General features: G+C 41.5%; 50 protein-coding genes (1 of these 50 running past the window's edge). 20 read left to right on the plus strand and 30 right to left on the minus strand.

Translation table 11 applies throughout. The features are described from left to right. Positions 1-777: 777 nt before the first annotated feature. From I8751_RS08010 to ctpB, 3 genes are all read right to left on the minus strand, one after another. The gene (locus tag I8751_RS08010) at positions 778-963 is read right to left on the minus strand and encodes a hypothetical protein (protein WP_214438646.1); all 186 of its coding nucleotides are present in this window, start codon (positions 961-963) and stop codon (positions 778-780) included. Positions 964-1,327: 364 nt separating this feature from the next. Further along, positions 1,328-2,296: a glycosyltransferase gene (locus tag I8751_RS08015; RefSeq protein ID WP_214438647.1), complete on the minus strand. Its 969-nt coding sequence runs from the start codon at positions 2,294-2,296 to the stop codon at positions 1,328-1,330. Between the two features lie 173 nt (positions 2,297-2,469). Next, the gene (ctpB, locus tag I8751_RS08020; protein WP_214438648.1) at positions 2,470-3,807 is read right to left on the minus strand and encodes a carboxyl-terminal processing protease CtpB; all 1,338 of its coding nucleotides are present in this window, start codon (positions 3,805-3,807) and stop codon (positions 2,470-2,472) included. Positions 3,808-4,140: 333 nt separating this feature from the next. Here ctpB and I8751_RS08025 point away from each other — a divergent pair, with 333 nt between their 5' ends. The 3 genes from I8751_RS08025 (at position 4,141) to I8751_RS08035 (ending at position 9,052) form a co-directional block, all read left to right on the plus strand. Continuing rightward, positions 4,141-4,839 carry a YdcF family protein gene (locus tag I8751_RS08025; protein ID WP_214438649.1) on the plus strand — a complete coding sequence of 233 codons (699 nt, stop codon included), beginning with the start codon at positions 4,141-4,143 and terminating at the stop codon, positions 4,837-4,839. Positions 4,840-4,937: 98 nt separating this feature from the next. After that, a complete protein-coding gene (locus I8751_RS08030) occupies positions 4,938-5,264 on the plus strand; it encodes a hypothetical protein (protein WP_214438650.1) in 327 nt (108 codons plus the stop codon). Between the two features lie 140 nt (positions 5,265-5,404). Continuing rightward, entirely contained in the window at positions 5,405-9,052 is a 3,648-nt protein-coding gene (locus tag I8751_RS08035; protein WP_214438651.1) for a tetratricopeptide repeat protein, read from the plus strand. Between the two features lie 18 nt (positions 9,053-9,070). Here I8751_RS08035 and I8751_RS08040 read toward each other — a convergent pair whose 3' ends face one another. The 10 genes from I8751_RS08040 to purC form a co-directional block, all read right to left on the minus strand. Continuing rightward, positions 9,071-9,235, minus strand: coding sequence for a hypothetical protein (locus I8751_RS08040; protein ID WP_214438652.1), 165 nt, complete (start codon positions 9,233-9,235; stop codon positions 9,071-9,073). Then, positions 9,236-9,445, minus strand: coding sequence for a hypothetical protein (locus I8751_RS08045; protein WP_214438653.1), 210 nt, complete (start codon positions 9,443-9,445; stop codon positions 9,236-9,238). Positions 9,446-9,558: 113 nt separating this feature from the next. After that, positions 9,559-10,236, minus strand: a complete 678-nt coding sequence (locus I8751_RS08050; protein WP_214438654.1) for a Uma2 family endonuclease — start codon at positions 10,234-10,236, stop codon at positions 9,559-9,561. Between the two features lie 230 nt (positions 10,237-10,466). Then, positions 10,467-11,735 (minus strand): DNA cytosine methyltransferase, encoded by a 1,269-nt coding sequence (locus tag I8751_RS08055; protein ID WP_214438655.1) that lies wholly within the window; start codon positions 11,733-11,735, stop codon positions 10,467-10,469. 51 nt (positions 11,736-11,786) lie between these two features. Beyond that, the gene (gene lpxB, locus I8751_RS08060) at positions 11,787-12,956 is read right to left on the minus strand and encodes a lipid-A-disaccharide synthase (protein ID WP_214438656.1); all 1,170 of its coding nucleotides are present in this window, start codon (positions 12,954-12,956) and stop codon (positions 11,787-11,789) included. A 94-nt stretch (positions 12,957-13,050) separates the two neighbouring features. Then, positions 13,051-13,866, minus strand: a complete 816-nt coding sequence (lpxA, locus tag I8751_RS08065; protein ID WP_214438657.1) for an acyl-ACP--UDP-N-acetylglucosamine O-acyltransferase — start codon at positions 13,864-13,866, stop codon at positions 13,051-13,053. 337 nt (positions 13,867-14,203) lie between these two features. Further along, complete coding sequence (fabZ, locus tag I8751_RS08070; protein WP_214438658.1) at positions 14,204-14,716, minus strand: 3-hydroxyacyl-ACP dehydratase FabZ; 513 nt, start codon at positions 14,714-14,716, stop codon at positions 14,204-14,206. Between the two features lie 98 nt (positions 14,717-14,814). Next, positions 14,815-15,690: a UDP-3-O-acyl-N-acetylglucosamine deacetylase gene (gene lpxC, locus I8751_RS08075; RefSeq protein WP_214438659.1), complete on the minus strand. Its 876-nt coding sequence runs from the start codon at positions 15,688-15,690 to the stop codon at positions 14,815-14,817. Positions 15,691-15,974: 284 nt separating this feature from the next. Then, the gene (locus I8751_RS08080; protein WP_214438660.1) at positions 15,975-18,500 is read right to left on the minus strand and encodes a BamA/TamA family outer membrane protein; all 2,526 of its coding nucleotides are present in this window, start codon (positions 18,498-18,500) and stop codon (positions 15,975-15,977) included. 117 nt (positions 18,501-18,617) lie between these two features. Continuing rightward, the gene (gene purC / locus I8751_RS08085) at positions 18,618-19,355 is read right to left on the minus strand and encodes a phosphoribosylaminoimidazolesuccinocarboxamide synthase (protein WP_214438661.1); all 738 of its coding nucleotides are present in this window, start codon (positions 19,353-19,355) and stop codon (positions 18,618-18,620) included. 620 nt (positions 19,356-19,975) lie between these two features. Between purC and I8751_RS08090 the strand changes: the two genes are divergently transcribed. Further along, positions 19,976-20,236, plus strand: coding sequence for a DUF7219 family protein (locus I8751_RS08090; protein ID WP_225894029.1), 261 nt, complete (start codon positions 19,976-19,978; stop codon positions 20,234-20,236). 115 nt (positions 20,237-20,351) lie between these two features. Here I8751_RS08090 and I8751_RS08095 read toward each other — a convergent pair whose 3' ends face one another. The 4 genes from I8751_RS08095 to I8751_RS08110 all read right to left on the minus strand — a co-directional run bounded on the left by I8751_RS08095 (position 20,352) and on the right by I8751_RS08110 (position 26,221). After that, a complete protein-coding gene (locus I8751_RS08095; RefSeq protein ID WP_214438712.1) occupies positions 20,352-22,970 on the minus strand; it encodes a GAF domain-containing protein in 2,619 nt (872 codons plus the stop codon). 160 nt (positions 22,971-23,130) lie between these two features. Continuing rightward, positions 23,131-24,270, minus strand: a complete 1,140-nt coding sequence (locus tag I8751_RS08100; RefSeq protein WP_214438663.1) for a glycosyltransferase family 4 protein — start codon at positions 24,268-24,270, stop codon at positions 23,131-23,133. 174 nt (positions 24,271-24,444) lie between these two features. Beyond that, entirely contained in the window at positions 24,445-25,608 is a 1,164-nt protein-coding gene (locus I8751_RS08105) for an NAD-dependent epimerase/dehydratase family protein (protein ID WP_214438664.1), read from the minus strand. A 103-nt stretch (positions 25,609-25,711) separates the two neighbouring features. Continuing rightward, positions 25,712-26,221 (minus strand): hypothetical protein, encoded by a 510-nt coding sequence (locus I8751_RS08110; protein ID WP_225894030.1) that lies wholly within the window; start codon positions 26,219-26,221, stop codon positions 25,712-25,714. Positions 26,222-26,461: 240 nt separating this feature from the next. On the opposite strand from I8751_RS08110, the gene I8751_RS08115 reads away from it, so the two are divergent. The 3 genes from I8751_RS08115 (at position 26,462) to I8751_RS08125 (ending at position 28,910) form a co-directional block, all read left to right on the plus strand. After that, positions 26,462-26,809, plus strand: coding sequence for a hypothetical protein (locus I8751_RS08115; protein WP_214438665.1), 348 nt, complete (start codon positions 26,462-26,464; stop codon positions 26,807-26,809). Between the two features lie 95 nt (positions 26,810-26,904). Next, positions 26,905-28,416, plus strand: a complete 1,512-nt coding sequence (gene ycf46 / locus I8751_RS08120) for a stress-responsive protein Ycf46 (RefSeq protein ID WP_214438666.1) — start codon at positions 26,905-26,907, stop codon at positions 28,414-28,416. A 143-nt stretch (positions 28,417-28,559) separates the two neighbouring features. Further along, positions 28,560-28,910: a DUF1257 domain-containing protein gene (locus I8751_RS08125; RefSeq protein WP_015136553.1), complete on the plus strand. Its 351-nt coding sequence runs from the start codon at positions 28,560-28,562 to the stop codon at positions 28,908-28,910. 229 nt (positions 28,911-29,139) lie between these two features. Here the strand turns inward: I8751_RS08125 and I8751_RS08130 are convergent, their stop codons facing one another. Further along, positions 29,140-29,745: a Uma2 family endonuclease gene (locus tag I8751_RS08130; protein WP_214438667.1), complete on the minus strand. Its 606-nt coding sequence runs from the start codon at positions 29,743-29,745 to the stop codon at positions 29,140-29,142. 134 nt (positions 29,746-29,879) lie between these two features. Beyond that, positions 29,880-30,287: a Fur family transcriptional regulator gene (locus tag I8751_RS08135; RefSeq protein ID WP_214438668.1), complete on the minus strand. Its 408-nt coding sequence runs from the start codon at positions 30,285-30,287 to the stop codon at positions 29,880-29,882. A 144-nt stretch (positions 30,288-30,431) separates the two neighbouring features. Here I8751_RS08135 and purS point away from each other — a divergent pair, with 144 nt between their 5' ends. The 3 genes from purS (at position 30,432) to I8751_RS08150 (ending at position 33,564) form a co-directional block, all read left to right on the plus strand. Continuing rightward, positions 30,432-30,710, plus strand: coding sequence for a phosphoribosylformylglycinamidine synthase subunit PurS (gene purS, locus I8751_RS08140; protein ID WP_214438669.1), 279 nt, complete (start codon positions 30,432-30,434; stop codon positions 30,708-30,710). Positions 30,711-30,813: 103 nt separating this feature from the next. After that, entirely contained in the window at positions 30,814-31,491 is a 678-nt protein-coding gene (gene purQ, locus I8751_RS08145) for a phosphoribosylformylglycinamidine synthase subunit PurQ (RefSeq protein ID WP_214438670.1), read from the plus strand. A gap of 135 nt (positions 31,492-31,626) precedes the next feature. Next, on the plus strand, positions 31,627-33,564 hold the full coding sequence (locus I8751_RS08150; RefSeq protein ID WP_214438671.1) for a type I restriction enzyme HsdR N-terminal domain-containing protein: 1,938 nt from the start codon (positions 31,627-31,629) through the stop codon (positions 33,562-33,564). Between the two features lie 79 nt (positions 33,565-33,643). Here the strand turns inward: I8751_RS08150 and I8751_RS08155 are convergent, their stop codons facing one another. From I8751_RS08155 to I8751_RS08165, 3 genes are all read right to left on the minus strand, one after another. Further along, a complete protein-coding gene (locus I8751_RS08155) occupies positions 33,644-34,231 on the minus strand; it encodes a Uma2 family endonuclease (RefSeq protein ID WP_214438672.1) in 588 nt (195 codons plus the stop codon). Between the two features lie 97 nt (positions 34,232-34,328). Continuing rightward, positions 34,329-34,985, minus strand: coding sequence for an ImmA/IrrE family metallo-endopeptidase (locus I8751_RS08160; protein ID WP_214438673.1), 657 nt, complete (start codon positions 34,983-34,985; stop codon positions 34,329-34,331). Next, positions 34,982-35,338 carry a helix-turn-helix domain-containing protein gene (locus tag I8751_RS08165; RefSeq protein ID WP_214438674.1) on the minus strand — a complete coding sequence of 119 codons (357 nt, stop codon included), beginning with the start codon at positions 35,336-35,338 and terminating at the stop codon, positions 34,982-34,984. Before I8751_RS08165 ends, I8751_RS08160 begins: the two co-directional genes overlap by 4 nt. A gap of 108 nt (positions 35,339-35,446) precedes the next feature. Here I8751_RS08165 and I8751_RS08170 point away from each other — a divergent pair, with 108 nt between their 5' ends. After that, the gene (locus I8751_RS08170; protein WP_214438675.1) at positions 35,447-36,262 is read left to right on the plus strand and encodes a PD-(D/E)XK nuclease family protein; all 816 of its coding nucleotides are present in this window, start codon (positions 35,447-35,449) and stop codon (positions 36,260-36,262) included. After that, positions 36,259-38,472: a Piwi domain-containing protein gene (locus tag I8751_RS08175; RefSeq protein WP_214438676.1), complete on the plus strand. Its 2,214-nt coding sequence runs from the start codon at positions 36,259-36,261 to the stop codon at positions 38,470-38,472. Before I8751_RS08170 ends, I8751_RS08175 begins: the two co-directional genes overlap by 4 nt. Positions 38,473-38,480: 8 nt before the next feature. Here the strand turns inward: I8751_RS08175 and trpE are convergent, their stop codons facing one another. From trpE to I8751_RS08190, 3 genes are all read right to left on the minus strand, one after another. Continuing rightward, positions 38,481-39,995, minus strand: a complete 1,515-nt coding sequence (gene trpE / locus I8751_RS08180; RefSeq protein ID WP_214438677.1) for an anthranilate synthase component I — start codon at positions 39,993-39,995, stop codon at positions 38,481-38,483. Positions 39,996-40,208: 213 nt separating this feature from the next. After that, positions 40,209-40,628, minus strand: coding sequence for a photosystem I reaction center subunit II PsaD (locus I8751_RS08185; RefSeq protein WP_214438678.1), 420 nt, complete (start codon positions 40,626-40,628; stop codon positions 40,209-40,211). Between the two features lie 185 nt (positions 40,629-40,813). Then, positions 40,814-42,883 (minus strand): DICT sensory domain-containing protein, encoded by a 2,070-nt coding sequence (locus I8751_RS08190; protein ID WP_214438679.1) that lies wholly within the window; start codon positions 42,881-42,883, stop codon positions 40,814-40,816. An 880-nt stretch (positions 42,884-43,763) separates the two neighbouring features. Here I8751_RS08190 and I8751_RS08195 point away from each other — a divergent pair. Continuing rightward, positions 43,764-46,043, plus strand: a complete 2,280-nt coding sequence (locus I8751_RS08195; protein WP_214438680.1) for an amylo-alpha-1,6-glucosidase — start codon at positions 43,764-43,766, stop codon at positions 46,041-46,043. Between the two features lie 130 nt (positions 46,044-46,173). On the opposite strand, the gene I8751_RS08200 is transcribed toward I8751_RS08195, so the two are convergent. Together I8751_RS08200 and I8751_RS08205 are read right to left on the minus strand one after the other, a co-directional pair. Next, entirely contained in the window at positions 46,174-46,503 is a 330-nt protein-coding gene (locus I8751_RS08200; RefSeq protein WP_214438681.1) for a DUF2973 domain-containing protein, read from the minus strand. A gap of 206 nt (positions 46,504-46,709) precedes the next feature. Next, positions 46,710-47,048: a DUF2605 domain-containing protein gene (locus tag I8751_RS08205; RefSeq protein WP_214438682.1), complete on the minus strand. Its 339-nt coding sequence runs from the start codon at positions 47,046-47,048 to the stop codon at positions 46,710-46,712. Between the two features lie 486 nt (positions 47,049-47,534). Here I8751_RS08205 and thrS point away from each other — a divergent pair, with 486 nt between their 5' ends. The 4 genes from thrS (at position 47,535) to I8751_RS08220 (ending at position 52,319) form a co-directional block, all read left to right on the plus strand. Continuing rightward, a complete protein-coding gene (gene thrS / locus I8751_RS08210; protein ID WP_214438683.1) occupies positions 47,535-49,379 on the plus strand; it encodes a threonine--tRNA ligase in 1,845 nt (614 codons plus the stop codon). A gap of 204 nt (positions 49,380-49,583) precedes the next feature. Further along, positions 49,584-51,272 carry an NAD(P)H-quinone oxidoreductase subunit 4 gene (locus I8751_RS08215; RefSeq protein ID WP_214438684.1) on the plus strand — a complete coding sequence of 563 codons (1,689 nt, stop codon included), beginning with the start codon at positions 49,584-49,586 and terminating at the stop codon, positions 51,270-51,272. Positions 51,273-51,510: 238 nt separating this feature from the next. Then, positions 51,511-51,795 carry a hypothetical protein gene (locus I8751_RS29500; RefSeq protein WP_225894031.1) on the plus strand — a complete coding sequence of 95 codons (285 nt, stop codon included), beginning with the start codon at positions 51,511-51,513 and terminating at the stop codon, positions 51,793-51,795. A 71-nt stretch (positions 51,796-51,866) separates the two neighbouring features. After that, positions 51,867-52,319: a uracil-DNA glycosylase family protein gene (locus I8751_RS08220; protein WP_404800423.1), complete on the plus strand. Its 453-nt coding sequence runs from the start codon at positions 51,867-51,869 to the stop codon at positions 52,317-52,319. A gap of 79 nt (positions 52,320-52,398) precedes the next feature. Here the strand turns inward: I8751_RS08220 and I8751_RS08225 are convergent, their stop codons facing one another. Both I8751_RS08225 and I8751_RS08230 read right to left on the minus strand, forming a co-directional pair. After that, positions 52,399-52,734, minus strand: a complete 336-nt coding sequence (locus I8751_RS08225; RefSeq protein ID WP_214438685.1) for a XisI protein — start codon at positions 52,732-52,734, stop codon at positions 52,399-52,401. Then, entirely contained in the window at positions 52,722-53,138 is a 417-nt protein-coding gene (locus tag I8751_RS08230; protein WP_214438686.1) for a XisH family protein, read from the minus strand. Before I8751_RS08230 ends, I8751_RS08225 begins: the two co-directional genes overlap by 13 nt. A gap of 165 nt (positions 53,139-53,303) precedes the next feature. Between I8751_RS08230 and thrB the strand changes: the two genes are divergently transcribed. The 3 genes from thrB to I8751_RS08245 all read left to right on the plus strand — a co-directional run bounded on the left by thrB (position 53,304) and on the right by I8751_RS08245 (position 56,816). Continuing rightward, positions 53,304-54,227: a homoserine kinase gene (gene thrB, locus I8751_RS08235; RefSeq protein WP_214438687.1), complete on the plus strand. Its 924-nt coding sequence runs from the start codon at positions 53,304-53,306 to the stop codon at positions 54,225-54,227. Between the two features lie 9 nt (positions 54,228-54,236). After that, the gene (locus I8751_RS08240; protein WP_214438688.1) at positions 54,237-54,746 is read left to right on the plus strand and encodes a hypothetical protein; all 510 of its coding nucleotides are present in this window, start codon (positions 54,237-54,239) and stop codon (positions 54,744-54,746) included. Positions 54,747-55,202: 456 nt separating this feature from the next. Continuing rightward, a complete protein-coding gene (locus I8751_RS08245) occupies positions 55,203-56,816 on the plus strand; it encodes an NAD(P)H-quinone oxidoreductase subunit 4 (RefSeq protein WP_214438689.1) in 1,614 nt (537 codons plus the stop codon). A gap of 307 nt (positions 56,817-57,123) precedes the next feature. Here the strand turns inward: I8751_RS08245 and I8751_RS08250 are convergent, their stop codons facing one another. Beyond that, positions 57,124-57,671, minus strand: partial view of a glycosyltransferase family 4 protein gene (locus I8751_RS08250; protein ID WP_214438690.1) — the 3' portion only. It continues 547 nt past the right edge of the window; 548 of the gene's 1,095 nt are visible here — the last part of the coding sequence; its start codon lies off the right edge, out of view — the gene reads right to left on this strand; the stop codon is at positions 57,124-57,126.

The raw sequence follows: 57,671 nt of genomic DNA on the forward strand, positions 1-57,671 counted from the left end.
AGCCTCCCCAGCCCCCCCAGCTTTGCCACTTCACAAAATCGCGTTGCTCCCACTTTAGCTCTGCGACTTACGCTCAGGGCTAAAATCCATAGGAGCGCAAAGAAGATTGGCGATCGCTCTTGGTTCTTTGACTTCATGGTGGAACTGCGTTCTGAATTTGACACTCTCAAGTCGCTCCAAAACAAGATGCAAGAGTATATGGAGAACGTATGCGCTTAAACTAGCTGGTTGATCTTAAAAGAAAGCAGGTAGAGATTTACCGACAAGACAAAGATAAGGAAGTACTAATTTCCCCAAGCCAATTATCAAAACAGGAAATATTACCAGGTTTTATATTAGATTTAAGCGGGATTCTCTGAGAAATTATTATGTAAGTATATTAGTAAAATTATTCTATAAATTCGTATACTTTTACATCATATATTCATAGAATATCTTTTTAAAAAATTAGTCAAAATAATTCTTTACAGCAAATTTCTTATGGATGAGTTACATTACGCTCGCCTGTCTCTAGCCCCTTTCTTTTTAATAGGTATACTATACCCAACCGATAAACGCTGTATATTTATATTCAGGGAGGGATAGAAGAAGAAGGGTTATCCCTATGATTTTTCTGCTGCCTATTCTTTGAAATTAAATTTTCAAAAGAATATAGATGACTACATAAACGTTCTCAAAACTTAATTGCTTATGAGTTAACTTTATGTAAGTCTTCCCCTCCCCTTTGAATTGCAAAGTAAAAACTACTGGATTACCCAGTCAGTAAGCTTCGCAAAGTTAGCCACGGTAACGGTAACAGTCGTAGCAGTACTCACATTTGTATCTGTCTTTGTATCTATCTCTATCTCTGTCTCTATCTCTGTCTCTGTCTCTGTCTCCGCCGTATTGACCACCAGCTAGAAGCTGCTGCTCTTGTGTAGATAACTCCACAAATAAACCCGATGCAATGATTTGTTCGGACATGATTTTTTGCCTCACTTACTTTATATAGGTGTTTTCCACCTATGCTTCTACTTATAAATATCCTTTTTAGATATTGAACTAACCTATGGTTAGATATTAAAGAGCATAAATTCAGACCTTGAGTTAAAACTAAAGTCATACAACTATTAGTTGAAAATTTTTGGTATCTACAATACAAAATTGCACTTTGATTATTGGCAATTAATTTACAGTTTATTGATACTAAGAGTATGGCTCAGTAAAGAGGTGAAAAATGAAAAAAAAGCAATTTTGTCTAGAATAACTCTGAGACAAAAGTAAATATTTAGCTATTTATCTACGAAAGTAAATAAATGGGTGAGATCATTGCAGTCCTCTCATATTTTTATAGTCGGTCAATTATCTTGGCATTTTCTGGTAGTTGAGCCTCCTGCTGCCCAGAATAACGCGCTCTGGCAGTAAACAACCCAATAGGAGTATTCAAGATATCTACAAGGGTGGCTTTACCTGCGATCGCCTTCATGCTATCTTTGGGCACTTCCTTCAATAACCAACGTATCAAGCGATAACCGCATTCTTTCAGTGTAATTTCCCGCATTAATTCTACGCCGTGTAACTCATGCAGATAGCGGTTTGAACGTCCATAACGCCGCCATTGGCTTTTTAGTTCTTTGAATGTGGTGCGGTGACGGTGCTGCACGATCGCTTCTGGGGCAAATTCACAACGCCCAAGATTTTCTTGCAAAATCCGCCAGCAGATATCTGCATCGCCGCCAGTAGTGAGATAGGGGCGAAATAAACCCACTTTTTCTAAAGCAATGCGGCGAATGGCTAAATTAGCAGTCTGACCGTAGGGACAAAAGGAATGGCCAAGAGTATGCTTTTGTGATAAAGTCTCTTGGCTATTTGCGTGTTGTTCTAAAATAGTGTTACCTGGTAAGGCAACAATTTCACCTGCGACGATGACCACATCTGGCTTGACAAAAGGCTGGATTAATGAGCTTATCCATTGTGGTTGGGGACGACAATCAGCATCGGTAAAAGCGATAATTTCGCCGACAGCAGCACGAATACCAGTATTTCGAGCCGCATAAGAGCTTTGAATTTTGTTTTCACTCAAAGGGCGAATTGTAATTGAGCTATTTTCGGCAGATGCTTTAAGGTAGGTGAAAGTGCGATCGCTACTGTTATTGTCTACAAGTAAGTACTCTACTCGGTTTTTTGGGTAACTTTGAGACAACAGACAACTAATTAACTCTGGTAAATCTATTTCACCGTTATAAATAGGAACAACCACCGAAACCATTGGCAAGAAGCTGTTGGCGGTGGTTGTATTGCTTAGCTGATGATTCATAGAAGTATTAAGGATGAAGTATGCAGGATGAAGGATAAAAATTTTATACTTCAGCCCACCCTACGAAAAGCCGCCTTTAGGAGCGTCTACATCTTTTATACTTGCTTAAACCTGAATTTGGGAATGCTGATAGATAAACACTTGGTCAGAGATTACTCTCAAATAACATCAATCTAAAATTTCAAGTCGTTGGCGCGAGCGCTCACAGGTTGACTGGGTAGTATAACTGGAGATTCAGCGAAGTTGTTACCAGATAAAACTGCGATCGCACGGGCATATTGTGGATCATTTTTAGTCCCAACTAAACTTGGGTTGGTTGCCAATTGACGCTCTTGAGCCTCTGTCAAATCTAGTTTGATATCTGGTGTAATTCCCTTATGGTTAATATCCGTTCCCTTGGGAGTGTAGTAGTGGGCAATGGTGACAGCTAAACCAGAACCATCTGACAGTTCATGAACTGACTGTACTAATGCTTTACCAAAGGTTTGACCCCCAATGACTACAGCCCGCTTATTATCCTTGAGGGCCCCTGTTAAAATCTCACTAGCACTAGCTGAATTACCATCAACCAATACCGCTAAGGGAAGTTTTGTCAAGGCAGTGCGATTGGCTTTACTATCCTCAGTACCTCCTCGGCGATCAACTGTGCGGACAATCCCGCCATCATCTAGCCACATCCGAGCAATTTCAATGCTTGCCTGCAATAAACCACCAGGATTGCCGCGCAAATCTAACACAAAAGCATCGACTCTTTTGCCGTTCAAATTGCGGATGGCTCGACGCATTTGATCAGCAGCATGGGCATTAAACTCGCGCAAACGAACATAGCCTACGCGTCGATTTCCTTCTTGCTTGAGGGTATAAAGTACTGTTGGTACTTCAATCGTTGCCCGTGTCAGCTTCAAATTAAAAGCATTCTGCCCCGTCCGTCCGAGGCGTAATGTGATGGGAGTACCTGCTTTGCCACGAATCAGCTTGGAGGCATCATCCACTTTCATATCCAGGGTGGACTTGCCATCAATTGCCAAAATTTCATCGCCTGCTTTGATCCCACTTTTCAGCGCTGGGGAGTTTTCTATGGCTTCCACAACAGTGAGCCGCTTGGTTTTGTCGTTCACTTCCATGCGGATGCCAATCCCAGAGACTTCCCCAGATGTTTGACTGGTTAAGGCTTCATACTGTTTGGGGTCAAGAAATCGGGTATAAGGATCACCCAACTTTTGTAAAGCTTCGCGAATGGCTACATAAGCTTCTTCATTAGAAGAATAGTTTTTGCTTAATAGACTTTGCCTAGTTGCTTGCCAATCTTGTTGATTAAAGTTGCCGTCAACATATTCACGATTTACCACTTGCCATACTTGGTCAACTAGGGCTTTGGGGCTATCTTTTAGGGCAGCCCGAACGCTGCGAGTCCAAGCAGGGCCAAATACGGACATGGTGGCGGTCGTGGCGATCGCTCCACCAATCAAGGCTACTTGGAGTGGCGAGTAACGTTTCGCAGATTGGTTCATGTACATCAGCTGGATTAATTGTATTGTTGACAGTCTAGCAATCAGGCTTTTGAGAAATTTTTAAGTTTTTATACTCAATTTTCAGTTATGTTATGCTCATCACTTTCCCCTCGGAATTATCCTAAAAATTTTGCAGTATTTTATTACAAATAATTACTGCGTCTGCAAACTTTTTGGCAGTCTAATCTGACACTATTAAGTTACTGTGACAATAATGTGACACTTTTATCAGTGTCATCTTTACACCCTATATTATTTTTATAAGATAGCATTTCGTTGACTTAATAGCAGGTCTTTTTGCCATGATTTAACCAAGCTTTGATTACCAATGTCATGAGACATAAATTTACTAAAACTTCATCAATTCTCGGACGTGGAAAATTTCGTAAAACGTGGCAATTGTTACAAAAATTAGCTTTTGTTTTATGTCTGATCTTTGTCATTTGGATGATTTGCATCACTACAAGCCTAGTTTTCGCTTCCTCAAAGCCAGTAAATGCGTTTTTTGTATTAGGTGGTAGTATTCGCCGAGAAATTTATGTTGCTCACAAAGTAACACAATATCCGCAGACCCCAATTTTAATTTCTCATGGTTCCCCAGACCCTTGTGTATGGATGATTTTTCAGCGGGAAGCGGTAAAGTTGCAAAATGTTTGGTTAGAAAATTGTGCAAATTCTACCTTTGAAAATTTTTATTATGGTATTCCGATTCTGCGACGTTGGGGAGTGCATAAAGTCATGTTGATTACGTCGCCAAGTCATTTACCCAGAGCTAAATGGATGGCACAAATTCTTTTAGGCGCTCATGGAATTTGGGTAGAGCCAGACATTGTTGAGGAGTTGGGTATTCCTGGTAATCGTGAGTCTTGGTTGAAAACTGGACTCGATTTAACGCGTAGTTTGTTTTGGGCAATGTTGAGTCAAATTATTCAACCACAATGCTCTCAAGTGACTAAATTGGCTGAGGTGGATATACAAGCTTGGCAAAATCAAGGTTTTAAATGTGAGCGCCAAGGGGGGTTGGGAAGATGAGGGGGAGCAGAGGAGCAGGGAGCAGGGAGCAGGGGGAATTATCCTCTTTTTTGACCATTGACCTTTAAAATAAGCCTGGAAATATTCGCAGGGAAACTATGGCAGTAGCTCAATTGGCGATCGCAGGTGAAGATGCAGTTGTAGCAACAAAGGCGCTTTTAGAAATTCCCGGTATATCGGGTAACTATAGCGTTAGTTCAGATACAGCCGAAAGAGAGGGAGTAACAGCAACAGTTGCTACTATCGTGGGGATTGTTGGGGGTACAATCGCCATTGCTGAACAAATCCGTAAGTGGTATCAAGATTACAAGCAGCAAAAGTCTGGTAAAAGAATAGAAAAGGTGTTGATTGTTGGGCGTAATGGTCGGCGTTTGCTGCTGGAGAATGCAACGTTAGAGGAAATTAGGCAAATTTTGGAAGGGTAAGAATAACGAACGAACCGCCAAGTACGCCAAGTACGCCAATAAAGAAGAGTTTGAGGGAAATTGCGGGCGGATTCCTTTGAAAAGCTCTGGAATTCGGGGTGTTAGACTTGGGGAAATGCTGAAGTCTCAGGATTCGGAATGTGCAAATCCTCCACCTCGATCTGAAGGCAGTTGATGGTAATTACGTAGAGTTACGTTATTTTATTGATAATCCAAACCAGTATGAAAAGCGATCGCTTCCTCTATCAGAAGTCGCTGATTTGATTGAGTTGGCGGAACGAGATTATTATGTTTCGGTATTCCCAGAGGATTATACGGTAACTGGGCAGCGGCTGTATAACTGGTTGGATGGGAGCGATCGTTGGCTGCAACCTTTGCTAGATAAGTATCGGCGAGAGGGGATTGTGTTAGCGATCGCGGCGGCGGAAAATCTCGCTCATCTGCCTTGGGAAGTGCTGTACGATGGCGTTAGCTTTTTGGTTGAGCGAGTCCCGGCTATTGTCCCGGTGCGTTGGGTGTCAGATAGCACGGTAAAAAAATTGACCATTGACGGGGAAGCAGAAAACCGGGCGCTGCAAGTTTTGTTTATGGCGACTTCGCCTTTGGATGTCAAACCTGTGCTGGATTTTGAGGGGGAGGAAGCACGGATTTTAGAGGCGACAAAGCGGCAACCTTTAGCATTGACAGTGGAAGAAAGCGGCTGTTTGTTGGAGTTGGGTTATTTAATCGATGGTTATGATAAAGATTATTTTGATGTTTTACACCTGACTGGTCATGCTACCTTACAAGATGGGCAACCCCGCTTTGTTACAGAAACGGCAACAGGTGAGGCTTACTATGCCAGTGCTGGAGATATCGCCCAAGAATTACAATTTCGGTTGCCAAAACTTATATTTCTCTCTGGTTGTCGTACTGGGCAAGCTGGCAATTCCGGTTCTGTGCCGTCAATGGCTGAAGAATTGCTCAAATCGGGTGCGAAAGCAGTTTTGGGTTGGGGTCAAAAGGTTTTAGATTCTAATGCTACAGCCGCGGCTGCGGCATTGTATCAGGAATTATCGGCGGGGAAGCAAATCACTGAAGCTGTTGCTAGTACCTACCAAGCATTAATTAAGAATAAGGCGCGGGATTGGCATTTGTTACGGCTGTATGCAGCAGGCAATTTACCAAGTTCGTTAGTCACACCTTTGCGGACTCGTGGACGTAAACCAGCGCCACCGCTTTCTGTTTCTACCCAGTTTTTAGATGCTGCGGGTAAGGTGAAAGTCCCGACGCGGGAGAGTTTTGTTGGTCGTCGCCGTCAATTGCAAAATTGTTTGCGAGTGCTGAGTCAATCAACCGATGAAATTGGGGTGTTGATTCATGGCATGGGCGGTTTGGGTAAAAGTAGTTTAGCTGCTAGGCTTTGTGACAGACTGGCGAATTTTGAGCGTGTTGTCTGGGTGGGGAGAATAGATGAAGCTAGTTTAGTAAGTCGCCTAACAGAAAAGTTGGATGACAACGAACAACGCAAAAGCTTACAAAATTATGATGAAGAATTGAAATATCGGCTGCGGCGAGTTTTCCAGCAGTTGCATGAGCAAGGAAAGCCGTTTTTATTAGTGCTGGATGACTTTGAAGTGAATTTAGAGACCTCACCCCCAACCCCTCTCCGAAGCGGAGAGGGGAGTCAAGTCCCCCCATTCCCTCGTAGGGAAGGGGGGCTAGGGGGGTTAGGTCGTCTGCAATCAGAAGCAGCAGAGGTAATGAAGGCTTTAGTCTGGGCAATTAGAGAAAATTCCACTTCCCACCGCATTGTTATTACCTGCCGCTATGATTTTGAATTTACCCAGTTGCAGCATTTCCATAAGCAGCCGTTGGAGGGGATGCGAGGCGCAGATTTGCGAAAAAAGTGTAATCTACTCACAGCCTTTGGTGCTAAATCTCAGGTGGATGAGGCTTTAAAATCGCAGGCGCAGAAGTTGGCGGATGGTAATCCCCGCTTGCTGGAATGGTTGGATAAGATTTTGCAAAATACAACTGTCGATGTGGCGGCAATTTTGAATCGGTTAGCAGCAGATCCGGTGGAGTTGCGAGAGCAAGTTTTGGCAGAGGCGCTGCTGCAACAGATGGATGTAACCATGCGGGAGATGTTGTCACGGGGTTTAGTGTTTGAGTTGTCAGTACCGAGGGAAGCTTTAGCCGCAGTTTGTGAGAATATCCCCAATTTGTCACATTATATTAGTCGGGCGGTGGCGTTGGGGCTGTTGGAAGTGAGCCATGATCAGGCGTTACGAGTGCCGCGTATTTTGCCTGTGCAGATACGGTCAGATGGAGAAGCTTTGTATGAGCAAGCGGCTCAGGTGTTGTATCGCCTTTGGTGGGAAGGGACAGCAATCCCAACCGAGGAACAAAACTTAGAAATTCATCGGTTAGCGTTGCGAGGAAAGGTAGACAAGGTTGCGTTAGAAATAGCAGGGAAGTTAGCAAGTCACTGGAGAAATCAAAGCCGATTTCGGGAAGCTGTTCAATTGTGCAAATCTACTCTAGAAATTGCTGAAGATTACGTACTATTACATGGATTAGCTGCTTGTGAACAAGAACTGGGTGATGTAAGTAAAGCCCAAGAGCATTATCAACAAGCCCTAGATAATTGTCCAACAGAAGACAAAAAAGAAAAAGCAGGAATTATTCATAACTTGGGTTATCTCAAAGCCAGTACGGGACAAATCAGCGAAGCGATCGCCTTGTATGAACAATCTCTTACCCTCAGTGAACAAATCGGCAATGTCCAACTCAAGGCAGTGACATTGCAACACTTGGGATATATCAAAGCCGATAGAGGAGAAATCAATGAAGCGATCGCCTTGTATGAAAAATCCTTTGCTCTCAATGAACAAATCGGCAATGTTCAAGGACTGCCAGGTATGTTGCACGAAATGGGGAGACTCAAAGCCGATAGAGGAGAAATAGAACAAGCGATCGCCTTGTATGAAAAATCCTTTGCCCTCAATGAACAAATCGGCAATGTTCAACTCAAGGCGGCGACGTTGCACGAAATGGGGAGACTCAAAGCCAATATAGGAGAAATAGAACAAGCGATCGCCCTTTATCAACAATCCTTTGCTCTCAGTGAACAAATCGGCCATGTCCAAGGTAAGGCAACGACGTTACACCAGCTGGGGGCAATCAAAGCCTATGGAGGAGAAATTAACGAAGCGATCGCCCTTTATCAACAATCCCTGGCTATCAAAGAACAAATCGGCAATGTCAAAGGCAAGGCGGCGACGTTGCACGAATTGGGAAACCTCAAAGCTAATACAGGAGAAATCAGCGAAGCGATCGCCCTTTATCAGGAATCCCTTGCCATCTGTGAACAAATCGGCTACGTCAAAGGTCAGGTGACTGCTTTGTTCAGTTTGATGAAACTCAAAACCGATAGAGGAGAAATCAATGAAGCAATCGCTTTTTATCAGCAATCTCTTGTCATCATTGAACAAATCGATGATGTCAAAATTAAGGCGACAATGTTCAACAACTTAGGATACCTCAAAGAGAATACAGGAGAAATCAACGAAGCGATCGCCCTATATGAAAAATCGCTTGCCCTTGATGAACAAATCGGCAATGTCCAAGGTCAGGCAATAACGTTGTGGTGCTTAGGGGAAATAGCAGAACAACAGGGCGATTACAATAAAGCACTAGATTATTTGCAGTCAGCCTTGAAGATATTGCAGCGTCTCAAATCTCCTGATGCTGAAGCAGTTAGACAAATGATAGTGAGAGTGCAAGATTTAATTCGTAGTTCGTAATTCGTGGTTCGTCATTTGTCATTTATTATTTGTCATTAAGAAACATCGCTGATAAAACGTCAATGCGATCGCAACAGAGTTGAGCTTAGCTACAGATGTAGCGACTGTCGTATTCTTTAATTTAATTGGTATCCACTCGATTGTCGTGTGAGCGATCGCTCCTTTTGCGTTAAGCTGACTCATCTACAAGTCTTTGATACTCATGCGAGAGCCTTTGATATTCGTGGGAGAGTCTTTAATACTCATGCGAGAGCCTTTGATATTCGCGCGAGAGTCTTTGATATTCGTGGGAGAGTCTTTAATACTCATGAGAGAGTTTTTGATATTCGTGAGCGAGTCTTTAATACTCATGAGAGAGTCTTTGATGTTCGCGGGAGAGTCTTTAATATTCATGAGAGAGTCTTTGATATTCGTGGGAGAGTCATTGATACTCGTTCACCAGTTTTTTAGACTTGTGGCTTGGTTGTTGGAGATTGCATCTGTCCTAATTCAGCCCAAAGCAGATTCTAAACCAAAGAATCTGGATCTACACCCAGCGATCTGAGACGTTCAGCCAGCATTTGGGCGCGTTGTTCTGCTTGTTGAACTCGTTCTTCTGGTGCTAATAAACGCTTGCCTTGCTCGTCATACCAGTAAAGCCACTCGCGTGTAATACCTAGATATGTACCCCGTTCGTTGCCAATTCCTAAACCGATTTCTGGTAGCCAAACGGGATTTCCTGGCTGCAATTGATACTTGCCATTTACCAAGCGATACACTTCTAAAGTCGGTTTTCTCCGCCGCTGGGGATTATAAACGACATAATATAAAACTTCTAATTGGGCATAAAATTCTTTCTTCGTGCTGTATTCCCCGCGCCGTTTCTGAGAAACCACCTCTAATGCCATAATTGGTGCGCGCTGTTCTTCCCAAAGCACATAACTTAAACGCAGATTCTGATCAAAAATCCGTTCTACTCCCAGACTCAAAAACCCATCTGGTACAATCGCTGGCTGATTGGGATCATAATAAATGCCCATATCAACCTCAAAGAACCAGTCCATGCGATCTGCCCATGCCATAGCTAATATAGCTTTGAGTAAACCGGGAATCAAATCTTGTAATTCATTATCCACAGGGGTATCGTCAGAGTCAGGCAAATCCTCAGCGGAGGGTAAGCAGTCTAGCGGATCGTACTTTAGCATGATCTGATTGCCATTCATCTAATATTGTGATCATAGAGGCAAGAGCAAAAGCCTAGGGCATGTTTCCCCATTATTGTAGAGACGCGATTCATCGCGTTTGATAAATCCATTGAGAAAAGGCGATCGCTTGTCGCAAACCCCATGATTTCATCGCGTCTGATAAATCTCAGTGCGATCACCTGTGGTAAACCTCATGACCTCATCGCGTCTGATAAATCTCAGTGCGATCGCTAACAATCTTTGCCATAATATTGTGCCGCTTGCGACATATTTAGTTGCAATAGCTTTTCATCTCCTAGCTGCTGACGAAAATGAGATTTATTAGGCAATACCTGCAATTTACGAATAATTTCTGCTGCTACAGCTTTTGCTAATAGTGGTGGTACAGAGTTACCGACTTGGCGGAATCCATGCCATTTAGTGACATGAAATCTAAACCAGTCCGGGTAAGAATGTAGTCTTGCAGCTTCCCTGACTGTAATGCAGCGGGGTGTCAAAGGATGAATCGGTCTAGGAGAGGTGAAAGAACCTCTATATTTGTCTGTTCCTGCTCGTAAGGTGTTACAGACACCAGCCGGATGTAGTTTATGAAAACGGCTAATCGGCTCTCTCTCTCCCGGAATCGTTGCAGCAAAACGTTGAATAGTTGTAAGTGAGTGTTTTGTTCTCAGACTTGAAGAAAGGATGCGGGAATCAAAGTCACGCTGATATGCATAGTCATCTACTAAAGTATTAATCCCGCGAAGTGTCAAAGCGTAATTACTCGGTTTGCCATACTCTGCTACTATCCAATCTCTCTTTAATAACTCTGAGTAATTTTCTACTTCTGGTATATCTCCAATTGCTTCCCAGACTGTTGGGCTATTAGGAAGAATCGATAAATTCTGATCTGTAAAATTATTTGGCAATGCTTGTTTAGTAATTGGCTGGGGATATGGCGGTAACTCTACATCTTTTCTTGCACCAATGAGAAATAATCTCTCGCGAGACTGTGGCACACCATAATGTGCTGCGTTGAGAATTCGATAATTTTCTGCTATTTGATAGCCATGAATTTTAAAATCGCTAATTAAAGTTTGGAGAATTTTTTTATGTTCACCAACTGTAATTCCCCGAACATTTTCCATTACAAAAAACTTTGGTTGTAGCTCTAAAACTAATCGATGGAAGTGAAATACTAAAGAATTGCGCGGATCATCAAAAGCTCGTTTACCCATGAGTGAAAAGCCTTGACATGGAGAGCCGCAAATCACTGCATCGATTTCGCGATCGCCAATTTCAGAACGCTGCCTAATTTCTTCTCCTGTAGTACCCACAACACTTTGACACAACACAGAGCAGAAAGGAAAATTAAACTCATGTGTAGCACAGTGAATCGGGTCTATTTCCACAGATGCCAACACATCAAAGCCAGCTTGTTCAAAGCCAAGGGTCATGCCGCCAGCACCGGCAAACAAGTCAACTGCGATCGGTCGTTGTTTTCTCAAATCATGAGCCATGACACCTCTAAGCTGACTCTGAAATCTAACAATTAACCACCAATTTAAAATCTAAACTCTCAAACTTGGTAGCATTTGCAAAATTTCTTGAGCAGCGCGATCGCATACTCCCACTTCGCCTAAACACTGGCGCATTTCTTGATAATCTGTCAAAGTTTGCTGGCGGCGTTCAGGATTTAGCAATAATTCCATTGCCGCTTGGGTAATATTCTCTGGTGTGGCTTGCTCTTGTAAAAACTCTGGCACAATTGGCTTCATCACGACTAAATTAGGTGGCGATGCAAAGGGTATGGAACCTTTGAGAATTTTTCGGGCAATCCATACCGTAATGGGATTCAGGCGGTAAACCACAACTTGCGGCACATTTAATAAAGCTAGTTCCAAATTTACGGTGCCAGATTTAGTAATGGCAAAATCGGCAGCGGCAAATACTTCTTTTTGTTGACCTGATACAACACTAGCCCGCAAACCGTAACGTTCAATTGCTGCTTCAATTGGCTGTCTGTAGACTTCTAAGGACAGAGGAATCCAAAAATGAACTTCAGGTAGCTTGGTTTGAATAGTTTGGGCCGCTGCAAAAATAACTGGTAAAAGATATTTTATTTCTTGGTTGCGAGAGGCAGGGAGAAGAGCGATCGCTGTTTGTTCTGGCGTAATACCCAATTTTGCGCGGGCTGCTTCACGACTGGGAGCGTTTTGCATCCGGTCAACGAGAGGATGCCCTACCCAACTAACTTTTGCGCCGTTATCGCTAAAATAACGGGCTTCTTCTGGGAAGATTGCCAACAACTTATCTGTAAAGCCGACAATTCGGGCAGTGTTACGTAAACTGACTGACCACACCCATTCTTGGGGAGCAATGTAATACACCACAGGCACTTGGGGTAAATGCTTTTGCATATAAGTGCCAATGCCGAGATTTGGCCCCATGTAGTCAATTAGCACTACTAAGTCAGGTGGATTTTGTTTGAGAAAGGCGATCGCTTGTCGTTGTACTCTGAGAGTAGGCAAAATATAAGGCAGAGATTCAACTAGACCCATTGAGCCAATACCACTGGTATCACCCAGAATAGTTGCTCCTGCCTCTGCCATTCTTTCGCCACCCAGAGCTACAATCTCTAATTGCAAACCAGCAGCAGCAGCTTGACGCTTCATCGCTACAATCAGCAGCGACCCTTGCAAATCGCCAGAAACTTCGCCAGTGCTGATAAATATCCGCATTTGGTAATTGGTAGTTGGTAAAAATGTATTAAATACTGAATGGTTAGAAGTTAGGAGTTACAAGTTTAATTCATAACTCACAACTTCTAATTGATCATTCATCACTCACGCTTGGTTTACTCTTTCCGGGAATTAAACCACGTCTGCCTGGCATCTGAGAAAGTAGCAAGAAGCGACGTAGGTTTTGTAGTTGTTCGGTTTCTCCCAACTGTTCGAGCTGTTCTAAAGCATCTTTAAAAGTTAAGCCAGAACGATACAGAATGCGGAAGGCTTTTTTGAGGATTTGTAAGTCGGTTGAACTCATGCCAGAACGCTTTAATCCCACAAGATTAAGGGTTCGTACTCGTGCCGGATTGCCTTCCACTAGCATATAAGGTGGTACATCCCGATCAATGCGTGCCATACCTCCAACCATCGCGTGTTTACCAATATGTACAAATTGATGCACACCCAAAACTCCGCCTAGCCTTGCTCGTGACTCTATATGGACATGACCTGCTAGTGCTACTGAGTTGGGAATAATCACGTGGTCTTCAATGATGCAGTTATGAGCTACATGTACATAAGCCATCAGTAAGTTGTTATTCCCGATTACCGTTGCTTCACCAGCACCAGTAGCGCGGTTGATGGTGACATACTCACGAATCGAGTTATTATCACCAATTTTGACCCAAGTAGGTTCTCCCACAAATTTGAGATCCTGGGGTTCCATACCGATCGCTGCACCTGGAAAAATCTGATTTTGCGCCCCAATTTCACAAGGCCCTTCTAGCACTACATGAGCGCCAATTATTGTTTCAGGGCCCACTTTGACATGCTCTCCAATCACAGCATAGGCACCGACTTGCACTGTATGGTGGAGTTCCGATTTAGGATGAATTACAGCAGTTGGATGAATAAGCGTTTTCAAGGGTGAATCTCCAGAACTGTCTTGAGGAGCCAGTGTCCTTTGGGTTTGCCAATCCTTAAGTTCAGTTAAACCGACTTGAATGACTGACTCACTGTGCGGGGGTAATCCCCCTTGAGGCTACTGGCATTGCTGAGTGTGTAAGTTTTCAGTTGCCGAAAGTGTGAGGAAAAGCAAGTTAAGTGTGTTCGCGTAGCGGACGCACCAGAGGGCATCGAAAATCAAGAAATTATAAAGTGCTATTGTGGATTGTTTTTTTACTGCTATCCTTATTCAGAATGAAGTAAGGGTATTTCACGGATATACCCGTACCACGCAAGCAAATCTTTAATTAATTAATCTAATTAATTAAAGAGAACATCAATTCGCCTTCCGCAGCGAGTTTACCGTCAACTTCGGCACGAGCCTGCATTTTACCGAAACGACGTTGTTTTACACATAACAGTTCCACTGTCATTACCAGTTGATCTCCTGGTACAACTTGGCGGCGGAAACGGACTTTATCGATACCAGCAAAAACAAACAGTCCGTCTTCAAACCCAGGCAGCTGCTTCAAAACAATCCCCCCGACCTGTGCCATCGCTTCTACAATTAGTACTCCCGGCATCAGTGGTCTTCCTGGGAAATGACCTTGAAATTGAGGTTCATTGAAAGTAACATTTTTAACACCTACAGCCGACTTTCCTGGGATGTAGTCAATTATTTTATCTACAAGTAAAAATGGATAGCGGTGAGGTAGAAGTTTTTGAATTTCTTCAGATGAAAAAGTCTTTTTAATTTCATGGGTAGCCTGTTTTTCGGTAGATGTAGGTGCGATCGTCTCGGTGCTATTCACTTGGGTAAGGGTTGACATTAGCAGTTTGGTTGATTTTCAATCTGGGAAATGGAAATTAAGTGGGTTTATATTGAAACCCCTTAAGGATTTTAGATCCAATCCGTCTTAAAAGTTTGCTAGGCAGGGAAGCCTTGCTGGCAACTTTCCGCAAAATCTAAAATTTTCTGAGCCAGTTGAATATGTAAATTGTGGCTAGCTTTATACGCTAAAAAATGAGCTTGCGGAAAAGTTCCTAGTAAACTCAAATCTCCTACTAAGTCCAAGATTTTATGACGGACTGGCTCATTTGCAAATCTTAATGGTGGATTTAGCCAGCCTTCAGAGCCACAAACAAGTGCATTATCCAAACTACCACCTTTAATTAGTCCTGTTTTTTGTAAGTGTTCAATTTGATGCAGTAAACCAAAAGTCCGAGCAGGAGCAATTTCTTCAGCAAAGCTGGTAGAAGCGTTGTTTAATTCGGTAGCCTGTGACCAACTGTGCCATTGATTACCAATAGCTGGCGGGTCAAAGTCAATGCCGTAACTAAAGCGAATTTCTGGGGCTGGAAGGGCACAAACAAAGGCATCACCTTGATAAACCCATATTGGCTCTGTAATAACTAGAGGAATTTGATTGTTATTAACTGGTTGTGATATTAGACCGACTTCAGCGATACTTGCTGTCCATACCTTGGCTGAACCATCTAAAAGTGGTACTTCTGGGCCATCAATTTCAATTCGAGCGTTATCTACACCCATGCCCACAAGCGCTGCTAATAGATGCTCTACCGTGCGAACGCAGGCTTCATTTTTACCCAACTGAGTTGAAAGTACAGTCTGACTAACTGCTGCAACTTGGGCTGGAATTATCGGTAAATCAGGTAAATCCACCCGCACAAAATAGCGCCCACTGCCTGCATCGGCGGGTAATATCCGCACATGAGTAATTACACCACTATGCAGTCCCACTCCGGTTTGGGTAATTTCCGCTGCTAAAGTGTGCTGTTGCATAGATGAAAAGTGAATATATTTTGATTTGTATCATTTATGTTAAGTTTTGGCAAAGCCCCTGTTCTGCTCCCAACAATGTAACTGATACCTTTAAAGGTACAGTATTGAGGCAATGGTAAAAATTAGCAAGTTAAATTGGTCAGTTGTCAGTTTTTATTTGCCACTGACCACACTTTGACAAGCTCAATGCATCGCTGACCACTGACAACTGACAACTGACCCTTCGGGTTCGCAGTCGCCTGCGGAGGGAAACCCTCCCGCAGCGCTGCCTCACAACTGACAACTTAAAACCTTTCGCCAATACCAAAGTTAATGCGGCTATCACCGTCATCATTGATTCCGTAGTCAATGCGAATTGGCCCTAGTGGGGATTGTACACGCACACCAAGACCATAACCGTAACCGCTACCATTTTTGTTCAGTACCTCAGCGGTCTCAGTACTAGTTCCCAAATCAGTACCAACATCTAAAAATAGTGCGCCGCTAACTACTGAGAAAACCGGGAAGCGATATTCGACGGATGCTTGTACGTAACTGCGTCCGCTGGTTAAGGCTCCTTCTTCGTAACCCCGAACGGAGTTACTGCCACCAAGGGTAAAAGCTTCGTAGGGAGGCAAGTCACCAAGGATTGTTCCGCCTTGTAAGTTAAATGCTAGGGTTTCTGGCCCTTGGGTGAAGTTAGTAAAGTTGACAGGTACATATTGACTGTAGCTCCCTCGTAACCTGGTGAGTAAAATACTGCCTAACCCTACTGGTACTGATTGATCAAGCCCAAAACGTAAGTAAGATCCACTGGTGGGTTGCAAGGGATTATTACGTAGGTCGCGCTGTGCCCCTAATTGCAGTAGCAGCAAATCGTCTTCACCTTCGTCAGAGAAACTGAGAGGAACTGTGTTAGTACCAACACGGGTTTCATCATCAAATACAGCACCTAGCCTTCGGACATCGCCATCGCGATCGCGGGTGGAAACTCGTTGATACTGTAAGCCTGCTGAAGCTGTCCACTCGGACTTGTCGTAGGGATTAGCACTCAAGGGACGAGTAAAGGTGACACCGCCGCCTAGACGTAAAACACGGGGGCGATCGCCTTCCGTCCCATCTGTGTCAATGGTTCTAATATCACCATCTTGACCATCAAAAATCAATGAAATCGAACTGCGACGGAAAATATTGGTTGTATAAGAAGTTCGGTAAGGATCTCCCGCGATCCAAGGGTCTGTAAATCGCAAGTCGAACAGCAGTTCCCGCACTCCTACCTGTACCTCTGCCCCTAATTTTTGGTTTCTACCGTTGAGGTTTTGCTGTTGATAGCTAACAGTACCAAATAATCCACTGGCAGAACTGATACCAGCCCCAGCGGCAATAGAACCGCTGCTACGTTCAGCCACATTCACTACTACATCCACCTTACTGGGGTCAGTACCAGGGTCAAGGGAGACATTTACATCTTCAAATAATCCCAATCCATATACCCGCTGTAAATCTCTTTGTACTGTGTTGCGGTTGAATACTTGTCCTGGCTTCAACTCCACTTCGCGCTTGATCACATACTCTTGTGTCCGACCGCGAATTGGTTGTCCCTTTTCGTCTGTTTCTTGACCTTCTTTATTGCGGAACCGGATTTTAATATTCTCCACTACTCCTTCTGCCACTTGCAGAGTCACAACACCGTTTTCAGAAACTTTGGGCGCTCCAATTACATTTGCCAGCACATAACCTTGGTCTTGATACCGCTTGGTTAACTGTTTAATACCCTCTTGCAATTCACGCAAGTTGAGGATTTTGCCATACTGATTGCGAAAAATTTCATCCACAGTACTAGTAGGTAGTACAGAGGCAACACCTGTACCAGGATTGGCTTGTATTTCTACTTTCGACAAAACAGGATTAGGTTGCACAATAAAACTCACCCGTACCCCTAAAGGAGTATCTTCTGGAACTGCTTGGACATTGGAGAAAAAGCCAGTACCAAAGATGGCATTAATATCTTCTTGCAGTTGGGAACGGGTTGTTGTGCGCCCTGGTTGGGTGCGAATGACTTGGTAAACTTGGTCTTCCAGTTCTGGTGCTAGCTGTCCAGCCTGGGGTCTAACCACTACTTCTGATACCAGTACACGGGGTTCAGCCGCTTCTGGGGCTGCATCAGGAGATGGGGAAGGTGTTTGTTGCCCGGCTGGTGGAGGTGAAATTTGTGGAGTTTGTTGCCCGGCTGGTGGAGGTGTAATTTGTGGAGCGGAATTAGGCTGTTGAGTATTTTCTGGCAATACAGGTGTTACCGCAGGGGAGTTTAAATTTTCCTGTAATGGGGAAGGTGTTTGTTGTTCAGTTGCTGGGGGTAAATTCTCTGGAATGGAATTAGGCTGTTGAGTTGGCGGATTTGGGGTTGTCTCCAGGATTTGTGCAGTTGTTGGCTTTGTGAGACTGGGCAATATGACATTTGATGGTGTCTTTGCTGGGAAAACTGCGACGACAGTAGACTGGGGGTCTTCAATTATCTCAACTTCTGTCGAATTGGAGTGGGACTTTAAATTCTCGTGAGTTAGAACTTGACTTAAGTTCTTTTGTGATTGTTGATTTATTACAGGTGCAAGAAGTTCAACGACTTCAACTTCTGTCGAGTTGGATTGAGATTTTAAGTTCTCAAAAGTTAGAACTTGATTTGAGTTTTTTTCTAATTGTTGATTGGTCGGAGGTGCGAGAACCTCTGTTATCTTTTTAGAACTGTTAGCGCTTTGTGCATTTGCACTCAGTGAACTGCTTAAGGGCGCTGTAATTGCTACAACTGCCACCAATACGGGAGATAAACGCATTTTATTTACATTCCTCTTCACATCCACACACCATCACAAACTGGTCTATAGCCATAGTCAGTAGCAAATGACAACTGACAAAAGACAATTCACGCGAGTTTAATATATTTTGCCCAGTTAATTTTTACTTTCTACTAGTTGTAGTACTCTTTGTAAAACCTCCTGGTAAGCATCTTCTACATTCCCTAGGTCTCGGCGGAAGCGGTCTTTATCCATTATCCGGCGGTTAGGGTCTGCTTCTGCGGTGTTCCACAAACGACAGGTGTCGGGGCTAATTTCATCTGCCAAGAGTATTTGCTGTTGTGAGTCCAAACCAAACTCTAGTTTGAAGTCTACTAGGGTAATACCACACTGCTGCCAAAAGCCATTGAGAAACTCATTGATTTGCAATGCTAGATTGGTAATTGCATCTACTTGTTCCACAGTAGCGAGTTCTAGCAGTAGTAGGCGATCGCGTGTTAATAAGGGATCTCCCAATTGGTCATTTTTGTAATAAAACTCTACCAGAGGTTGTTTCAGAAGTGTACCTACTGCTAACCCTGTTTGTTGAGACAGACTACCAGCAGCAATATTTCTCACCACTACTTCTAAGGGCAAAATCTTCACAGACTTCACCCGCATTTGATTCGGGGATGGATTATCAATAAAGTGAGTTTTTATACCATATACCTCTAGTTGTTTAAACAACTGGCTGGAAATGCTACAATTAATTTCTCCTTTGCCGATAATACTGCCACGCTTTTGAGCGTTGAAAGCAGTGGCATCATCCTTAAAATCAGCCAACAAGACTTCCGGATCGTCCGTTGTATAGAGAATTTTTGCTTTGCCTTCGTATAGCTTGGAATGAACAGACATGTTGGGAGGTAAAGTTATGGGCGGTTGGGAGCTTTTGTCCTTTCGGGCTTAACCATTTTATCTTTAGTTACTGGAGATTAGCCATTGGTGGTTAGTTTGCCGTATGGAACATAAGTTTGTGATCAAAAAATTACATTGAATATCTAACTCATGACAGAAGATATAAATGTTGGCTGATGTTATGGTTTCTTTGAAGACTCAGTATTTTTTTACACTAAATCATAATAAGGATCATTAATAAAATAGTTATAATAGAGAGTATCAAATAATACTAACTTCATAATTATCATCTTCAAGGGAAGTCAATTACTGTCTGAATTTCATAAAACAGCAAAATAATGTGGCAATGGGAAGTAAAGTAAACTATCGTCTCTCATTGAGGTTTACAAAAATCTTCTTTATTAAAGCATTGTTGTAACTCTTGCCATAAAAGCATTTAATCATTTATCTTTTGGTATCAAAGTCAGAATTAACAAATTCCTGGACAACTCTAATTGAAGCGGTTATCAATGATTTAGTTTCTCCAACTTTCATAAACACACACAGAAGAAAGTTCTTAGTTATTCCGCTTCAATTGATCAAAACAGGAGGTGAATTTAATAATTATGGAAAACAAAATAATGAACAAAGATCAATTTCTCTACCCTCGCGGTCGCTACTACGGTCAAGTAAAGCCAGAAAACTTAGTTTTTAACGCCAATCTACAAGAATTTGCCCAGCGAGTGAGTTACATTTGCAACTTAGAGACAGGTGGGAAGTTACCACCAGGTGAAGCTTACGAACAAATCAAAGCTTTGTGGAAGCAATTGAAAAGAACAAAAAAACAACTGCAAATTGGTGAAGACCCATTTCAAGATGAGGATGGGGAAGCTAAAGAATGAAAGACTATATAGGAATCCGCTTTGATTTGGAGAACTTACTTGCGTAGGTAGGGAACTCTTAACAGGAAGCAGGGGTAGCAAGAATAACAACTGACAGCTGACAACTGACAACTGACTACTTTGCAATTATTGTCCATGCACCATCCCATGAGTCTAAAGGGGGTGTATGTTGGTAATTATGAGCGCGTTCTAAGTGAATATTAACGCCTTGGTCTGAAGGTCGAATACGTTTGGCAGCCTGAAAGCAAGCGATCGCTTGGAGGAAGTTACGAGACAAATAAGCAGCGCGTCCTGCGTGGTAATGAAACAAAAACTCTTGGGTGGTAGCATCTAGAGGGCTGCTGCGATCGCCAATTAGTTCATAAATATTTACGGCTTGATGTTTACCTTTGACGCGAATTTTATCTAACCGCCGCACCCAAATTAAATCGCTACAAAGTTGGTAAGTAAAGTCACTCAAAATAATATCGCAACCGTATTCTTTAGTTATTGCTTCCAAGCGCGAACTTAAATTTACACTGTCGCCAATTACCGTGTAATCCATGCGTTTGTGGGAACCGATATTCCCCGAAACTATTTCCCCAGAACTAATTCCTATACCTATTTGAATTTGGGGCTGTGCCTGAATAATCCGTCGTTGGTTAAATTCCTTCAAACGTTGGCGCATATCTAACGCTGACTGTACTGCTTGCCAAGCATGATTTTCGCTTAGAGGTAAGGGCGCACCAAACACTGCCATTAAGGCATCACCCATAAACTTATCTAGTGTGCCTTCGTAGTTAAAAACTGCCTCTACCATTGTTTCAAAATACTGATTCAGCAGTGTTACAACTTCAGCCGCACCAAAATTTTCTGTAAGTGTTGTGTAACCTCGAATATCGGAAAATAAAATAGTGACTTCCTTGCGCTCACCTATCATCAAGGCATCTTCACCCAGCATCATTACTTGTTCAGCAACATGGGGAGTTAGGTAGCGGTACATGGTAGATTTCATCCGTTTTTCTTGGCTGATGTCTTCCAAAACCACCAAACCACCACGCACCCCGCCTTCTGGGTTGGTTAGAGGATTAACGGTAAGATTAATACTGCGTTCTAATATTTCTACTTGGCTTGAAGTGAAAAACTCAGATTGAGGAGTCAAAGGCAAATTCCAGGGAATAAAAAAATCTGGATTAGTGCGATCGCGCAATGTCAAAATTAAGTTTTCAATTATCGCAGTTGACCCAGAGGAAAAACCATCTTGCAACTTCTCACTGAGTTCTAAGTCTTGAAATTCACTCGAAAGTTGGTACAATCCCAACGTCAAATTTTGCTCTGGGACATAATGCTTTGCCCCAGTATTTAAACTGTCTTCCAAGCGCATTTGTAAATTTTCAATAGGTACAACTTCCCAAACGAAACGACCTATTAAATTTTGTTCCCATAAAGGCTTGTTAATTTTGGTATTAATTCCCTCTAATGGGCAACCCAGTAAAGTTAGTGCCGCGTCATTAATTGTGACAATGCGACCTCCCATATCTGTAGAAATTACCGCATCTGATAAACTTTGTAAGATATCTTTTTGATATTGTTTTTCTAGTAGGACATTTTCAAACAAACGAGCATTTTCTAAGGCAATTCCAGCCTGGATATTAAACGCCCGCATAAACTCTTCATCAGAAGCGGTAAAGCTACCTTGTTGTTTATTAATTAACTGTGTCACACCAATCAGTTCATTTGTGGAATTAAACACTGGCAAACACAAGATATTACGAGTGAGATATCCGGTCTTTCTATCTGTAGTCGGGTCAAAACGGGGGTCTTTATAGGCATCTGGAATATTCAGCGCTTCCCCAGTAGAAGCCACATAGCCAGCAATGCCACGGTTAGCTGGCATACGAATTTCTATCAAGTTTGTGCCATCTGCCGCCGCTGCTACTTTTGTCCAGAGTTCGCCCATTTCTTTACGATACAAAAATAGCGTACTGCGGTCTGCTTGCATTAAAATCCGGGCTTGTTCCATGACTATCTGCAAAGTTGCTTCTAAGTCTAAACTTTGTCCTAAAGTCTGGGTTGCTCTTAAAAGAGCTGTAGCACCTCTTTGATTACGAGCTGCTACATAAAAAGACTGACAGCTTTCTAAGATAATGCCAATAGAAGCAGCAAAGTCTCGAAAACGTTCTTCATCATCATGGTCAAAGGGGGTTTCCCCTCCTTTGTTTGCCAGTTGTACTACTGCTACAGTCTGGTTTTTACTACTAATAACGGGCACACATAAAATATTGTTAATTTTATAGCCCATTTGTTTTTCTAATTCTGGGCTGAATAGGGGATGAATAGAGGTGTCAGGTATATTCAAATATTGACCAGTACTGGCAACATGACCTGGGATACCAACCTTAATAGGAATACGAATTTCTAAAAATTTTTGTGTATTATCCAGAGGCACTTTTGACCACAGCTGACCTTTGTCATAATCCACTAAGAAAATTGCTGTGTGTTCTGCTTGGAGAATTTGACCTATTTTGAGTGTAATTGCTTCTAGAACTTTTTCTAACATTGTTTCTAGAGCTTCATTATTAATGAGTTCAATCGCTCTAAGAAATTGTTGGAATTCAGCGGTAATAAAGTCTAGTAAACAAACAAATTCATTAACAGAAAGATCTTTGACGCGACGCAACAAAGCGTGGGTGCGATTAACTTGAGTCAGTTCAGTTAATGTAGCCAAAACGCTACCAGGATTGGGAAGAGTCATATTAATTCGTAATTCGTAATTCGTAATTCGTAATTTATAATTCATAATGACGGTTGCGGACTTGCTAGCGTCATTACGCTACCCAATTCAGTTTAAATCCCCCACTAAATTGAAGATTTAGTGAGGGTATGAATCCCGGCTTTATTCCCTTTTGCCTTCCTCAATAAACTGCTGGTGTCAATTGTTCTGCAAATACTACCTTTTGATAGTAATCTTGCAGTTGGCTGGTAGCAGCTGCCCATCCCCAACTTTCTGCTTCCCGACGGGCATTTTGACGAATGATATCTCGTTCTTGTTTGTGTTGTAAAAGGCGAGTAGTAGCAGAAATTGCATCTTGAATATCTGCTGTAGGCTCAAAAAGATATCCATTTACACCTTCTGTGACAATATCAGGAATGCCGCCAGAACGAGCTGCTACTACTGGACAACCAGCAGCCATTGCTTCTAGTAGTACTAAGCCTAGTGTTTCTGTCCGGGAAGGGAAGATAAAAGCATCAGCGCTAGCAAAGGCAGCACCTAACTCTTGCCCTATGAGATACCCGACAAAATGAGTATTTGTACCAGCAAAATGTTTTTCCAAGGCTTGGCGGTAAGGGCCATCGCCTACTAATGCCAACCGCGCTTGGGGAATTGCTTCTAATATTGGTTTGATGCGCTCAATTTCTTTTTCGGCGGAAAGACGGCCGACGTAGAGAAGTAAAGGACTTTCTGGGTGATTTTGTGACAGACGCGATCGCATCTCCATACTAAATAAATCAGGATGGAATAATTCTGTATCCACTCCCCTTTGCCACACATGCACCCTTTCAATGCCATGTGCTGTTAGTTCCTCCATCATCGCTGTGGAAGTACAAAGATTTAACGTGGCTTGATTATGAGCGCCTTTGAGCAATTCCCACAAAAATCCTTCTAACATTCCCAAACCATAATGCTGGAGATATTGGGGTAAATGTGTATGGTAAGAAGCTACCAAAGGAATCTTGAGAACCTTGCTATAAAAAATTCCAGACAATCCTAAAACTGCTGGATTCACGACATGAATAATATCTGGCTGAAACTCTTCTAGTGCATAACCAATGGCTGGGCGGGGTAGTGCCATTTTCAACTCTGGGTACAATGGCAGGGGAAAGCCAGTAACTCCGTAAACTTTAGCTCCTTTGTGTTCAGTAATACCACCATCAGGGGCAATTACTAATACTTGGTCGCCATTACGCTGTAAATGGTCAACGGTATGACGTAGGCGGGTAACAATACCATCAACCTTCGGTAAAAAGGTTTCGGTGAAGAGGGCAATTCTCATAAAAAACTATGCAGTACAGGCAGATAATGCCAGCTTAAGAGCGCGTTTCAAGAGGCAGGGGGAAGGGGGCAGGAAGCAGGGGGAAGAAAGAATTTAGAGACCAATCGTATCAGGTATTTAGTGAAATGGTATGAGTCCCTCTACTCCTCCTCTCCCTGCTTTCCTGCCTTTATTTCATGCTTTGCTTTGACGATGCCAAGAGACTTTGGGCAGAATTTGCTTGTGATCAGCTCGTTTTTGATACTTGATGGCAAAATTCAACAGAGAATCAAGCAGAGAATCTGAGAGATAGTGAGGCTGTAGACCTAGATCCAAAAGTTTGGTGTTTTTAGCATTGAAGTAATGTTCTTCTTTTTCAACTCTGGGATTATCTAGGTGATTGATTCCTACATTTAGCCCCATTGCGTTCCCAGCTTTCTTCACCATCAACGCCAAGTCACCAACACTGAATAGTTCAGTAAATTGGTTAAAGACGCGGAATTCGCCTGGTTCAGCGGGATTAGCGATCGCTAATTCCACACACCGCACTGTATCTCGAATATCTAAAAATCCACGGGTTTGCCCACCTTTACCGTAGACGGTGAGGGGGTGAGCGATCGCTGCTTGAATGCAGAAACGATTTAGTGCTGTACCAAATACTCCATCGTAATCAAGGCGATTAATTAGGAGTTCGTCCATTCCCGTTTCTTCGGTGAGAACGCCGTAAACGATACCTTGGTTTAAGTCTGTGGCCCGCAATCCCCAAATTCGGCAAGCAAAGTGAATATTATGGCTATCATGGACTTTGCTCAGATGATACATTGAACCGGGCTGTTTGGGATAAGGCAGGGTATCTTTACGCCCATTGTGTTCAATGGTAATGTACCCTTCTTCTATATCTATGTTGGGTGTACCGTATTCACCCATTGTTCCCAATTTCACCATGTGGCAATCTGGGAAATCTTCCCGCATGGCATATAGCAAATTCAAAGTACCAACAACGTTATTGACCTGGGTAAGAACTGCATGTTCACGGTCAATCATCGAAAAAGGAGCCGAACGCTGTTCACCAAAATGCACTATGGCATTAGGCTCAAATTGGTGTAGTACTTTTTTGAGAAATTCGTAATTAGTAATGTCGCCGATGAATAGGTCGATAGATTTGCCAGTCAAATCTTGCCAGCGCTGGAGACGTTGCTGAATTGGCGCGATCGGAGTCAGAGTTTCGATACCCAGTTCATTATCCCAGTGCCGCCGCACCAAACTATCTAAAATCCCAACATCATAACCTCGATTGGAAAGGTAAAGTGCAGTTGCCCAACCGCAATACCCATCTCCACCAATAACCAGGACTTTCATTTTCACCAGTTTTTACTCGCTGATAGCTAAATCTATCAGGTTTCTGTACCCTCTCAACCATTAAAAACAAGAGACTGGTTAGTAGTTCAACATAATTAACTAACTACTGGGGAATACGGTACTGCTGAGCAATGTAGTAAAACAAACGATAGTAATCTGGAAAATCCTCGTTTTGGCTTCGTCCTTGCCAGTAGTATTTAACTTGATTTTGAGTGAGGGTCAATTTCATCAAACTCACTTGCTGGTCAACTTCTACAAGTATTATCCCAGATACTCCTTGAGCTGTTTGAAAGTTGCTGTTTTGGTCTTTGGTAATAGGATCTGGTAGCTGATTAACTGCCCACGCCCGAATTTCCACTGTGTTGTTTTGCGGTGATATTAAGGCAATGCCATCATCATTTGTTGGAGCGCTTAAAACTGTCCAGTTGCTGGGATATGGAAACTCAAAGCCATAACGCTCATTACGATAAGTCTTCCACGTAAAATCGGAGCCGTTAAAGCTAGGCGCAGCGCATCCCCACAAGATTATGAACAGGGCGATCGCAACACCAAGGATTTGAGTATTAGTATAAATTTTATGCTCAAATTTACAGATTTTTACTGTAGTGAACATTCTTCTAGTTGTGACCACAGTTATCTCTATGGACAGCTTAGGAACACTTTAATTGAGTTGAAATCAAATTTAGTAGCAGTTTTACAAATAACTCAGTTTAGTAACTATGTCACTAATCAAAAAAAATATTTTATGAACAAATGTAACAAAAAAGCCGTCAAAACGTTTTACTGTCTTGACAACTCAGAAAGTAGCGGATAACGTTATATACATACCCGGGTAAGGCCGTCAAAGAGTTATATGCAAGCTAAGCAAAAGGTTACTTTGTATTTGTCGCCAGAGTTGCACAAAAGACTGAAGATTCGTTCAGCTGTAGATTCCGAACCTATGTCAGATCTTGCCGAACGCGCCCTCGTTTTCTACCTAGCTAACTCAGAACTAGTAGAAGAAATGGAAGCTTCAGCTTTTGGACGAACTCATAGAGTTTATTCCTGTCCAAATTGTGAAAGTTCCTTAGTTTTACGCGATGGGGAATTGGTTACTTTGGGTAATCAACCAGGAGTAGTTTGCCAAGAGCATCTTCCCATTGATGAAATGGAAAAAGATGAAACCCATCCCAAGAGTGAGGAAGAGTTGGTTCCTTGCTAGGTAAGAATAATTATGAATGAGTATTCATAAATTCGGTTTTCTCTACCAACAAAACGATGTCTTTACTGTATTAAGGTCTCAAGTAGGTCGATTGTATGAAAGAAGAGCTCAATATCCTAATTCAAGCTCAATACCCTCTAATCTACCTTGTGACCTCCGAGGAAGAGCGGGCTGAGCTGGCAATTTCTACAATTGCCCAAACATTAAAGCCCCAACGCCGAGTATTTGTTTGGACAGTAACTCACGGCATCGTGGAGTATGGTCAACCCCGGAATGTAACACAGCACAATACTGTATCTCCAGAGGCAGCTATTGAGTGGATCATTCGGCAGAGAGAACCCGGTATATTTATTCTTAAAGATTTACATCCATTTATTGATGCGCCTGCTACAAATAGATCATTACGTGATGCGATCGCTAGTTTCAGAGGTATGCAAAAGAACATCATTTTGATGTCACCTATGCAGCAAGTGCCTATTGAACTGGAAAAAGAAGTTGTAGTTCTCGATTTCAAATTGCCAGATATGTCTGAGTTAAACAAAGTTTTAACTTACCATTTAGAGCAAAATCGTGGGCGACGACTGACAACAGAGGCGCGAGAAAAGCTTCTTCGAGCAGCTTTGGGTTTAACTAAAGATGAAGCTGAAAAAGTATATCGTAAGGCGCAAGTAACTACAGGCCGCCTAACCGAAGAAGAAGTAGATATAGTTCTATCTGAGAAAAAGCAACTGATTCGGCGTAATGGCATCTTAGAATACATAGAAGAAGATGAAACCATTGACGCTGTAGGTGGCTTAGAAGAACTAAAAAAATGGCTCAAACAGCGTTCTAACGCCTTTACAGAAAGAGCCAGAGAATATGGTTTACCTCAACCCAAGGGAATGCTAATTTTAGGGGTTCCAGGGTGCGGTAAGTCATTAATTGCCAAAACTACCTCTAGGCTGTGGGGTTTACCACTATTACGGCTGGATATGGGGCGAGTCTACGATGGCTCAATGGTAGGACGAAGTGAGGCTAATCTGCGTAATGCCTTAAATACAGCAGAGTCAATCTCTCCAGCGATTTTGTTTATCGACGAATTAGATAAATCCTTTGCAGGTAGCACAGGTTCATCTGATTCTGATGGCGGCACATCAAGTAGAATTTTTGGTTCTTTCCTCACTTGGATGCAAGAGAAAAAGTCTCCAGTGTTTGTGATGGCAACTGCCAACCGAGTTGAACGTTTGCCTGGGGAATTCTTGAGGAAAGGCCGTTTTGACGAAATTTTCTTTGTAGATTTGCCAACATCCGAAGAACGGCAGGATATTTACAAAATTCACCTCACTAAACGTCGTGAAGACATCTCTCGTTTCGATTTAGAGCAACTAGCTAAGATGTCCGACGGCTTCTCTGGGGCAGAAATTGAACAAGCGCTCGTTGCGGCAATGTACGAAGCATTTGCCCAAGACCGTGAGTTCACCCAACTAGATATTATTGCTGCGCTTAAGGCGACCTTGCCACTGTCTCGCACCATGCAAGAACAGGTGACAGCCCTCAGAGATTGGGCTAGACAGCGCGCACGTCCTGCGGCATCCTCCGTTGCTGAATATCAGCGAATGGAGTTTTAAAAGCTTTCCCTTGCTCATCCAAGGGTAAAGGCTAGCTGAAAAACGCTAGCAGTTAAGAGAAAAAGCCGCTTCCAATTAAACGCGGCTTCACTGAAGATAAACCGTTGTCGTTGTTCTGAATCTTCTCACTGGAGGAAACCCAAATGTCTCATTTTAGCACTCTGCGTACCAAGATCACCGATGCTGAAATCCTCAAGGCTTCCCTGCGCGACCTGGGTATCAGCGTAAAAACTGAAGCTGATGTTCGTGGTTATAACGGTCAGCGCGTACGTTCCGACATCGTGGCTGTTTTGGAAGGCGAATATGATTTAGGTTGGTCTCGCAATAGCGATGGTTCTTTTGACCTCATCGCTGACCTGTGGGGCGTTGCTAAAAAGCACAACCAAACCGAGTTGATCAACTCCATCAACCAAAAATACGCCGTTAACAAAACCTTGGCTGAAGTAAAACAGCGCGGTTTGCAAAACGCCAATGTGAAATTGGTATTGCAATAACAATTTCTCTGCGCGTTCCCAAAGCTGAACGGGTTAACCATATAAATGACGGTTAGCCCGCTTTTTTATCGGGACTGGGATTTATTCTCAGTCCCGATTTTATTTTTGTATTTTGATGTTGCAATTTGCAAAGTTTTGGTTAGCACCTTTCTTTAATTTACTTAGTCTCAGAATATAACTTTAGCAAAGGTTTAGGGAACTATATAAATTTAAATTCTTAATTTATTTCTTACCAAACCTGACTTAAATCCAAAATAAAACCAGGTAGCAACGGTTTACCATCAAGGGTTTTAGGATTATTTAATTCTTCAACCGCAGTATTAGGACGATAAATAAAAACTCGGCGTTGTTTTCTATCAATTAACCAGCCTAGTTGCGCTCCATTATCAATATACTCTTGCATTTTGTCTTGCAAAATTTGTAAGCGATCGCTCTCAGAACGCAACTCAATCACAAACTCAGGACAAATCGGTGCAAACTTTTTTCGCAGTTCTGATGGTATGGCTTCCCAGCGATCGCGTTTTATCCACGCCGCATCGGGAGAACGCACCGCACCATTCGGCAAAGTAAACCCACCACTGGAACCAAAGCCTACACCTGTACCATCTTGCTTTGTCCACACCCACAACTGCCCAGCTAAGTTAAAGTTGCGTTCATCAGTTTCGGAACCAGTAGGGGGCATAATCACTAATTCTCCCACAGCATTGCGTTCGATGCGAAAGTCGCGGTTGAGCTGACAAAATTCGTAAAACTGATCTTCGGTTAGTGTGATCGCAGGTTGCAATTGCAAAACCATTGGTATAATTTCTGTGGCTAAAGGTAAATTAGTGGTCATAATGGCTTTGTTAACCATACTAAATGACGGTTAGTCCGATTCTTAATAGGGACTAGTTTGAAGGGTTTGTAGTTAATGACTTTAGCGCTTAGAAGAGAAGGACTGAAGTCCTTACTACTAACATATAAGTTTTTTTAATCATCCTCTATGCCAGCAGCCTGATTTACTTGGCATTGGTTGCACAAACCAAAAAATTCCAGAGTATGGTAAAAAACTTTAAACCGATGATTGGACTCTAGCTGATCTTCTAGGTCATGGACAGGACATTGATTAATAGGAATGGAAATACCACATTGCAAACAAGTTAAGTGGTGTTTGTCTTGCTGCGCTAGGCTATAGAGAGCTTCACCGTTAGCCAAAGTCCGCACTTGAACCATGCCTTCCAGTTTTAAAGCTTCTAAAGAACGGTAAACGGTAGCTAAACCCATACTTTCATTGCGATTACGCAGTTCCACGTAAATATCCTGGGCAGAAATGCCTTGTTTAATGGTTTTTAGCAAGTTCAAAATACGCTCTTGACTGCGGGTGCGTATGGCTCTCATAGACAATTGTTTAAATTTGCCACTGTAGTAGAAGCTGTTATACTAGCTAATTGATAAATTAACTGTAGCTGCTTCATAATCTTATTTTCACTCAGTTGGAGCAGAAAGTTATAGTATAGCGATCGCAGCATTCAGCAAAAGCCTGTGAAAAGGAAGTATTTAGCCAAAATTTTCGTGACCCTTCGTCCTTCAGTCCTAGACCCTGCTGGTGTGGCTGTACAATCTGGTCTTCAGCAAATGGGATACGATAACGTTGAACAGGTACGGATTGGTAAGTATATTGAACTGCTTATCACCTCGACTGAAGAGAAAAAAGCGCGTCAAGACCTTGATACCATCTGTGATCAAATGTTAGCAAATCCGGTAATTGAAAATTACCGTTTTGAGTTGATAGAGGTCGAAACACAGACAGGAGTCTTTTAAAGACTAGGGATTGGGGACTAGGGACTAGGGAAATCTTTTTCCAATACCCAATTCCTTATTATTTACCACTGACAACTGACCACTGACCACTGACAAATGACAAATGACAAAATTCGGCGTTGTTGTTTTTCCCGGTTCTAATTGCGATCGCGATGTTGCTTATGTAACCAGAGATTTACTGGGACAACCAACTCGCATGGTTTGGCATCAAGAAACAGACATTGCTGATTTGGATGTAGTGATTATACCTGGAGGCTTTAGCTATGGTGATTATCTGCGCTGTGGAGCCATTGCGCGGTTTTCTCCTGTGATGCAGCAGGTAATAGAACATGCAAAACAAGGCAAGTTTGTTCTGGGTATTTGCAACGGTTTTCAGGTATTAACTGAAGCAGGACTTTTACCAGGAGCATTGGCAAGAAATCAGGATTTACATTTCATCTGCGATTGCGTCCCCCTAAAAGTTGAGCGTACCAATATTGCTTGGACGCAAGCTTATACAACAGATGAAATCATCACTTTGCCTATTGCTCACGGTGAAGGGCGATTTTACGCTGACAAAGCGACTTTATCAGCGATTGAAGACAATGGGCAAGTAGTTTTTCGCTATGCAGGTGAAAATCTCAATGGCTCGTTGAATAACATTGCGGGAATTTGCGATCGTCAAGGCAATGTTTTAGGAATGATGCCACACCCAGAAAGAGCTTCGGATGCCATGCTTGGGGGTAGTGATGGGTTGAGGTTGTTTCAGGGTTTATTAGAGAAGGTCGTGGCGTTGGTGTGAGTTTAGCCTCAGCGCTTATCTTAACGAACAAGGGGTACAGCAATACTGTACCCCTTATTTTGTATCTTCACGAATAGAATTATTCAGATAATTTTGCCAAAATTGAATGCTGAATACAAATAGGTGAATTACCTAATGTCTATTTCAGAGCAGATTCAACAATTTACCAAATGGATACAGACTTTTGATAATCGGATTTTAAAAAGTGAATATGATGTGGAACAAAAATTTATCATGCCGATGTTTAAATATCTCGGCTACCCAGATAAATATCGATGTAATAAGCATCCTTTAAAGATATATGACCCAGTTAAACAGGAGAAAAAATTAGAAATTACTCAGTTTTATTTTGCTACTGATAATATTACTAAACAAAATGCAGATACATGCTTAATTATTGTTATATGTTTAGATCCACAAGCAACTAATTTTCAAGGAGCTATTGAACAAGCTAAATTTTACGATAACTATCTCAACCCATTGTTTTTTATTATTACCAACGGTTATAAAGTAAATGTTTTCAGACGAATCACTTACCATCAAGAAGAACTTGTTATTGATATAAATGCCGATTTACTTATAAATAACGAAATAGCCTCCAAATTTTATAATCAACTCAGCTTTAGTTTTGTTAAAAATATTGATAAAAAAACAGCTAATATTCTGGCGCATTCTCGATTTAGCATTACAGGAAAGGCATTAGTTTACCATCCAGAGTTACAAGATATTTTAGCAAAAGCTAATTTTGAGCCTTCTACTAAGCGAGAAATAAACCGCTTGACTGTTGTAAGACCTAAAGTTTTAATCGAGTGTAACTTGCCAAAAGCTTTTGAAGAAGGTAATTGTCAAATACAGTTCAGTAGTATTACTTTAAGGAGTTTAAAAATTAGCTTAAATCATCAATGTATTTTAGGAAGTTTAATTACAGGATTGCAAACTCAAGCAAGCTGGGGATGTCGTAGTTTTTTCAAGCAGTTAGATAAAAGTAATTTTGAGGTGTATTTAGGTCAAACAACGGTAGTTCTATCAGATGTAGAAACTACAGACTTATGTTTTTGTATTGATACAGTTTGTCAAGAATATAAAAATTCAATTGTCGAATTTGAAAATTATTTAGAAACATGGGATTTTGAATTTGTAGAATTTTCAGGAGTCCGAGGTTTTATTCTTCTTTCTGTAAATTCAAAACTCTGGGAATTAATGCAAAGATTTGCTAATGAATTTAATTATGCCCAAGGTAAATCCGAGTGGCATATATTTCATCAAGAAAATATATCAATTCGTATAGGTAGAGGGATTTATGATCATGCATATATCCTTCCTCAAATTAATCCCAAATTTTCTTTATTACCTCATGAATTAATTAACATAGTATATGAAATAAATAATGCTCATTCTCAATTTAGTGAAAGAGAAGAAATTACTTCATGGCCGCAATGTATTGGGACACGAGGTATTTGGACAGCTAAATATACTCAACAATGGTTATTAAGCAAATATATTCCGAAAGTTTTTGAGTATTACTCTCAAAAATTTAAACTATCTGAAGCAGAATTACTACAAAATATAGCAAATTATCAAAGCGATCGCACTCCTTTAAAAGATATTAGTGACATCAAAGAACTAATTCCATATCTGCAAGATATACAATCATGGCTAAATATGTATATTGAAAATATCGCGGCTTTAATTTTACGCAGTTACTACCGAGCTTTTACAAATTTAGTACGAAATACTGATTCTTCACTCGTAGGTATAGACTATATTCTAGGAAATTTGCATAGAATTAATTGGGAAAATACACCAGATGAATTATTCAGCAATTCAAGAGACTGGAAAAACTGGAATTTTAAAGATGCTATGCAATGCTTAAATCAGCAAGTAGCTAGAATAAATAATTGTGAATATGAAAATAGTTTTAAAGCAGATTTAATGACTAGAATATTCGTTTGGATTATAGAAAATGGAAAAATACGTTTTTCTCAAGCTCAATTAAATGCTGCTAAACAGGCTCTATTACCACTTTGGGAACTTAGTCGTTTTGAAACACGCCATGTTTATCCTCATCGTTGAAGTTGAGAAACCACAGCTATTGATGGGAAAAAGACTTTGTAATTTATTGCTTTTCGATGCTGGTACAAACTCAATCAAGCTACATAATCTGCTGTAAATTTAACACAAATCCAGGTAGCACATTTTCTCCTGACAAATTAGCCGGATTGTTTAATATTTCTACATCTTTGCCTGGACGATATATTTCTACTCGCTTATTTTTTCGGTCAATTAGCCAGCCTAATTGAGCGCCATTTTCGATATACTCCTGCATCTTCTCTTGCAAATCTTTTAAAGAATCACTAACAGAGCGTAGTTCTACTACAAAATCAGGACAAATCGGGGCAAATTTTTCTTGTTGTTCTGGGGTTAAAGCATTCCAACGCTCAATCTTCACCCAAGAAACATCAGGAGAACGTTTTGCACCGTTGGGTAGGGTGAAACCAGTTGAAGAGTCAAAACCTTTACCTAATTTAGTTTGTTTATTCCAGATTCCTAACTCAACGACCAGATCAAAGTTACGGTTGCCAGTATCACTACCTGTAGGTGGCATAATTAATATTTCCCCTGATGCTGTGCGCTCAAATCTATAATTACTATTTTTCTGGCACATTTGAAAGAACTGTTCATCGCTCAACTCAATTTTTAATTTGAGAACAGCAGGGAAGGTGACTGTAGTAGCATTCATAGGCTATCTATCCTTGAGGATTCTTACCTTCTAGTTTAGTGATTTGTGCCGAGTGATCGCTTGATTAGGTGATGGCGATTACATTTCATTTTAATTTTTATTTTTTCCGAATAGGTGCAGCTTTACCCAAGTAAATTGTGTTGTCGCCTGGAGGAAGAATAATCCAATTTAGCTGTATTAAACGAACTTTAAGATTAGTTATTGTTACACCCAAATCTTTTTGCATTGCATAAAGGTGAGACCATTTTGTTAAATCATGTTCTGCTGCCATTTGTTCTAAAATATAATGAGGCATTAGCAGATAACTAGCGAAACGTTGAGCTTGCCATTCCATCTTTTGCAGTTGACCACTAACAGCACGGCACAAAAAAGGCTGCATATCTATTTCAGCTTTACCACCCTGCTTCATCACTTTTTCAAACTCGCCAGCCGTCTTTTGATCAATATGTAGTTCCCAATGTCCCAGTTCGTGAGCTAGCGTTGATTCTTCAAACCCTTTGGGAAGTTCTAAAATATCTTCATTGATTTCGATCAGATGCTCTAATGGCAGAATCCTTGCTGCTATTTGTCCTTCAGCATCAGGCGGTATCCTATCCCAAACAACATCCAACCCTAAAAACTCTGCCACACGAGTTGCATCTAAAGGCCACTTAGGAATATATTTGGGTGCTTCCTGCATACGCTTGAGAATATTATTAGCCTTGGTCTCAATTTCGCTATCAGGAATATAGCTATACCGCTTGATGATACTCAACCTTGCTTCTCCTCATTTTCTGGTTGTGTAGCTTCTCGAAAGACTCTTTTAGCAAAATCAGGATTCTCCTGCATTCGACGGAACAGAGCAGGCATTCCCTTGTAGTTTTGCTTAATAAAATCCTCGTCACGCTGGGGAATACGACCAGCCGAAAAAATTAACTCTTCCTCATTTAAATCAAGATGCTGTCCCAGAGAACGAATGACATCTTCTTTTGGAGGATAGTCCGCACGATCATTCTCTAATTTAGACAGATAAGTGAAATCTAGCCCTATTAGTTTTGCTAGCTCACGCTGACTAAATCCCTTATCTTTACGGGCTTCACGAATAAGCTGACCAAAACTTTGATTCACTTTTTTTCCTACTTAACTAAACATGGTAACAGAGTGTTGACTAAAAAATCAATACACGTTAGGGTGTAGTTGAATAAAAAATCAACAAAGCTAAAAAGGATACAAATTATGGTGTGGCGGCCGTATGTAAGCTTTAACATTTGGTCACAGTTCGCTTCATCTGTTGGACAAGAATATTGGCATTGTGATATGAAACGAGGTTTTTCCAGAGCGCGAAAAAAAGAATCATTAGTTAAAGGACTTTTAGAGCAAGACACTATTCCTCAACATATCGGTTTGCAGGCACAGAAGGGCATTTACAAATTTCACCAAAATATTCAACTATTGCACCAATTAGATGGTGTAGAGATAGTAGCAGAGAAGCTGAAATTAGACCAAAAGCCTGTAGAAGTTAAGCAACGAGTTATTAAAATTTTGACCAACTACTATCAAAAACCAATTCTCTGTGAAAAAGATATCATCAAACTTAGTCGAGGTGATGAGGGAATGCCAGAGCCAATTCTGATTCAACAAGGTAATTATTTTTTTAACTTGTTTGTAGCTCTTGACTGCATTTTTATTGAATCAGATAACAGACTGCACATTTTAGATTTCAAAACAGGCACATCTAATTTTGATAGGCGACAAGCATTTGTCTACCTGTTGGCAGCTACTTATATGTTTCCTGGACAAAAAGCAGTTGCTTCATTTTATAACTTGGAAACTAGTAAATGGTCTGAGCCAATTACCGCCACTGATGCTCAACTCAAGGCAATTCAATCTAAATTAGCTCAAATAGCTCAAGAACATCAAAAAGAATTGCGTCGTTACAAACAAAAACCATCTGCATTTGCTGAAATATTTCCTGCTAACCCTGGAATACCCTGTCGAAATTGTCAATTTACACCAATTTGTAAATTACATTCATTGGAGGTTTCTGCATGACTGTTGCTATTACATCTACCCAAGCTTATACCTCTTTTAGTGAAATTTTCCCAATCAAAACTTTACAGCTTAAGTTAATGTGTTTTCGGTTAACACGTGAAATTGATAAAAAAGATGGCAACCGATTGAGCTATCATTTTAGTCGAAAATTACCTGAGACTGTTGTTATATGGTACAAGCCTTACTTTTGGATTTTGGCAGCATCTAATAAAGGTTTACCTAGCAAAGAAGAATTACAAGATGCATTGAAAAGCATTCAAAATGAAGTAGAAGATTTTAAGGAACGCTTATTCGGTTTTCAATCAGTACGTCAGCCTCAACCTACACCTTTTATTTATTCTATGTTAGCTATTCAGGTTTTGAATAAAACCAAATTTAATTCTCCAATTGTTCTGTCTGATAATGGAGTTATGGTCAAAAGAGAACCAGATTTTTGGTCAGAAATTATCGAATTACAAGGTGAATTTCAACCTGCTCTTAGTTTGACAGTGTGCAGTAGCATTGTGTTTCGTGATAATTTGGCTGATTTCTACGAAAAACATCCTCAACGACAAAATTCAGAACAGCTTTTAATTGGTTTAAAAGTTCAAGAAATTGAACGAGGTAGTAACGCAACAATTGTCGGTATTATTGGAACTATCGAAGAGCATAGAGAGGAACTCTTAGCAAAAGCTACTGGTTCAACCAGTAAACAAGCACTACGAGATGCCCCCAAAGATCAACCTGTTGTTGCTGTACAGTTTGGTAAAGATACAAAACAGTTTCACTATGCTATGGCAGCTTTACGTCCCTGTATTACATCTGCCACAGCTGATCAATTTGAAGTTGAATACGGAAAGCTACTTAAGGCTACTAAAATTTCGCATCAAGACAGAACAAGTCTATTGGCATCTTATAAAAAAATAGCAGCAGACGCTTTAAATACTTATGGAATTCAACTAGAACGTAGTATCAATAGCATTCAATATCCAACTTTATTCTGGAAACCTGAATTTCCTATAGAAGAAACTCCTCTACTTTTTGGTAATAACTTTATAACTAAAAGAAGTGATGTTCTAAATGGTCTTAAAAAAGGTAAGGTTTATCGCCGTCACCCTGGTTTTAAAGATAAATACAAAGTGATTCACATTGCAGCACTCAAGCTTTGTGATTTAAGAGTAGATCCGTTCCTTAATTTACTTAAGCAGCGTCTGGAACTATATGGATTTAAAAGTGAAGTTATTACAAAGCAAGCTTTATCACTGAATAACCTGACTAAGACTGAAGCAAGAGCAGAAGTTGAAAAAAAAGTTAATGAATTGATTGAGATACCACACGATATTATTGTAACTTTTTTACCTCAAAGTGATCGTCATGATGATGATACAAACGAGGGAAGTTTTTACCATCAAATATACTCTTTATTACTCCGCCGTCAAATTGCTAGCCAAATGATTTATGAAGATACTTTGAATAAACCTGGAAATTACCAGTATATCTTGAATCAGGTAATTCCAGGAATTCTAGCAAAGTTAGGCAATTTGCCTTTCGTTCTAGCTGAAAACTTAAAAGATGCTGATTATTTTATTGGCTTGGATGTTTCTAGAATTTCCAAAAAAAGGCAAGCAGGTACAAGAAATGCCTGTGCTAGTATACGTCTCTATGGCAAACAAGGAGAGTTTGTTCGTTATCAACTAGAAGATGATTTAATTGATGGTGAAGAAATACCACCTAAACTATTGGAGAGATTATTACCTGCTGCTGAATTAGCAAACAAAACAGTCTTAATCTATCGTGATGGTTCCTTTGTTGGGAATGAAGCTGATGATTTAGTAGATAGAGCTAAGGCAATAGGAGCTAAGTTTATTTTGGTGGAATGTAAAAAGTCTGGTCTTCCTCGACTGTATAACTTAAAACAAAAAGCTGTCATAGCACCTTCACAAGGCTTAGGACTTCGTTTATCATCTCGTGAAGCAATTCTGGTAACAACTAAAGTTCCTGATAAAGTTGGTTTGGCTCGTCCTATACGTTTAACAATTCATGAGAAAGGACACCAAATCTCAATAGAAAGTGTTTTAGAAACTACTCTAAAACTTACGTTATTGCATCATGGAGCTTTAAAAGAACCTCGCTTACCTATGCCATTATATGGATCTGACCGCATGGCTTATCTACGTTTGCAAGGTATTCGTCCTAGCCAGATGGAAGGCGATCGCCAGTTTTGGTTATAGAATTAATCTCAACGCAAACAACGAATTGCCACTAATAATCCCCTCGCTTTATTCAGAGTTTCTTCGTATTCTTTTTCTGGATCTGAATCTGCCACTAAACCTGCACCGGCTTGCACAGTTACCGTATGATCATGCAATACCATTGTGCGAATGGCGATCGCAGTATTTAATTGTCCTTCAAAATCGTAATAACCATACACGCCAGAATAAACACCCCGACGACTCGGTTCTAATTCGTGGATAATTTCCATCGCCCGAATCTTGGGTGCGCCGCTGACTGTACCTGCGGGAAAACAAGCTTTGAGTAAATCCCAGGCGGTTTTATTGGGTGCTAATTTACCCACCACATTACTCACAATGTGCATTACATGGGAATAGCGCTCAACCACCATTAATTCATCAACTTTGACGCTACCACTTTCGCAAACCCGCCCTAAGTCATTTCGCCCTAAATCAACGAGCATAACGTGTTCAGCGATTTCTTTGGGATCTTGGAGCAAATCCTCGGCTAGAGTTGCATCTTCTTTGGTTGTTTTACCTCGTGGACGTGTTCCAGCAATGGGGCGTACTGTTGCTATTACCCCACCATCAGAATCGCATTCTGCTTTCACCATCACTTCTGGACTGGAACCGATGATTTGCCAATCCTGGAAGTGGAAGTAAGACATGTAAGGGGAAGGGTTAATCTGGCGCAAGGAACGGTAAAGCGCAAAAGGGTCGCCTGTATATGGTGTTGATAGACGTTGGGAAATAACTACTTGAAAAATATCACCTGCTTTGATGTACTCTTTTGCCTTTTGGACGCTGGCGCAAAATTCTGGGCGGGTGAAGTTGCTGGTGTATTCTTCAGTTCCCGCTGCTTGTTGATTTCCTGGCGGTGTCCATTCCAATATGGTTTTTTGCGGCGACACGGGTAGAGATAGCTTGCTGACCATCTGGGTAACACGATAGCACGCTTGTTGATAGGCTGATTTTAAATCTACTTTTGGATCACGTAAATCAGCATAAGCGATCGCCCAAATTTTCCGCTTCACCTGGTCAAAAACCAACAGTTGGTCTACCTGCATCCACAATCCATCAGGGATATTTCTCTCATCTGGAGGGTGAATGGGTACACGTGGCTCAATCCAGTGAATTAATTCATAGCCCCAAAACCCAAACAAACCACCAATTCCTTGTGGTAGTTGCGGTAACTGGACTGGGTGATAAGGTGCTAAACATTGGGCCAAAACTCTAAACGGATCGCCTTCAAAGACAACTTGAGAACCATCACGGTGCGTTTGGGTTGTATTACTACCTCTGGCTTCTAAAATCCACAATGGATCGCAACCTACTAAACTGTAACGCCCCAATTTCTCCCCACCTTCTACCGATTCCAACAAAAAGCTGTAGGGCTGACCAGCACAGACTTTGTACCAAGCAGATACTGGTGTATCTAGGTCTGCTACCCATTCTTGATACACTGGCACGAAGTTACCCTGCAAAGCTAGCCCAGAAAAATCAGAAAAATCGGGAAAGATCATAAACAGTTGAGAAATTGGGGAATTAGAGATTGGGGATTGAGGATTGGGTCAGCTGTTTCATATCAAAGCTACATATTAGTTAGATTGCTGACTGTTAACAGTCAACGACCTTAATCAGTAATAGTGCAATGAATATGCGTTTTAGCTTATTAGATATTGGGAAATATTTCCCTAGTACCTAAACCCTAGTCCCCAATCCCCATTACCTAGCCTCTATGCGTCGTAAGTATATTTGCCAGAAAACTTAAGTTTTGCTGGACTGGGGTTTTCTCCGATTCGGCGTGGTACAAAACGCACTTTCTCGCGACCTTCGTTCACCTTTTCTGGGAAGACACCATCAGCTGGGTGAATGAAAGTGGTTTCTCCGTTGGGTAAAATCCGGTAAATTTTGTAATCTGTGATTTTGAATTTCCGGAGTTGACCACCTAAAGCAATGCCATATTCTTTCCGAGCTAGATACAACAGGTTTTCGCCTTGCCGCATAGTGGCAGCACCACCTGTAGGCATTTCAAAAACTTGCTGCTTAGGGCTAGTCCAAGTGATAGCGTACTTTTCTTCCTCGTTTGCTTTTGTTAGCAAGCCACCAGTGCTGCCACCAAATAGCGGAGTTTGTCCAGAAAGTGTTTCTGCCATAAAGCATTCTCTCAACGTTTTTAGGGCATCCTAACACCGTCATCGCGCTCATATTGCGATCGCGTCATAGACTGTAACAGTTTTTAGTGAATTGTTCAGTTGTCAGTTGTTAGTTGTCAGTTGTCAGTTGTAACTAAGCACTAACTTTTTGATCGATGAAGCAGCAAGAAGGACATAGCACCAACTCAAGGCATTTTCCTCCTGCCCCCTGACTTCTGTCTCTTGCTTTGCACCTCACTTTGACTAGGCTCAGTGACCACCTGCCCCCTGCTTTTTTCTTGGCTATTCTCAACTACGGGTATGGTGAAATGAAACTGACTGCCTTGGTCTTTACCTGTTGACTCTGCCCAAATTTCACCACCCCAGCCGTTAACAATTTGGCGACAAATGGCTAATCCTAGACCAGTACCGCCAGTTGTACGCCGCAGCGCTCCTTCTTCTTGATAGAAACGGTCAAAAACTATTTCTAGACGGTTGGGTTCAATACCGCGTCCAGTATCAGCTACGGTAACTTCCACCATCTGGTTGCCGTTGCGAGTCGCCTTAATAGATATTTCTCCTTTTTGAGGCGTGAATTTACAGGCGTTGTCTATAAGTTTTGCCAGCACTTCCACTAACCAATCACCGTCTGCTCTAACCAAAGGCAGGTTTTGGGAAATTTGGGTTTTGATTTTGGGTGGTTTGTCTGCTGCGGAACGTGTACGAAGTCGGCTGAGGGCTAAATCTACGCACTCTTGTAAGGTCAAGGATTCTGGATGCCATTCCACTCGACCGCTTTCGAGGTTAGAAAGGGTAAGAAAATCTTGTACCAGTTTACGCATTCGCTCAGAGTCAGAAAGAGCAGTGCTGAGCATTACTTGCTGCAACTCTAAGGGCATATCCGGTTCGCTGGCAAGACTTTCTAGGCAAACTTGGATTGTAGATAGGGGAGTGCGGAGTTCGTGGCCAGTGATGGCTATAAGGTTGCTACGGGTGCGATCAAGGGCTTCTAGCTGTTGATTGAGTTCTTCGAGGTTGGCGTAAGCTTCCGCTTGAATTAGCGCTGCTCCCATTTGAGTAGCGATCGCTTCTACCAAATCTAATTCTCCTGGTTGCCATTCATGTGGTGGCAAGCTGCAATAGTGTAACTCTACAATGCCTAATAATCGCCCTTGAAATAATACTGGTTCGATGAGCCAAGAGCGAATAGCGAATTTTTTGGCAATTAATGATAGTGCCTTTGAACTAGTCACCCGCGAGTCAGTCAGTGTATCTGCTACACACACACCTTCACTTTGCTTGACTACTTCCTGAAATAAAGGATTTTGATCTAAATCCCAGGTTTGCCCACAAATAGATAAAACACCAGGGTTCAAAAATTCATGTTCAATGATGGCTTGCACATCTGTGGCTTGAGCGCGGTAAATTAAGCAGCGACTAGCTCCTAAATGTTGTCCTAGTTCTTGGGCGGCAATTTGTAATACTTCGTGGGGGTCGAGCGATCGCCGAATTGCAGTACTAATTGAGTTGACTAAACGTTCTTTACGTGCTTGAGCAGTGATAGAACGGTAAGCTTTGTGCAATTTATATTGGCTAGCTTGTAGATAAGTTACTAAGCGCTGTACGAAGGGATCAGTGTCTATGTCACAAGCAAATTCAGCCATCTGATCTGTTTGAGAGTAGCTTCTGGTTTCTCCGATACCAAACCTTAGACGTGCCTGTTTAACTTTGTTTACCAAGCTTGGTCTGTAAATCACAATTCTGTCTAGAAGTAATTCTGCCGCTTTGAGGCTGACTCCTCGCTCTGATGTCCAAATCCCCTCAAATCTGCGAGATGTGTCCATATCTAGACTAGGGGTCAACTCCGGTAGTTGCTTATTTTTGGTTATCGAACCAAGGCTTTCTCGGCAAACTAAGCAAGTAGCATAATTTTCGGCAATTACTACCAAATGCCATTCTTGACTTAAAGCATCTTCAAATTCAAAAGCGATCTTTTCGTAATATTCTGAACTGTTGGTAAAATCCGTTTCTGGAGCAGATAAAACATATATTTGATTACTTCGCTGAGCCAGTCGCTGATAGCGATGGGCTTCTTGACGATAGTATCGCTCTCGTTGGAAGCTAGCAATTACTAAAGGCTGCTCTAAAGTTGCAGCCAAAACTTGATCTTCCATCGCGTGGGAGAGAGCTGTTAATGAAGCCTTGAAATATAGCTGGGGCCGCAGGTAGGGTATGGACTGTAGCAGATCACTCAGCACGGAAGTCGAAATGCTCATGAATATCGTTTAAGGAGAGAAGCCCAATCTGGACAAGATCCACGTCACAGATGCATTGTACAAATTACAACGGACTCTCAAATGAAGTAGACAGTTGCAATATGTAAAGAATCCTGAACAGCACTTTCCACATTAAGGTAGTGGCAGCACTTGATATCTCTTTTAGTTTGTCTTTACTACTACAAAATTATCCATAAATGCTGGATAATCTGGCATTTTGGTTTTTTCACCTCTTAAATATCTTGCAGTATTTTTTTACAGTAGACTAAATTTTTACTTAATGCGATCGCGGCTTGGGCAATTTTGAAAATTAAAAAGGTAAGCGCTTACACCTACAACACATAATTTTTTTCAGCCAGAAGGCAGCATAATCCCAGAACTATACCTGTGAACTTGCCGTTTTGACTATTAATCACAAAGTTTGCTAATTGACACTCATCTTGCCAAATCAAAAAATTATGGCAGATAAATTTACATAAATTAATCTCAATTAATTGATTAAGATTAACTAAACTCACATTTTAAGTAAATATTTTTGATTTAAAAATAAAAATTATTAAGACCAATTTATCGAGTTTCCAGGAAAACAGCATCCCAAACCTTGTAAAAAGCTATGTATCCTCTATAATTAATGCCTCTGAAGGTTCAGTAACACATAAAATCAGGGAAAAGCCCCTATTCTTCGCCTTGACTTCAGATTGAGAAAATATAAATCTATAAAGATTTGTTTCGGAGATTTTGTACCTGCTGTTTCACCAGCAGTATGTAAGTATTAATTTGGCTCCAATAGCTCGAATGAGTTTTCCAGAGCGTCTTCTGTTGCCTTTATTGATGCTGATACGACTACGAAAATATAGACCTCTACACGGAACTTTGGCTAATGACACCGGATGCACTAATGAACCCGGATAAAATTTCTTTGGACGGCAAAACTTTTATTCCCGCAGAGCAGCTACCTATCCCAGAGTGGCCTTGTGTTGTGAGTGAAAGACCACAACCAACTCTGACGGCTAAGGATGACGATTTATTTTTGGTGACGGATACAATGGGGAACATTTCTGGTTGTTCCCTCAATGATGGCAACCCCAGCATGGGACTGTTTTGCTGTGATACACGATTTTTAAATCGTTTGGAGTTGCAGATTGAAGGGCGATCGCCGGTGCTACTAAGCAGTACTGCCGAAAAAGGGTTTTCACTGTCAATTTTGTGTGCCAATCCCAGAATCGAAGAACGTCTTAGAGCCGAAACTGTAGGCATTCGCCGGGAAATTGTCCTCAATGGGGCACTATTTGAAGAAATAGAGATTGCTAACTACAGCACAAATACCGTCAGTTTTGAACTCAGTATCAGCTTTGACGCGGATTTTGTAGATTTGTTTGAAGTCCGGGGTTATGACAGAGAAAAACGGGGTAAACTTTTGCGCCTAACGGAACCAATACCAGAAGAAAAAGCCTCTTTTGCTATTGATGGCGCTTCCTCTGTGCAAACTCAACTCCCTGAATCATTGACCTTAGCTTATCAAGGTCTGGATGGTTTGGTAATGGAATCTCGTATACAATTCCAACATTGTCAACCAAACTACTTCAAAGGTTATACTGCGATTTGGCGACTAGAGTTGGCTTCTCACGAAACTCGTAAGCTTGGCTATCGGGTGAACATGTTCACCAACAACAAATCCAGTTCTACCGTCAGTGCAGCTTTTACCCTAGGACAAGCCAAAGCTGCTGAGTTAATGGAAGAACAGCACTGGATACAACAAATTACACGGATTAGTTCAGATAAAAGCATCTTCAACCACGTAATTGAGAGAGCTGAGCAAGATATCTATTTATTGCGCCAGTCTTTTGGCAGGTATAAGACTGTTTCTGCGGGAGTACCGTGGTTTTCTGCATTGTTTGGGCGAGATTCATTGATTACAGCTTCCCAAACTTTAATGTTGAACCCGCAAATTGCCAAAGAAACCCTCATGCTATTGGCGACACACCAAGGTAAAATCGAGGATGATTGGCGCGAAGAAGAGCCAGGCAAAATCTTACATGAGTTGCGGTTGGGGGAAATGGCTCGTTGTCAGGAAATTCCCCATACACCATACTACGGTACAGTTGATGCTACTCCTTTATGGTTGATGCTATATGCTGAATACTACGCTTGGACTCATGATCAAGAAACCCTAGAGCAACTTTGGCCTAATGCCCTAGCAGCAATGGAGTGGATTGATCGCAACATAAAACAAAACGGTTATCTAACTTACCACCGCAGATCTAAACGCGGTCTGGCTAACCAAGGATGGAAAGACTCCGGCGACTGTATTGTAGACCACAAAGGAGAGCTAGCTAACGGATCAATTGCCCTGTGTGAAGTCCAAGCTTACGTTTATGCGGCGAAAATGCGGCTGGCAGAAACAGCAAGAATGAAGAAACGCCTTGATTTGGCCGATCGCTGGCAAGAAGAAGCCAGAAACCTCAAGGTTCGCTTCAATAGAGACTTCTGGATGGAAGACCAAGATTTTTGCGCTCTAGCCTTGGATGGAGATGGCAAACAAGTAGATAGTATTACATCCAACCCAGGTCACTGTCTGCATTTGGGAATTTTCACGCCCGAAAAAGCCTACAATGTAGCAGAGCGTTTGCGCGCACCAGATATGTTTAATGGTTGGGGTATTCGCACCCTTAGTAGTTTGTCACCAGCTTACAATCCGATGGGTTATCACGTCGGCTCGGTTTGGCCTCATGATAACTCTCTAGTTGCTATGGGGTTGCGATCGCTGGGACTCGTCGATCAAGCTCTAGAACTTTTCCAAGGCTTGTTTGATATGACTATCCATCAACCTTATCAGTGTCCCCCAGAACTTTTTTGCGGTTACGAACGTAATGGTAATAAGGCTCCTGTTAAGTACCCAGTTGCCTGTACTCCACAAGCTTGGGCTACTGGCAGTATATTTCAATTACTACAAATGATCGTTAATCTAGTACCTGATGCTCAAAATAATTGCTTACGAATTATCGACCCCGCTTTGCCAGAGTCGATCAATCGCCTATCATTACACAATTTGCGAGTCGGCCCTACCATACTCGACTTAGAATTTGAGCGTTCTGGTAGTACTACAGCTTGTCGCGTTGCGAAAAAACGTGGCAACCTCAGAGTAGTTATTGAAGCTTAGAAATTGAATAGGGAGTAGATAATTTATTTTATCGCTCCCTGCTTTCTACTTTATGCTTCCTGCAATTAATCAGCGATATAACTCAACTACCATTTCGCGTTTCACACCTTAATGAATCATCGCCACTAATTTATGCTTCTTCTGCGTTTTCACTTTTATGTCCTGGAGAAGCTTCATAAAGAGCATCTAAATGTTGACGAGCATCATCAACGTTGATAGAGCGCATCACCAATAGTGGTTCTTTAATCAAATTGCCTGCATTATCTAACAATTCTGGATGGGGTACAAACTGTCTTTTTGATGAGAAATAACCAAACTCACCCTGATTATCCATTTGCGAAGATCTGGCTGGATAAGGTCTCTCTCGATCAAAACTGAACATGATTAAATTACGAATTAAGTTAGCAACAGCTATGACCGCAAGAATAGTAAAAGCAAGAATGTAAAGTAGGTGTAACATCAAATTTTCCTCCAGGAGCAAGCAAATTTAAAACCTTATACTGTAGCGTTTAGCTTCACCGATTCCATGAATTGCAGCGAAGCTAGATACTTAATGCACTTTTTTTTATATGAAAAAATTTTCAAGCCTTATTTAGATAACGGTAGCATAGGATACATTATTTGTTAATAAAAATAATGTTAAGGATTTTAGACTATCAATGCGATTTATATACCGTCTGGTTTTTGCCAACCAGTTTGCTGAGAACGAAAGCGCATTGCCACATTCCAGCATTCTGTTACCAATTGATGCCAGGGCATTAAAGTTGCCATATCAATCCCGACTTGTCCACCAGTCGCAGCAAACAACATCTTTGCAGTGTTCAACTCCTCTTGCGCTTGCTTAACTCGCAATAGCAAGTCAGATTGGCCTTGTTCACTCATAAATGAAAGCCGTTCTGTTTCCAGAAAGTTACGCGATCGCGCAAACCAGTACTGAAAGTCATCTAACAACGGTTCTAAAATCGTTTTCAGCAGATCGGGCCCTGGTAAATTTGAGTCTCGCATAAATGAGAAGCATACTTCTAACTTCCTTATTAATATTAACGTAATTTACAATTCTTAACATTAATATTTGCTCTCTCTGAAGAGATATTTTTTAAAAAATCTGTAATCTTTGTTACTAAAGTGCCTTTATATACTTGATGAAAATTTTTCAGTTATTTTGCTTAATTGACTTCACCAATTAATACACAAATGCTTACGTATATAATTCAAAATCCAAAACTTTGAGGATTAGTGATAAAAATATTTGTGTATTTAAAAGCACTTATATGTCCTAATGCTTAAATTTATGGTTGAAGTATTGAATCAGAAATTGCTGTCTGTTCGTCACCATAAATTAATTCAACAGTTAAAATAGAAAGCTCAATTGGCAAAAATTAAAGTCGTTATAGTTGAAGAAGTCTACACATTACAACACAACGCACTCACGTATTTGGGTAGATTTTTCGCAACACCAACTGATAAATTACTTGTGCAATCACTTCGCCAATGGTTCAGCAACCGATGTCGCCTAATCAAGATCCCAATCAGCCGGAACAACCTGAAAAAATGTATTTACCGCGTACCAGCGAATCGGAGGAGTTAAAAAAGATTCGCCACACAGCTTCTCATGTGATGGCTATGGCAGTACAAAAGCTGTTTCCCAAGGCGCAAGTTACAATCGGCCCCTGGATTGAGAATGGATTCTATTATGACTTTGATAGTCCAGAACCATTTAGCGATAAGGATCTGAAAGCTATCCAGAAAGAGATGATCAAGATCATCAATCGCAAATTGCCAGTTATTCAAGAAGAAGTTAGTCGAGAAGAAGCACAAAGTCGAATCCAGAGTATTAATGAACCTTACAAATTAGAAATACTAGCAGATATTAAAAAAGAACCAATCACGATTTACCACCTAGGAAATGAATGGTGGGATTTGTGTGCCGGGCCTCATTTAGACAACACCAGTGAATTAAACCCCAAGGCAATTGAATTAGAAAGTGTTGCTGGCGCTTATTGGCGTGGGGATGAAACAAAGGCGCAGCTGCAACGCATCTATGCTACTGCTTGGGAAACCCCAGAACAACTTGCTGAGTACAAACGGCGGAAAGAAGAAGCCCTGCGGCGTGACCACCGTAAACTGGGTAAGGAACTGGGATTATTTATATTCTCCGAGCTAGTGGGGCCAGGTTTACCCCTGTGGACACCTAAAGGCACTTTATTGCGGAGTCTTTTAGAAGACTTCCTTAAGCAGGAACAGCTAAAACGAGGTTATTTACCTGTAGTAACACCTCACATTGGCAGAGTGGATTTATTTAAAACCTCTGGGCATTGGCAGCAGTATAAAGAAGATATGTTTCCCATGATGGCAGAGGATGAGGAAGCTGCCACCATAGAACAAGGCTTCGTCCTCAAGCCAATGAATTGCCCTTTTCACATCCAAATATATAAAAGTGAATTGCGTTCTTACCGGGAACTACCAATGCGCCTAGCAGAATTTGGTACTGTTTACCGCTACGAACAGTCAGGAGAATTGGGCGGTTTGACGCGGGTACGCGGTTTTACTGTGGATGATTCTCACCTGTTTGTTACTCCAGAACAACTCGACAGCGAATTCATCAGCGTTGTGGATTTAATTTTGTCGGTGTTCAATAAGTTGCAGCTGAAGAACTTTAAAGCACGACTTAGTTTCCGCGACCCAGCTAGCGATAAATACATCGGTTCTGACGAAATTTGGGACAAAGCCGAAGGTGCAATTCGCCGGGCTGTGCAACAGTTAGGAATGGAACACTTTGAAGGAATCGGGGAAGCGGCTTTTTACGGCCCCAAACTCGACTTTATCTTTAGTGATGCCTTAGAACGAGAGTGGCAATTAGGAACCGTCCAAGTCGATTACAACTTACCAGAACGTTTTGATTTGGAATATGTCGCTGAGGATGGTTCACGCAAACGCCCAGTGATGATTCATCGTGCGCCCTTTGGTTCTTTAGAACGACTGATTGGAATTTTAATTGAAGAGTACGCTGGTGATTTCCCTGTTTGGTTAGCACCAGTGCAAATTAAATTGCTACCAGTAGGTGAAGCCCAATTAGATTTTACCAAAGATGTAGCCGCGAAAATGTTAGCTGTGAGTATCCGCGCTGAAGTCGATACCAGTGGCGATCGCCTAGGTAAATTGATTCGCAATGCCGAGAAACAAAAAATACCAGTCATGGCAGTGGTAGGAGCAAAGGAAGTAGAAACCAACAGCTTGAGCATCCGTACCCGCGCCTCTGGAGAGTTGGGAACAATATCTATAGATGAAGTGGTGGACAAGATGAAGAATGCGATCGCTAACTTCGAGAATTTCTAGTTACAAAAGCTAACACAATTAATCTAGCTAGACTCCTCGCTAACATTACCACCTTGTTAGCGGGATTTTTTTTGCCAAAAATCCCTGAGTGTCAAAGCAAATATAAATCTATCTATGCTTACCTAGGCAAAAGACTTATGAAGAAATTGTTACAAAGTTTAGTAGAATGACATCATCCACAAATAAGTATTTTTTCTTATTGACATGATAGCGGATCGATTTCCCTGGCTTACCGCGATTGTTTTGCTGCCACTTGTAGCTTCCTTTCTTATACCTGTGCTGCCTGATAAAGATGGTAAACTTGTGCGCTGGTATGCACTGGGTGTAGGTATCGCAGACTTTGCCTTGATGTGTTACGCCTTTTGGAAGCATTACGATGTTAGCAATGCTAGTTTTCAGCTCGCGGAAAATTATGCCTGGGTACCTCAGTTAGGTCTGAACTGGGCATTATCGGTCGATGGACTTTCAGTCCCGCTTGTACTTCTAGCAGGATTTGTCACTACACTCTCGATTTTTTCGGCCTGGCAAGTTGATCATAGACCCCGCCTCTTCTATTTTCTGATGTTGGTGCTGTATTCTGCCCAGGTAGGGGTGTTTGTTGCTAAAGACTTGCTGCTGTTTTTTATTATGTGGGAAGTCGAGCTAATTCCCGTATACCTATTAGTCTGCATTTGGGGTGGACAAAGGCGGCGTTATGCAGCTACAAAATTCTTACTATATACCGCAGCAGCTTCTATATTTATTTTGGTGGCAGCCATAGCAATGGGGCTATATGGTGGCGGTAATATGACATTTGATATCACCGCCCTCGGCATAAAGGAATATCCCCTTGGTTTACAACTACTGCTTTACGCAGGCTTGCTGATTGCCTTTGGTGTCAAACTTGCTGTTTTCCCCATGCATACTTGGCTGCCGGATGCTCATGGCGAAGCATCCTCTCCTGTGTCGATGATTCTGGCTGGTGTGTTGCTGAAGATGGGCGGATACGGCCTAATTCGCTTGAATCTTGAACTGCTTCCCGATGCACATATTTACTTTGCGCCAGTTCTAGCCATTTTAGGTGTAGTCAATATTATCTATGGCGCATTGAATTCCTTTGCTCAGACCAATATGAAGCGGCGTTTGGCTTATTCGTCGATTTCTCACATGGGGTTTGTACTGCTGGGGATTGCGTCCTTCACTGATTTGGGAATCAACGGTGCGATGTTGCAGATGATTTCGCATGGCTTGATTGCATCAGTGCTGTTCTTCTTAGCAGGTGTTACCTACGATCGCACCCACACAATGGTAATGAAAGACATGGGTGGTATTGGTCAAGCGATGCCCAAAGTGTTTGCTCTGTTTACAATTGGAGCGATGGCATCTCTGGCTCTCCCTGGGATGAGTGGCTTTGCTGGCGAACTGTCGGTATTCGTTGGTGTGACAACCAGTGACGTTTACAGTTCGATTTTCTGCACCGTAACGGTTTTTCTTGCCGCAGTCGGAGTTATCCTCACACCTATCTATCTACTTTCCATGCTGCGACAGGTATTTTATGGTGAGGTTGCAGTCCCCGTATGCGACATTAATAATGCCAGCTTAGAAAATCAAGAAGATGAGGGAACGGTTTGTTTTGGTACAGACTGTCTTGTTCCAGAGGAAACTGTGTACGACGATGCTAGACCGCGTGAGGTATTTATTGCTGCCTGTTTTTTAGTGGTCATTATCGGTATTGGTTTCTATCCCAAGATGGCTATGCAGATGTATGACGTGAAGACTGTAGCAGTGAATACTCATATTCGCCAGTCTTACGCTATAGTTTCGCAAACCAATCCTCGGATGTATGCTAATAGATTTTTAGTTCCGCAAATCTCAGAGCCTGAGGTAACGCCCATTTTGGGAACTTTAAAGTAAGCTTTTTGAAATCTATTTCTGTGGAAAAGAGCGATCGCTTCTAATATTGAGGTGATCGCTTTTAAATTAGGATTTTGCGATCGCATGAGGTGAGACACTTATAAAACTGGTGTTGAAAAGAAAAAAGTTTTGTGTAGTTAGCTCATCTTGAATCTTGGATTTTAAGGAGCGCTCTGAATTAATTGTGGCAAAATTGGGCAGTCTAATAAATAGTTAGATCCTAATGTTATTTGTGTTTATGTCACAATATTTATTTTCCAATTTCAAAAACAGTGAATTTCAGGCATTACATCAGGAAATAGCTCAATTTTTTGATATCAAAGAAGAAGAATTATATTACCTCTACCAATTGTTGCGCGAAGAATTCGAAATAGAGGGCTATCCCGAACATACTCTCAGCAGGAACATTTTTTGTTCAGGCGATCAGAGCTTTCAAAAACTCTATGATGAAGCTTTGATTATCGGAATTGATATTCCTAGTATTCTGGAACTAGAGTTGATATTCCTAGTATTCTGGAACTAAATGATGGTGTTTTAGATAAAAAAACAGTTGTCATCCTTGGGCAAGATCCCCGAAGAGAAAGTGATGAAAGAATAGAAGAAATTGTCATAGGAACACCATACGCAATGCATTTAAAAGACTGCCGTGAAAAATTACGAAATACTAGAGTTTACTTTGATTTAATACAAGTGTTGCTAGAAGGAGGTTATCGAGTTTATCTGACAGATGTATTCAAAATTTGGGTCAGCAAGTCTAGTAACGGTTATCGCAGTATTCGTCTTAATCAAAAAGACTGCGATCGCTTTATCAAGGTTTTGCAAGGCGAGTTAAATATATTTAAACCAATTGCCGTCATAAGTTGGGGAAAAGTAGCTAATCAAACTGTTAAGAATTTAGACTTAAAAACCAACCATTTTGCCTTTCCACATCCTAGCGGTGCTGCAAATGGTGCATGGCGTAAACTTCTAGGTAAATCACCAACACGAGAAAACAAAGTTAACTTCTGGAAACAGACAATCATTGGCTATTTAAATGATTTATCCTGATACAAAATTGCTTGTTACTCGAATTATATAACGAGAATTTATTAACAAAGTTTGGTGGCTGAGTCGCAATTTGCTCAAACTATGCCACAGCAAATCCTGTGTATGGTCTAACATCTGGCTCATGAAATGCTAAAACAATATCCTCTTTAGGAATACCAGCTTGGACTAATTCATTGGCAATTCCGTCTTCTGTTCCGTCTCGTTGCACCCAAACTTTACCATTAGTAATGCTGAGATGAATTAGACAACCATGAATGCGTCCTTCTTTACCCCAACCAACAGAAACAATTAAATATTGGTCTGTTTCAGGATCAAAAGCAGCTTGATTTTCAATATCTGCATTTGCATAAGAAATATTGATATACTGTTTGATAACATCCCGAATAATTTGACGATATTTTGCTAACTTATCCATTTCAAAATTACCTCATTTTTTGGTTCAAAGATAATTAATTTAATCAGCTTTTTGTCTAATAAAATCTGTCCAATAGCTTCTTCAAACAAATCAGCATAAACATTTTGACGAATAGCCAAATATAATTCTCTGTCTGGCTGTATTAATTCCAAAGAATTCTCATAAATAATATATTGTCCTACAGCATTTTTCAAATCTTCAATTTCAGAAGCACCAACAAAGCTTTTGATTTCTACAGCAATTTTACGACCTTGTTTTTCGGCAGCCAAAAGTTTTTCTGCACCTAAATCAATAAACAAATCTTTTCTACCAATCTTTAGTGTCAGTGGATCGTGGGTAATTATCCATTGATCTTTGATTAAGGCATTTCTCACACTATCGTGATAGATATCTTTTGCTGGCACTCTAGATTCTCAGATAGCAAATGATTACACTATTTAGTATATCCCTAATTTTTATTCAGGATTACCAGGAAAATATTCTCCAAATCGCTAACGCAAAGGTGTAAAATTTCGACTTTTCAACCCTTTATATGAGATGCTGTTTGATTAGTTAGTGAATATTTGCAGATGTCTGGTGTTTCTAGTGTCAATGTTACTGTTCCTGCCACAACTGCTAATTTGGGGCCTGGTTTTGACTGCATCGGCGCAGCTTTAACGCTGTACAACGAGTTTAACTTCACTCGCCTAGAAGAAGGTGGGTTAACTATTCATGTCACAGGCGCAGAAGCTGAACGAGTACAAACTGATGAGAGCAATCTTCTCTATCAGGCATTTTTGAAGTTATATCAATATATAGAGCAAACGCCGCCATCTGTGAAAATGGAGATTCAGTTGGGTGTACCACTAGCGCGGGGTTTGGGTAGTTCGGCAACAGCAATTGTTGGTGGGTTAATTGGTGCTAATGAATTAGCGGGTACGCCTCTGTCTGTGTTGCAAGTAATGGAATTAGCGATCGCAATGGAAGGACATCCTGATAATGTCGTTCCAGCTTTGTTAGGGGGATGTCGTCTGGCTGCTAGTAGTGATACAGGTTGGGAAATTTGTGATGTTCCCTGGCATCAAAATGTTATACCAGTTGTAGCTATTCCTGATTTTGAACTTTCCACCAAAGAGGCGCGGCGGGTTTTACCAACACAAGTAAGTCGTGCAGATGCGATTTTCAATACGGCGCATCTAGGTTTATTATTGCGTGGTTTGGAAACTGGTAAGAGAGAATGGTTAAGAGCTGCTTTGCAAGATAGGTTACATCAGCCTTATCGTCAAGCCTTGATTTCTGGTTACGATGCTGTTAAGGCAGCTGCGATCGCTGCTGGTGCTTATGGCATGGTGATTAGTGGTGCGGGGCCAACGCTGTTAGCTTTAGCAGATACAACACAGTCACAGGCTGTAGAAATGGCAATGTTAACCGCTTGGCAAGAAGCAGGAATTACAGCTGTTGTGCGATCGCTTTGCATTGATACCCAAGGCGCAAGCAGCTTTCACGAAGGATAAACAGGAATTATGCAGCAAATTCAGGCAGAAATAGCAGCACTTAACTCTCAGATTCAAGTTCTCCGGCAAGAACGTGCTGCTCTCAATATTAATAATGCAATATCTGGTGGGAATGATTCCCTTATAGCTACAGTTGAGGCTTACCGCCGTCAAGCCAGAGAAAATCCCCAATTATCTGCGGAACTTAAGGGTATAGATGATGCGATCGCGGCTTTGGAAGTGCAGCTACATCATAAACAAACTGAATTAGCCTGTTGTCAAATCGAATCAAAACAATTGACCCCACAACAGCAACTAGACGAAGCCAAAAGAGTAGCTCAGGTTCACGCTCAACGTATTAACCAACTTGCAGGAGAACTAGCAACAGAAATCCGCTTTCTCAAGGCATGTGCTGATCAACTAAGCCCCATGTATTGGCAGGTATACTACAAACCTTTCATTACTGGCTTTAAAACAATATCAGTTCCTTATGTACGTTCAGATGGGGAAGTATGGTCAATTGTCAACAGGATTGTTTAATGATTAGCCCTTTCAAGGTAAATCGTAAAATAAGATTGTTTTTTCTCAGCGCTCTCTGTGCCTCTGTGGTGTAAAAATAACTTATCTAACCGCAGAGGCGCAGAGAACTCAGAGGCAAAAGCTAAAAAAGGGATTTTTTGACCGAAATTCCTATCTATCCTGAAAAAGCTAGTCTGATAAATCAACACAAACTTGAGACATAAATATTAAATCTTGTAACGGTGGCGTGAGCCACCGTTTTTTGTTGACGTTGCAAAAGTTTACATTTACAATGGAAGCGCCAAAATCTATAAGTATTTATTCTTATCAATCCTCGAAAATAGCATTTTTATGAGTGTATATTCCTTACCGAAGCTGAAAATTTAATCTTAATAGAGATAAATAACGTTTACAAAAGTACGAATTCCTTAATATAATGTAATCAAAAGAGAAAAAGCAAAACGATTGTCAGAAGTGATGAATCCTACTCAATTTCCTTGGCTAACAGCCATAATCCTCTTGCCCTTGGTGGCTGCCTTAGCCATCCCCTTAATCCCAGATAAGGAAGGCAAAACTGTCCGCTGGTATGGTCTGGGAGTTGCTTTTACAGATTTTGCATTGATGATTTATGCCTTCTGGCACAGTTACAACTTTCAAAGTTCAACATTCCAACTTGTAGAAAACTATTCTTGGATACCACAGTTGGGTTTGAACTGGTCTGTAGCAGTTGATGGTCTGTCGATGCCCTTAGTACTTCTGACAGGCTTAATTAATACCCTCGCAATCTTCGCGGCTTGGAAAGTTACCAACAAGCCGCGATTATTTTATGGATTGATGCTGGCAATGTACAGCGCCCAGCTTGGTGTGTTTGTTGCCCAAGATTTGTTGCTATTCTTCTTGATGTGGGAAATCGAGTTAGTACCTGTGTACTTGCTAATCTCCATCTGGGGTGGGCCAAAACGCCGTTATGCAGCTACTAAATTCATTATTTACACCGCCGCTGCATCTATATTTATCTTGATTGCGGGTTTTGCAATGGCATTCTCTGGAGATAATGTCACCTTCGACATGGCAACTCTAGGAATGAAGGAATACCCAAAAGCTTTTGAACTTTTAGTTTATGCAGGTTTCTTGATTGCCTTCGGTGTGAAACTGCCGATTTTTCCTCTGCACACTTGGCTACCTGATGCCCACGGTGAAGCATCTGCACCCGGTTCGATGATTTTGGCTGGTGTGTTATTGAAAATGGGTGGATATGCCCTGATTCGTTTCAATGTGGAAATGTTACCCAATGCCCACGTTACCTTTGCTCCAGTGCTAGCAATTTTGGGTGTAGTGAACATTGTCTACGGTGCTTGTTGCGCCTTTGCTCAAACAAACCTCAAACGACGCTTGGCTTACTCTTCAATTGCTCACATGGGGTTTGTGCTAATTGGTATTGCTTCCTATACAGAACTTGGTATTAGTGGTGCTGTTCTACAAATGGTTTCTCACGGCTTGATTGCCGCTAGCTTATTTTTCTTATCCGGCGTGACTTACGAACGCACCCACACTTTAATGATGGACAAAATGGGTGGCATGGCGAAGGTAATGCCCAGAACCTTTGCTCTGTTTACCGTTGGTTCAATGGCTTCTCTAGCTTTACCAGGAATGAGTGGCTTTGTGGGTGAGTTGATGGTGTTCATCGGTATTGCCACCAGTGATGTTTACAGTTCCAGTTTTAAAGTTGTAGTTGTCCTGCTATCAGCAGTTGGCGTGATTCTGACTCCGATTTACTTACTCTCCATGCTCCGCCAAGTATTCTACGGCAACCAAAGTGAAGAGTTACATCTGGATGCTGTAATAGCTGATGTTAAACCCCGCGAATTGTTTATCACGGCTTGTTTGCTGCTGCCAATCATCGGTATCGGCTTCTATCCTAAATTGGCAACGCAGACTTATGATGTCAAGACAATAGAATTAGCAGCCCATGCTCGCCAAGTTCTACCAGTCGTCGCTCATCAACAGCCATCAAGTTTATACTCGCGCCTTGTGACAGCGCCAACACTGGCTTCTTCTGAGGTTGAAAGTTTAGTTAATATTTCAAAGTAAAAATACTACCCAACTAGGGTGCTGCAATTAAATTCTAATATGAGGGGAATATAGGGGTGGTTACGGAACCACTCCTTAAATTTTTTTCACAAGATATTCTGGCGTTGCTGATTAGTGAGATGATTTTTGTCTCATGCAGAGGCGCAGAGGCGCGGAGAATAAAAGTTTGAGAGATTGAATTTTTAGCTTTCATCCTCATATTCAGATTCAGCAACGCCGATATTCTACATAGCAAAAAATATATAGATTAGGACATTTTGAGAGTGTAAATGTCAGGAACTCGACGCAGCTTTACCTCCTGCTTCTGCTACAGATAGCGGAATAAAACTTCAGCGGTGGTAAGTCCTGTTTTTTCCCAACTGAATTGATTTGCTCTTTTTATGCCTTGATTTGAAAGATGCGATCGCAATTCTAAATCTGTAGCAATCGTTTGCATGGCTTGGGTAATTTCTGCTGTGTTGTATGGGTTAATCAGCATAGTTGCATCACCAGCTACTTCTGGTAAAGAGGAGAGATTCGAGGTGACGACGGGAGTTCCGCAAGCCATAGCTTCTAGAACTGGGAAACCAAAGCCTTCCCAAAGACTAGGAAAGACAAGAGCGATCGCTTGATTGATAATTGTTGGTAATTTGCTGTAAGGCACATAATTAAGAAACTTGACTTGATTAGTTATGCCCAGTTCCTCAATTTGCGTCTGTAAAACCGGGGTATAACGCGGATCTGTGGGGCCTGCTAGCCATAGTTCATAGTCGCAGTCATTTGGTAGTGCTGCAAAGGCGGCGATGACTCGCTGTAAGTTTTTGTAAGGATCGTGTCGTCCAATGTAGAGAAAATAGTTGCGGGTGGGGAGATTGA

It is taken from the genome of Atlanticothrix silvestris CENA357 (assembly GCF_016056295.1).
Classification (GTDB): domain Bacteria; phylum Cyanobacteriota; class Cyanobacteriia; order Cyanobacteriales; family Nostocaceae; genus Atlanticothrix; species Atlanticothrix silvestris.

What these genes read in the sequence shown, in the direction of transcription:
- I8751_RS08010 (WP_214438646.1), bottom strand. Translation starts at nt 963, where the DNA reads ATGTCCGAACAAATCATTGCATCGGGTTTATTTGTGGAGTTATCTACA.
- I8751_RS08015 (WP_214438647.1), bottom strand. Translation starts at nt 2,296, where the DNA reads ATGAATCATCAGCTAAGCAATACAACCACCGCCAACAGCTTCTTGCCA.
- ctpB (WP_214438648.1), bottom strand. Translation starts at nt 3,807, where the DNA reads ATGAACCAATCTGCGAAACGTTACTCGCCACTCCAAGTAGCCTTGATT.
- I8751_RS08025 (WP_214438649.1), top strand. Translation starts at nt 4,141, where the DNA reads ATGAGACATAAATTTACTAAAACTTCATCAATTCTCGGACGTGGAAAA.
- I8751_RS08030 (WP_214438650.1), top strand. Translation starts at nt 4,938, where the DNA reads ATGGCAGTAGCTCAATTGGCGATCGCAGGTGAAGATGCAGTTGTAGCA.
- I8751_RS08040 (WP_214438652.1), bottom strand. Translation starts at nt 9,235, where the DNA reads ATGAGTCAGCTTAACGCAAAAGGAGCGATCGCTCACACGACAATCGAG.
- I8751_RS08045 (WP_214438653.1), bottom strand. Translation starts at nt 9,445, where the DNA reads ATGAATATTAAAGACTCTCCCGCGAACATCAAAGACTCTCTCATGAGT.
- I8751_RS08050 (WP_214438654.1), bottom strand. Translation starts at nt 10,236, where the DNA reads ATGCTAAAGTACGATCCGCTAGACTGCTTACCCTCCGCTGAGGATTTG.
- I8751_RS08055 (WP_214438655.1), bottom strand. Translation starts at nt 11,735, where the DNA reads ATGGCTCATGATTTGAGAAAACAACGACCGATCGCAGTTGACTTGTTT.
- lpxB (WP_214438656.1), bottom strand. Translation starts at nt 12,956, where the DNA reads ATGCGGATATTTATCAGCACTGGCGAAGTTTCTGGCGATTTGCAAGGG.
- fabZ (WP_214438658.1), bottom strand. Translation starts at nt 14,716, where the DNA reads ATGTCAACCCTTACCCAAGTGAATAGCACCGAGACGATCGCACCTACA.
- lpxC (WP_214438659.1), bottom strand. Translation starts at nt 15,690, where the DNA reads ATGCAACAGCACACTTTAGCAGCGGAAATTACCCAAACCGGAGTGGGA.
- I8751_RS08080 (WP_214438660.1), bottom strand. Translation starts at nt 18,500, where the DNA reads ATGCGTTTATCTCCCGTATTGGTGGCAGTTGTAGCAATTACAGCGCCC.
- purC (WP_214438661.1), bottom strand. Translation starts at nt 19,355, where the DNA reads ATGTCTGTTCATTCCAAGCTATACGAAGGCAAAGCAAAAATTCTCTAT.
- I8751_RS08090 (WP_225894029.1), top strand. Translation starts at nt 19,976, where the DNA reads ATGAACAAAGATCAATTTCTCTACCCTCGCGGTCGCTACTACGGTCAA.
- I8751_RS08095 (WP_214438712.1), bottom strand. Translation starts at nt 22,970, where the DNA reads ATGACTCTTCCCAATCCTGGTAGCGTTTTGGCTACATTAACTGAACTG.
- I8751_RS08100 (WP_214438663.1), bottom strand. Translation starts at nt 24,270, where the DNA reads ATGAGAATTGCCCTCTTCACCGAAACCTTTTTACCGAAGGTTGATGGT.
- I8751_RS08105 (WP_214438664.1), bottom strand. Translation starts at nt 25,608, where the DNA reads ATGAAAGTCCTGGTTATTGGTGGAGATGGGTATTGCGGTTGGGCAACT.
- I8751_RS08110 (WP_225894030.1), bottom strand. Translation starts at nt 26,221, where the DNA reads ATGTTCACTACAGTAAAAATCTGTAAATTTGAGCATAAAATTTATACT.
- I8751_RS08115 (WP_214438665.1), top strand. Translation starts at nt 26,462, where the DNA reads ATGCAAGCTAAGCAAAAGGTTACTTTGTATTTGTCGCCAGAGTTGCAC.
- ycf46 (WP_214438666.1), top strand. Translation starts at nt 26,905, where the DNA reads ATGAAAGAAGAGCTCAATATCCTAATTCAAGCTCAATACCCTCTAATC.
- I8751_RS08125 (WP_015136553.1), top strand. Translation starts at nt 28,560, where the DNA reads ATGTCTCATTTTAGCACTCTGCGTACCAAGATCACCGATGCTGAAATC.
- I8751_RS08130 (WP_214438667.1), bottom strand. Translation starts at nt 29,745, where the DNA reads ATGACCACTAATTTACCTTTAGCCACAGAAATTATACCAATGGTTTTG.
- I8751_RS08135 (WP_214438668.1), bottom strand. Translation starts at nt 30,287, where the DNA reads ATGAGAGCCATACGCACCCGCAGTCAAGAGCGTATTTTGAACTTGCTA.
- purQ (WP_214438670.1), top strand. Translation starts at nt 30,814, where the DNA reads ATGACAAAATTCGGCGTTGTTGTTTTTCCCGGTTCTAATTGCGATCGC.
- I8751_RS08150 (WP_214438671.1), top strand. Translation starts at nt 31,627, where the DNA reads ATGTCTATTTCAGAGCAGATTCAACAATTTACCAAATGGATACAGACT.
- I8751_RS08155 (WP_214438672.1), bottom strand. Translation starts at nt 34,231, where the DNA reads ATGAATGCTACTACAGTCACCTTCCCTGCTGTTCTCAAATTAAAAATT.
- I8751_RS08170 (WP_214438675.1), top strand. Translation starts at nt 35,447, where the DNA reads ATGGTGTGGCGGCCGTATGTAAGCTTTAACATTTGGTCACAGTTCGCT.
- I8751_RS08175 (WP_214438676.1), top strand. Translation starts at nt 36,259, where the DNA reads ATGACTGTTGCTATTACATCTACCCAAGCTTATACCTCTTTTAGTGAA.
- trpE (WP_214438677.1), bottom strand. Translation starts at nt 39,995, where the DNA reads ATGATCTTTCCCGATTTTTCTGATTTTTCTGGGCTAGCTTTGCAGGGT.
- I8751_RS08185 (WP_214438678.1), bottom strand. Translation starts at nt 40,628, where the DNA reads ATGGCAGAAACACTTTCTGGACAAACTCCGCTATTTGGTGGCAGCACT.
- I8751_RS08190 (WP_214438679.1), bottom strand. Translation starts at nt 42,883, where the DNA reads ATGAGCATTTCGACTTCCGTGCTGAGTGATCTGCTACAGTCCATACCC.
- I8751_RS08195 (WP_214438680.1), top strand. Translation starts at nt 43,764, where the DNA reads ATGACACCGGATGCACTAATGAACCCGGATAAAATTTCTTTGGACGGC.
- I8751_RS08200 (WP_214438681.1), bottom strand. Translation starts at nt 46,503, where the DNA reads ATGTTACACCTACTTTACATTCTTGCTTTTACTATTCTTGCGGTCATA.
- I8751_RS08205 (WP_214438682.1), bottom strand. Translation starts at nt 47,048, where the DNA reads ATGCGAGACTCAAATTTACCAGGGCCCGATCTGCTGAAAACGATTTTA.
- thrS (WP_214438683.1), top strand. Translation starts at nt 47,535, where the DNA reads ATGGTTCAGCAACCGATGTCGCCTAATCAAGATCCCAATCAGCCGGAA.
- I8751_RS08215 (WP_214438684.1), top strand. Translation starts at nt 49,584, where the DNA reads ATGATAGCGGATCGATTTCCCTGGCTTACCGCGATTGTTTTGCTGCCA.
- I8751_RS29500 (WP_225894031.1), top strand. Translation starts at nt 51,511, where the DNA reads ATGTCACAATATTTATTTTCCAATTTCAAAAACAGTGAATTTCAGGCA.
- I8751_RS08225 (WP_214438685.1), bottom strand. Translation starts at nt 52,734, where the DNA reads ATGGATAAGTTAGCAAAATATCGTCAAATTATTCGGGATGTTATCAAA.
- thrB (WP_214438687.1), top strand. Translation starts at nt 53,304, where the DNA reads ATGTCTGGTGTTTCTAGTGTCAATGTTACTGTTCCTGCCACAACTGCT.
- I8751_RS08240 (WP_214438688.1), top strand. Translation starts at nt 54,237, where the DNA reads ATGCAGCAAATTCAGGCAGAAATAGCAGCACTTAACTCTCAGATTCAA.
- I8751_RS08245 (WP_214438689.1), top strand. Translation starts at nt 55,203, where the DNA reads ATGAATCCTACTCAATTTCCTTGGCTAACAGCCATAATCCTCTTGCCC.